The sequence below is a fragment of the Streptomyces sp. NPDC059828 genome (genome assembly GCF_042731955.1).
Taxonomy (GTDB): Bacteria; Actinomycetota; Actinomycetes; order Streptomycetales; family Streptomycetaceae; genus Streptomyces.
In genome coordinates this window covers 1-57671 of record NZ_JBHWIW010000005.1, presented here as the reverse complement: position 1 = coordinate 57671, position 57671 = coordinate 1, and the positions used below count along the sequence as shown (strand labels likewise).

The 57671-nt window shown below is 71.1% G+C and carries 47 protein-coding genes (1 of these 47 running past the window's edge); 25 read left to right on the top strand and 22 right to left on the bottom strand.

Annotated features, from left to right (window positions below):
• The 7 genes from pulA to ACFV6V_RS04565 all read right to left on the bottom strand — a co-directional run.
• Window positions 1-2581: the 5' end (the start) of a pullulanase-type alpha-1,6-glucosidase gene (pulA, locus tag ACFV6V_RS04595; protein WP_385559015.1), read on the bottom strand. The gene continues 2750 nt to the left of window position 1, outside the view; only the first 2581 of its 5331 coding nucleotides appear in the window; the start codon lies at window positions 2579-2581; its stop codon lies beyond the left edge, outside the window.
• Window positions 2582-2706: 125 nt separating this feature from the next.
• Window positions 2707-4392: a carbohydrate-binding module family 20 domain-containing protein gene (locus ACFV6V_RS04590; protein WP_385559012.1), complete on the bottom strand. Its 1686-nt coding sequence runs from the start codon at window positions 4390-4392 to the stop codon at window positions 2707-2709.
• 444 nt (window positions 4393-4836) lie between these two features.
• Entirely contained in the window at window positions 4837-5841 is a 1005-nt protein-coding gene (locus ACFV6V_RS04585; protein WP_385559009.1) for a LacI family DNA-binding transcriptional regulator, read from the bottom strand.
• Window positions 5842-5867: 26 nt separating this feature from the next.
• A complete protein-coding gene (locus ACFV6V_RS04580; RefSeq protein WP_385559006.1) occupies window positions 5868-7571 on the bottom strand; it encodes a glycoside hydrolase family 13 protein in 1704 nt (567 codons plus the stop codon).
• Window positions 7572-7631: 60 nt separating this feature from the next.
• Window positions 7632-8474, bottom strand: a complete 843-nt coding sequence (locus ACFV6V_RS04575) for a sugar ABC transporter permease (protein ID WP_385559347.1) — start codon at window positions 8472-8474, stop codon at window positions 7632-7634.
• A 41-nt stretch (window positions 8475-8515) separates the two neighbouring features.
• Window positions 8516-9529, bottom strand: coding sequence for a carbohydrate ABC transporter permease (locus ACFV6V_RS04570; RefSeq protein ID WP_385559003.1), 1014 nt, complete (start codon window positions 9527-9529; stop codon window positions 8516-8518).
• Window positions 9530-9545: 16 nt separating this feature from the next.
• Complete coding sequence (locus ACFV6V_RS04565; protein WP_385559000.1) at window positions 9546-10820, bottom strand: extracellular solute-binding protein; 1275 nt, start codon at window positions 10818-10820, stop codon at window positions 9546-9548.
• 353 nt (window positions 10821-11173) lie between these two features.
• Between ACFV6V_RS04565 and ACFV6V_RS04560 the strand changes: the two genes are divergently transcribed.
• From ACFV6V_RS04560 to ACFV6V_RS04550, 3 genes are all read left to right on the top strand, one after another.
• Window positions 11174-12817 (top strand): glycoside hydrolase family 13 protein, encoded by a 1644-nt coding sequence (locus ACFV6V_RS04560; RefSeq protein ID WP_385558997.1) that lies wholly within the window; start codon window positions 11174-11176, stop codon window positions 12815-12817.
• Between the two features lie 25 nt (window positions 12818-12842).
• Window positions 12843-13877: a LacI family DNA-binding transcriptional regulator gene (locus ACFV6V_RS04555; protein WP_385558994.1), complete on the top strand. Its 1035-nt coding sequence runs from the start codon at window positions 12843-12845 to the stop codon at window positions 13875-13877.
• A gap of 75 nt (window positions 13878-13952) precedes the next feature.
• Window positions 13953-14876, top strand: a complete 924-nt coding sequence (locus ACFV6V_RS04550; protein ID WP_385558992.1) for a phosphatase PAP2 family protein — start codon at window positions 13953-13955, stop codon at window positions 14874-14876.
• A 94-nt stretch (window positions 14877-14970) separates the two neighbouring features.
• On the opposite strand, the gene ACFV6V_RS04545 is transcribed toward ACFV6V_RS04550, so the two are convergent.
• Both ACFV6V_RS04545 and glnA read right to left on the bottom strand, forming a co-directional pair.
• Window positions 14971-17973 carry a bifunctional [glutamine synthetase] adenylyltransferase/[glutamine synthetase]-adenylyl-L-tyrosine phosphorylase gene (locus ACFV6V_RS04545; protein ID WP_385558989.1) on the bottom strand — a complete coding sequence of 1001 codons (3003 nt, stop codon included), beginning with the start codon at window positions 17971-17973 and terminating at the stop codon, window positions 14971-14973.
• Between the two features lie 237 nt (window positions 17974-18210).
• Entirely contained in the window at window positions 18211-19572 is a 1362-nt protein-coding gene (gene glnA, locus ACFV6V_RS04540) for a type I glutamate--ammonia ligase (protein ID WP_361289024.1), read from the bottom strand.
• 187 nt (window positions 19573-19759) lie between these two features.
• Between glnA and ACFV6V_RS04535 the strand changes: the two genes are divergently transcribed.
• The 4 genes from ACFV6V_RS04535 (at window position 19760) to ACFV6V_RS04520 (ending at window position 22072) form a co-directional block, all read left to right on the top strand.
• Entirely contained in the window at window positions 19760-20113 is a 354-nt protein-coding gene (locus tag ACFV6V_RS04535) for a hypothetical protein (RefSeq protein WP_385558987.1), read from the top strand.
• 69 nt (window positions 20114-20182) lie between these two features.
• A complete protein-coding gene (locus ACFV6V_RS04530) occupies window positions 20183-20827 on the top strand; it encodes a DUF3105 domain-containing protein (RefSeq protein ID WP_385558985.1) in 645 nt (214 codons plus the stop codon).
• Window positions 20824-21522: a DUF305 domain-containing protein gene (locus ACFV6V_RS04525; protein ID WP_385558983.1), complete on the top strand. Its 699-nt coding sequence runs from the start codon at window positions 20824-20826 to the stop codon at window positions 21520-21522. The genes ACFV6V_RS04530 and ACFV6V_RS04525 overlap by 4 nt, the downstream gene beginning before the upstream one ends.
• A gap of 130 nt (window positions 21523-21652) precedes the next feature.
• Window positions 21653-22072 carry a CBS domain-containing protein gene (locus ACFV6V_RS04520; RefSeq protein WP_385558980.1) on the top strand — a complete coding sequence of 140 codons (420 nt, stop codon included), beginning with the start codon at window positions 21653-21655 and terminating at the stop codon, window positions 22070-22072.
• On the opposite strand, the gene ACFV6V_RS04515 is transcribed toward ACFV6V_RS04520, so the two are convergent.
• A complete protein-coding gene (locus ACFV6V_RS04515; protein ID WP_385558977.1) occupies window positions 22057-22938 on the bottom strand; it encodes an alpha/beta fold hydrolase in 882 nt (293 codons plus the stop codon). The genes ACFV6V_RS04520 and ACFV6V_RS04515 overlap by 16 nt on opposite strands.
• A 274-nt stretch (window positions 22939-23212) precedes the next feature.
• Here ACFV6V_RS04515 and ACFV6V_RS04510 point away from each other — a divergent pair, with 274 nt between their 5' ends.
• Both ACFV6V_RS04510 and ACFV6V_RS04505 read left to right on the top strand, forming a co-directional pair.
• Complete coding sequence (locus ACFV6V_RS04510; protein ID WP_385558974.1) at window positions 23213-24958, top strand: multicopper oxidase family protein; 1746 nt, start codon at window positions 23213-23215, stop codon at window positions 24956-24958.
• 97 nt (window positions 24959-25055) lie between these two features.
• Window positions 25056-26816 (top strand): NAD+ synthase, encoded by a 1761-nt coding sequence (locus ACFV6V_RS04505; protein WP_385558971.1) that lies wholly within the window; start codon window positions 25056-25058, stop codon window positions 26814-26816.
• A gap of 71 nt (window positions 26817-26887) precedes the next feature.
• Here ACFV6V_RS04505 and ACFV6V_RS04500 read toward each other — a convergent pair whose 3' ends face one another.
• The 3 genes from ACFV6V_RS04500 to ACFV6V_RS04490 all read right to left on the bottom strand — a co-directional run bounded on the left by ACFV6V_RS04500 (window position 26888) and on the right by ACFV6V_RS04490 (window position 30406).
• Window positions 26888-27796 (bottom strand): endonuclease/exonuclease/phosphatase family protein, encoded by a 909-nt coding sequence (locus tag ACFV6V_RS04500; protein ID WP_385559344.1) that lies wholly within the window; start codon window positions 27794-27796, stop codon window positions 26888-26890.
• A gap of 307 nt (window positions 27797-28103) precedes the next feature.
• Window positions 28104-28781 (bottom strand): TetR/AcrR family transcriptional regulator, encoded by a 678-nt coding sequence (locus ACFV6V_RS04495; RefSeq protein ID WP_385558968.1) that lies wholly within the window; start codon window positions 28779-28781, stop codon window positions 28104-28106.
• Window positions 28778-30406: a DHA2 family efflux MFS transporter permease subunit gene (locus tag ACFV6V_RS04490; RefSeq protein WP_385558966.1), complete on the bottom strand. Its 1629-nt coding sequence runs from the start codon at window positions 30404-30406 to the stop codon at window positions 28778-28780. Before ACFV6V_RS04490 ends, ACFV6V_RS04495 begins: the two co-directional genes overlap by 4 nt.
• 180 nt (window positions 30407-30586) lie before the next feature.
• Here ACFV6V_RS04490 and panB point away from each other — a divergent pair, with 180 nt between their 5' ends.
• The 3 genes from panB (at window position 30587) to ACFV6V_RS04475 (ending at window position 33526) form a co-directional block, all read left to right on the top strand.
• Window positions 30587-31456: a 3-methyl-2-oxobutanoate hydroxymethyltransferase gene (gene panB, locus ACFV6V_RS04485; RefSeq protein ID WP_385558964.1), complete on the top strand. Its 870-nt coding sequence runs from the start codon at window positions 30587-30589 to the stop codon at window positions 31454-31456.
• 238 nt (window positions 31457-31694) lie between these two features.
• On the top strand, window positions 31695-32690 hold the full coding sequence (locus ACFV6V_RS04480; RefSeq protein ID WP_385558962.1) for an ATP-binding cassette domain-containing protein: 996 nt from the start codon (window positions 31695-31697) through the stop codon (window positions 32688-32690).
• Window positions 32687-33526 carry an ABC transporter permease gene (locus ACFV6V_RS04475; protein WP_385558959.1) on the top strand — a complete coding sequence of 280 codons (840 nt, stop codon included), beginning with the start codon at window positions 32687-32689 and terminating at the stop codon, window positions 33524-33526. The genes ACFV6V_RS04480 and ACFV6V_RS04475 overlap by 4 nt, the downstream gene beginning before the upstream one ends.
• Here the strand turns inward: ACFV6V_RS04475 and ACFV6V_RS04470 are convergent.
• The gene (locus tag ACFV6V_RS04470; RefSeq protein ID WP_385558956.1) at window positions 33474-37025 is read right to left on the bottom strand and encodes an ATP-binding protein; all 3552 of its coding nucleotides are present in this window, start codon (window positions 37023-37025) and stop codon (window positions 33474-33476) included. The two genes, ACFV6V_RS04475 and ACFV6V_RS04470, sit on opposite strands and share 53 nt — an antisense overlap.
• A 103-nt stretch (window positions 37026-37128) precedes the next feature.
• On the opposite strand from ACFV6V_RS04470, the gene ACFV6V_RS04465 reads away from it, so the two are divergent.
• Window positions 37129-37935, top strand: coding sequence for a site-2 protease family protein (locus ACFV6V_RS04465; protein WP_385558953.1), 807 nt, complete (start codon window positions 37129-37131; stop codon window positions 37933-37935).
• Between the two features lie 43 nt (window positions 37936-37978).
• Here the strand turns inward: ACFV6V_RS04465 and ACFV6V_RS04460 are convergent, their stop codons facing one another.
• Together ACFV6V_RS04460 and npdG are read right to left on the bottom strand one after the other, a co-directional pair.
• Window positions 37979-38158, bottom strand: coding sequence for a hypothetical protein (locus ACFV6V_RS04460; protein ID WP_361288977.1), 180 nt, complete (start codon window positions 38156-38158; stop codon window positions 37979-37981).
• Window positions 38159-38230: 72 nt separating this feature from the next.
• Window positions 38231-38941, bottom strand: coding sequence for an NADPH-dependent F420 reductase (npdG, locus tag ACFV6V_RS04455; protein WP_385558950.1), 711 nt, complete (start codon window positions 38939-38941; stop codon window positions 38231-38233).
• 72 nt (window positions 38942-39013) lie between these two features.
• On the opposite strand from npdG, the gene ACFV6V_RS04450 reads away from it, so the two are divergent.
• A complete protein-coding gene (locus ACFV6V_RS04450; RefSeq protein WP_385558947.1) occupies window positions 39014-39619 on the top strand; it encodes a hypothetical protein in 606 nt (201 codons plus the stop codon).
• A 276-nt stretch (window positions 39620-39895) separates the two neighbouring features.
• Here the strand turns inward: ACFV6V_RS04450 and ACFV6V_RS04445 are convergent, their stop codons facing one another.
• On the bottom strand, window positions 39896-40126 hold the full coding sequence (locus ACFV6V_RS04445) for a hypothetical protein (protein ID WP_385558944.1): 231 nt from the start codon (window positions 40124-40126) through the stop codon (window positions 39896-39898).
• A gap of 94 nt (window positions 40127-40220) precedes the next feature.
• On the opposite strand from ACFV6V_RS04445, the gene map reads away from it, so the two are divergent.
• Entirely contained in the window at window positions 40221-41078 is an 858-nt protein-coding gene (gene map / locus ACFV6V_RS04440; RefSeq protein WP_385558942.1) for a type I methionyl aminopeptidase, read from the top strand.
• Window positions 41079-41207: 129 nt separating this feature from the next.
• On the top strand, window positions 41208-41858 hold the full coding sequence (locus ACFV6V_RS04435; protein WP_385559341.1) for a heme oxygenase (biliverdin-producing): 651 nt from the start codon (window positions 41208-41210) through the stop codon (window positions 41856-41858).
• Here the strand turns inward: ACFV6V_RS04435 and ACFV6V_RS04430 are convergent.
• From ACFV6V_RS04430 to ACFV6V_RS04420, 3 genes are all read right to left on the bottom strand, one after another.
• Window positions 41806-42636, bottom strand: coding sequence for a PhzF family phenazine biosynthesis protein (locus ACFV6V_RS04430; RefSeq protein WP_385558939.1), 831 nt, complete (start codon window positions 42634-42636; stop codon window positions 41806-41808). The two genes, ACFV6V_RS04435 and ACFV6V_RS04430, sit on opposite strands and share 53 nt — an antisense overlap.
• Window positions 42637-42720: 84 nt before the next feature.
• Window positions 42721-44220: an HtaA domain-containing protein gene (locus tag ACFV6V_RS04425; RefSeq protein ID WP_385558936.1), complete on the bottom strand. Its 1500-nt coding sequence runs from the start codon at window positions 44218-44220 to the stop codon at window positions 42721-42723.
• A gap of 83 nt (window positions 44221-44303) precedes the next feature.
• The gene (locus ACFV6V_RS04420) at window positions 44304-45701 is read right to left on the bottom strand and encodes an HtaA domain-containing protein (RefSeq protein WP_385558933.1); all 1398 of its coding nucleotides are present in this window, start codon (window positions 45699-45701) and stop codon (window positions 44304-44306) included.
• A gap of 180 nt (window positions 45702-45881) precedes the next feature.
• Here ACFV6V_RS04420 and ACFV6V_RS04415 point away from each other — a divergent pair, with 180 nt between their 5' ends.
• The 7 genes from ACFV6V_RS04415 (at window position 45882) to ACFV6V_RS04385 (ending at window position 53453) form a co-directional block, all read left to right on the top strand.
• A complete protein-coding gene (locus ACFV6V_RS04415) occupies window positions 45882-46934 on the top strand; it encodes a hemin ABC transporter substrate-binding protein (protein ID WP_385558930.1) in 1053 nt (350 codons plus the stop codon).
• On the top strand, window positions 46931-48040 hold the full coding sequence (locus ACFV6V_RS04410) for a FecCD family ABC transporter permease (RefSeq protein ID WP_385558927.1): 1110 nt from the start codon (window positions 46931-46933) through the stop codon (window positions 48038-48040). The genes ACFV6V_RS04415 and ACFV6V_RS04410 overlap by 4 nt, the downstream gene beginning before the upstream one ends.
• Window positions 48037-48879 (top strand): heme ABC transporter ATP-binding protein, encoded by an 843-nt coding sequence (locus ACFV6V_RS04405; RefSeq protein ID WP_385558924.1) that lies wholly within the window; start codon window positions 48037-48039, stop codon window positions 48877-48879. The genes ACFV6V_RS04410 and ACFV6V_RS04405 overlap by 4 nt, the downstream gene beginning before the upstream one ends.
• A gap of 200 nt (window positions 48880-49079) precedes the next feature.
• On the top strand, window positions 49080-50228 hold the full coding sequence (efeO, locus tag ACFV6V_RS04400) for an iron uptake system protein EfeO (protein ID WP_385558922.1): 1149 nt from the start codon (window positions 49080-49082) through the stop codon (window positions 50226-50228).
• Between the two features lie 25 nt (window positions 50229-50253).
• Window positions 50254-51576 (top strand): iron uptake transporter deferrochelatase/peroxidase subunit, encoded by a 1323-nt coding sequence (gene efeB, locus ACFV6V_RS04395; RefSeq protein WP_385558920.1) that lies wholly within the window; start codon window positions 50254-50256, stop codon window positions 51574-51576.
• A 19-nt stretch (window positions 51577-51595) separates the two neighbouring features.
• Entirely contained in the window at window positions 51596-52582 is a 987-nt protein-coding gene (efeU, locus tag ACFV6V_RS04390) for an iron uptake transporter permease EfeU (RefSeq protein WP_385558919.1), read from the top strand.
• Complete coding sequence (locus ACFV6V_RS04385) at window positions 52533-53453, top strand: hypothetical protein (RefSeq protein WP_385558916.1); 921 nt, start codon at window positions 52533-52535, stop codon at window positions 53451-53453. Before efeU ends, ACFV6V_RS04385 begins: the two co-directional genes overlap by 50 nt.
• A gap of 361 nt (window positions 53454-53814) precedes the next feature.
• Here the strand turns inward: ACFV6V_RS04385 and ACFV6V_RS04380 are convergent, their stop codons facing one another.
• Window positions 53815-54639, bottom strand: a complete 825-nt coding sequence (locus tag ACFV6V_RS04380) for a bifunctional DNA primase/polymerase (RefSeq protein WP_385558913.1) — start codon at window positions 54637-54639, stop codon at window positions 53815-53817.
• A gap of 275 nt (window positions 54640-54914) precedes the next feature.
• On the opposite strand from ACFV6V_RS04380, the gene ddaH reads away from it, so the two are divergent.
• Entirely contained in the window at window positions 54915-55733 is an 819-nt protein-coding gene (gene ddaH, locus ACFV6V_RS04375) for a dimethylargininase (RefSeq protein ID WP_385558910.1), read from the top strand.
• Window positions 55734-55813: 80 nt separating this feature from the next.
• Window positions 55814-56827 (top strand): small ribosomal subunit Rsm22 family protein, encoded by a 1014-nt coding sequence (locus ACFV6V_RS04370; protein ID WP_385558907.1) that lies wholly within the window; start codon window positions 55814-55816, stop codon window positions 56825-56827.
• A gap of 4 nt (window positions 56828-56831) precedes the next feature.
• Here the strand turns inward: ACFV6V_RS04370 and ACFV6V_RS04365 are convergent.
• On the bottom strand, window positions 56832-57671 hold an 840-nt coding region (locus ACFV6V_RS04365; RefSeq protein ID WP_385558904.1), incomplete at its 5' end, for an MFS transporter.

The following is a 57671-nucleotide window of genomic DNA, read 5'->3' as shown; positions in this document are numbered from 1 at the left end:
TCACCCCGTACGCGTCCTGGCGGACCGGCATCAGCGGCTTGGACCAGTCGGTGGGTTCGGCGGCACCGGTCCAGGTGTGCAGGCCCCAGCCGTCGTAGTCTCCCCCACTCCCATCGGGCCGCTGGTAGTGCAGCACGGCCTTCTTGGTGTCCTGCGGCGGGTATGCGCCGTCGGGTGCCGTCTCGGACTGGCCGTCCTGACCCTGCGTGATCCAGACCTCGCCGGTGCGGGCGAGGCTGATGTCACGCTGAGGTCCTTCGGTGGCGCCGTCCTTCTCCACGGTGTACGGGATGCCGGCGGCGCCCTCGGGGACCTTGACCCAGGCGAAGGCACCGTAGGCGTCCCGGCCGGTGAACGCGGCGGTGGTCCCGGCGGCCTTCAGCTGCCAGCCGTCGTAGTCCCCCTCGGTCCGCTTGTAGTGGACGACGGCGTAGTCGCGCTGGACGGCCGTCGGCTTCGCGGGCGGCGGGATCCGGCCCGCCGTGGAGGAGGCGAGGGCGCTCGTGGTGCGGCCGAGGCTGTCGACGGCCACCGCCTTGTAGCGCAGGGGTGTGCCGGCGGGGGCGGTGAGGTGCTGGGTGACCTTGTACGGGGCGTGGTCGGCGGTGCCGAGGGTGCGCCACTTGCCGTTGCCGACCTGGGCGGCGAACACCACCCGGTTGAGCTGCCCGCCCTGGACATCGGCGGTGAGCTCGACGGTGCCGGTGGCTCCGGTGGCCGGGGCCCTGAGCGTCAGGGACGGCTTGGCGGCGGGTGCGGCGAGCGGCTTGGTCGCGCGCAGCACCAGCGAGGAAAGCGCGGGCACGGTGACGGTGATCTTCCCGTCCTCGGCGTGCACGGCACCGGAACCGCCGTACAGCACGCGGAAGTCGGTCGCGTCCACGGGCAGGGTCACCTTCTTCGCCGCCGTGGCGTTGTTGGTGGCGACGACGTACTCGACGCGCTGCCTCGCGTCCGTACGGGAGAAGGCGTACACGGACTTCTCGGCGCCTGAGGCATACCGCTCCTGCTGGATTCCGTCGCGCAGCGCCGGGTGCTGGCGCGTGAGCCTGGAGAGCGCGGCGATCGAGCGGTACACCGGGTGCGCGGGGTCGTAGGCGTCGTCAGAGTGGGTGCGGTCGGTGCCGAGCTGGTCGTCGTCCAGGTAGTCGGCGGTCTTCGAGGCGAAGAGGGTCTGGCGGGCGTCCTTGTCGCCGCCGGCGCCGGTGAAGCCCTGCTCGTCGCCGTAGTAGATCACCGGGTTGCCCCGGCTGAGGAACATCAGCTCATTGGCGAGCCGGGCACGCTTCAGCAGCTCGGCGTCGTCCGCGCCGGGGTTGTCCTGCTTGAGGAAGGTGCCGACGCGGCCCATGTCGTGGTTGCCGAGGAAGGTCACCTGCTCATAGGCGTTGGCCTTGTCGGTGGTGTACCGGTAGTCGTCGGCGAGCACCCGCGCGAGCCGTCCGGCATCGGCGCCCTGGGACGCGTAGGCGCGAGCCGCGTCCTGGAAGGGGAAGTCAAGGGTGGCGTCCAGCCGTCCCCGGGTGACGTACGGGGATGTGACGGCCGTGTCGGCGGAGTAGACCTCGCCGAACATGAAGAAGTCGTCCCGGCCCCGCTTCGCGGCGTAGGCGTCGAGTGCGGTGGCCCACTGGGTCCAGAAGTCCAGGTCCACATGTTTGACGGTGTCGATCCGGAAGCCGTCGATGCCGAAGTCGCGGACCCACTTCTCGTAGATCTTCTTCATGCCGTCCACGACCTCGGGACGCTCGGTCCACAGGTCGTCGAGACCGACGAAGTCGCCGTACTCGGCGCTCTCCCCCGCCCAGGTCGAGTCGCCCCGGTTGTGGTACATCGTGGGGTCGTTGAGCCAGGCGGGGACCTTGGGGATCCGGCCGGGCCCCTGGACCGGGGTGTACGGGAAGGAGTCCGCGTCCACCGTCGCGATCCGGTCGCGGTCGTCGAAGGGGCGGCCGTCCGCGTCCAGATAGGGGTAGGCGCCCTTGGGACGGTAGCCGTACTTCTTCTCGGCGTAGTCGACGGTGTCGGCGGTGTGGTTGGTGATGACGTCGAAGAAGACCTTCATGCCCTTGGCGTGGGCCTTGCCGATCAGCCTGGTGAGGTCGGCGTTGGTGCCGAAGTGCGGGTCGACCTGGGTGAAGTCGGTGATCCAGTAACCGTGGTAACCGGCAGAAGCGTCCTTCCCCGTGCCCTGCACGGGCCGGTTCTTGAAGATCGGCGCGAGCCAGATGGCGGTGGTGCCGAGGCCCTTGATGTAGTCGAGCCGCTGGGTCAGCCCCTTGAGGTCGCCGCCCTGGTAGAAGCCCTTGTCCTCTGGGTCGTAACCGGTCTCCAGGCGTGAACCGGTCAGTCCGCCCCGGTCATTGGCCGGGTCGCCATTGGCGAAACGATCCGGCAGCACGAAATAGAACTGCTCCCGGGTCAGATCGTGGCGGCTCGGCTCAGCGGCGAGCTTCGCGTCCGCCGGGGGTGCGGGTGGCTTGGCCGCCGCGGCGGGTACGGCGGGCGCGAGCGCCGCACACAGGGCGGCGGCGAGCGTGGCCGCGACTGCTCTGCGCCTGCCGCGCAGGGGGCGTATCACAGGGGCTCTCCGTAGGTTGTGAGGCTGACCGGGAACGGTCCGGGAGGAGAAGGGAAGAGTGGTGTGCCGCTCCGCGCGCAGCGGGGTCGAGAGCGCGCGGAGCGGCAGTTCGGGGTGGTGGCGCTTCAGTCGCGCCAGGTGTCGTTCAGCGTGACCGTGCCGCTCGCGGGCACGGTCGCCGTGCGGTTGGCGCCGCTCTCCCACACGACGGTGCCGGTGGCGTCCTTGCGGATGTACTTGTACGCGAAGGCCGTACCGGCGGGCAGACCGACGTCGAGCTTCCACACCGGGTAGCTCGCCGGGTCCAGCTTCAACGCGGCACCGGTGTTCCAGTTGCCGAGAGCCGCGTGGTCGCCGGTGACATGGATGTTCTGGCCGAGCACGGTCGTGGCGCTGACGCCGAACGAGGCTCCCGCGATGCTCGCCGAACCACAGTTCCGTGCGCCCACGTGCAGCGCGACGGCCGTGTCGGCGCCCAGGGTGCGGGTGAACTGCCCCGAGGAGTTGACCGTGACGCCCGTACCGGACTGGACGTCGCAGTAGGCGCCCGCGGGAAGCGAGGTCTGGAAGGTCCGGGTCAGCGGGGACGACTCGTGGTTGATGGCCACGAAGGCCTTGTCGCCGCGCCCGAAGGCGATCGCGTCCCCTCCGTTGTCCCACCAGTTCGTGACACCCTGACCGTGGGCCACGTTCCTGAAGGCGACCATCGAGGAGATCTCGCGCCAGGCGTGCTGGCACTTCCAGCCGTCGCTGTAGCAGGCGTTCACCCTGCCGCCGTTCGGCGGTCCGGCGTCCCGGTCGGACCACACGTAGCCGGAGTGGACATCCGGTGCCCCGTAGGGCCACGCCAGCATGAAGACGTTGGCGAGCGTGTAGCCGGCGCCGTCCTTGTAGCTGAGGGTGTCACCGCCGCGCTCGGTGTCGTGGTTGTCCACGAAGACGGCGGACCGGCCGCTCGCCATATAGCCCCAGCCTTCGCCGAAGTTCCTGAGGTGGGCGAGGTTCTCGCTGGTGAAGACCCGCTTGAGGTCGCGGGCATAGCGGAACTCCTGCACGTCGCCGTTGCCGAGGTACTCGCTGGGCGAGACCGCCTCACCGGCTCCGTAAATGGCCTCCTGCTTCCAGTACACGTCGGGGTTGCGGAGCTTGGCCTTGATGGCGGCGAGGTCGGCGGCCGGCATGTGCTTGGCGGCGTCGATCCGGAAGCCGTCGACGCCCAGCGACAGCAGGTCGTCCAGATAGCCCGCGATCCTGGTGCGGACGTACTCCTCACCGGTGTCGAGATCGGCGAGCTGGACCAGCTCGCAGTTCTGGACGTTGGCGCGGTCCTGGTAGTTGGTGATCTGCGCGGTGCAGTCGTCCATGTCCCGGGACGAGTACAGACCGGGGTAGCCGTACTTCGTGTACGACGAACCGCCCGTGCCGGTACCGCTGCCGGCGGCCAAGTGGTTGATGACGGTGTCGGCGACGACCTTCACGCCCGCCGCGTGGCAGGCGTCGACCATCGCGGAGAACGAGGCGCGGTCACCGAGCCGCCCCGCGATCCGGTAGCTGACGGGCTGGTAGGACGTCCACCACTGCCCGCCCTGTATGTGCTCCTGGGGCGGGGAGACCTGGACGTATCCGTAACCGGCGGGCCCGAGCGTGTCGCTGCACGCACGGGCGACTGAATCGAAGCGCCATTCGAAGAGGACGGCGGTGACATCCTTGCTGCCTGGCGGGGCCGCCTGTGCGGCTCCCGGTGGCGCGAGCACCACTGTCGCCGCACCCGCCACAAAAGCGAGGGCGGCGGCCAGGGACCTGCTGGCCATGTGGTTCCTCCTGCGGCTCAGGAAGGGAGTGGGGAGAGGTCGGTGCGGAGGGCCCGGGTGGAGATGGGGATTGAATGTTCTTGCTGCAAGATTGCAAGACCCTCTGTGCAGGTGACCGTAGGCCCAGCGGGTCCAACGGTCAACAGTTTCGACATCTGCAGGACTCATGGAAGACATGAGTCCGCAAGAAATTGCACGAGAGGCACGTAGCACCCGGGGGTCTGCGTCCGTTCGTCGTGCCCGCGATGCGCACGACGGCAAGGAGCGGCATGGCGCCGCTCCTTGCCGTCTTCATCAGCCGACCGGGTTCCCCGGCGTCCGGTCGCGGCCGGTGCAGTGCCGCTCCCGCCGGCGGTGCCCGCCATGCACCTCGGGCCCAGGTCGTCGTCGGGACCTTGTCGTCGTGACCGTCGTGACGTCGTGACCGTCGTGGCGGTCGGCGCCTCAGCGCGATGGACGCGCCGTCGACCCCCGTACCACCAGCTCCGGCTGGAACAGATACTCCGTGGTCGGCACGGGATTGCCGCGGATCTCCTCCAGCAGCGCGCCCACCGCCGTCGACGCCATCGCGTGGACGGGCTGGCGCACGGTGGTCAGCGGCGGGTCCGTGAAGGCGATCAGCGGGGAGTCGTCGTAGCCGACCACCGACACCTGGCCCGGTACGTCGAGGCCCCGCTCGCGGGCGGCGCGGATCGCACCGAGGGCCATCATGTCGCTGCCGCAGACGATGCCGGTGCAGCCGGCCTCGATCAGCTCGGCCGCCGCGGCGTGGCCGCCCTCGACACTGAACAGGGTGTGGCGGACGTACCGTTCGGCGCCCGGTCCCGCCGTCGCGAGGAAACCCTCCGTCTTGCGGCGGGACGGCACATAGCGGACCGGGCCGACCGCCAGGCCGATCCGGTCGTGGCCCAGTTCGGCCAGATGGCGCACGGCCATGGCGGCGGCCATGTGGTCGTCCGTCGAGACGAAGGGGGCCGAGATCTGCTCGTTGTAGCCGTTGATGAGGACGAACGGGACCTTGCGGGCGGCGAGTTCGGCATAGCGCGCGGGGTCGGCCGAGGTGTCGGCATGGAGCCCGGACAGAAAGACGATGCCGTCGGCACCGCTCTCCTCGAGCTGCTCCACCAGCTCGTCCTCCGTGGCCCCGCCGGGCTGTTTGGCGCACAGCAGCGGGGTGTACCCGTAGCCGCTCAGCGCCTGCTCGACGACCTGCGCGAACGCCGGGAACACCGGGTTGGTGAGCTCCGGCACCACCAGCCCCACCAGCCCGTCACTGCGCCTGCGCAGCCTTACGGGCCGCTCGTAGCCGAGTACGTCCAGCGCGGCGAGCACCCGCGTCCTGGTGGCCGCCGATACGCCCGGCTTGGCGTTGAGCACACGGCTGACCGTGGCCTCGCTGACCCCCGACTGCGCCGCGATGTCGGCGAGCCGAGGAGCGGCCACCCCCATGCCGCCGCTCCTCTGCCGGGGGACGGTCACACCGTCCACCACGCCGTGCTGTCGGCGGGCAGCACGGCCGTTCCGCCGCCGGCGCCCTCGCCGAACGCCACCGGACCGCTGGCCAGCAGCAGGGCTCCGGGGACTGGCAGTTCCACGTCCGCACCCGTGGTGTTGGTGGTGCAGAGGAAGCCCTCGCGGGCCAGGGCGAGCACGCCTTCGGGCGCGTCCAGCCAGGTCACCGCGTCACCCGCGCCAAGGCCGGGGTGCTCACGGCGCACCGCGAGCGCCGCCCTGTACAGCTCCAGCGTCGAACCGGGCACACCCGTCTGCGCCTCCACACTCAGCTCACCCCACGAATCCGGCTGCGGGAGCCAGCTGCCACCGCTGCCGAAACCGTACGACGAACCCGAGCGCGTCCACGGGATCGGCACCCGGCAACCGTCACGGAATCCGTCCTGGCCCTCGGCCCGGAAGAACGACGGGTCCTGGCGCACCTCGTCCGGCAGGTCGGTGACGTCCGGAAGTCCCAGTTCCTCGCCCTGGTAGATGTACGCCGAACCCGGCAGCGCCAGCATCAGCAGTGTCGCCGCACGCGCCCGCCGCAGACCGAGCTCACGGTCCCCCTGGTCGCGCAGCTGGGTGCCGAGACCGGGCGGGTTGGCGAAGCGTGTGGCGTGCCGGGTGACATCGTGGTTGGACAGCACCCAGGTGGTGGGGGCGCCGACGGGGCGCATCGCGGCCAGCGAGCCGTCGATGACCCCGCGCAGCTCCTGCGCGTCCCAGTTCGTGGTCAGGTACTGGAAGTTGAAGGCCTGGTGCATCTCGTCCGGGCGGACGTAGAGCGCGGTGCGCTCGACCGTCGGGGTCCAGGCCTCGGCGACGAGGACGCGCTGGCCCTCGTACTCGTCGAGGATCCGCCGCCAGGAGCGGTAGATCTCGTGCACGCCGTCCTGGTCGAAGAACGGCATGACGTCGTTGCCGAGCAGCTTGAGCTGTTCGCTGCCCCCGATGTCGGGCAGGCCCGGGGCCTTGACCAGGCCGTGGGCGACGTCGACGCGGAAGCCGTCGGCGCCCAGGTCGAGCCAGAAGCGCAGGATCGAGCGGAACTCGTCCTGGACTGCGGGGTGTTCCCAGTTGAAGTCGGGCTGCTCGGGCGCGAAGAGATGCAGGTACCACTCTCCCCCAGCCTCCGGCTGGGAGGTGCCCCCATCGCCGTCCGGCACCGCGACCCGGGTCCAGGCCGGCCCGCCGAAGATGGACTCCCAGTCGTTGGGCGGCAGCTCGCCGTTGGCGCCCCTGCCCGGGCGGAAGTGGAAGCGCTCACGCAGCCGGGATCCGGGGCCCTCGCGCAGCGCCTGACGGAACCAGTCGTGCTGGTCCGAGCAATGGTTGGGCACAAGGTCCACGATGACCCGCAGACCGAGTTCGTGAGCGGCGCGGATCAGCGCGTCGGCGTCGTGCAGGTTGCCGAACACCGGGTCGATGGCCCGGTAGTCGGCGACGTCGTAACCGGCGTCGGCCTGCGGGGATGCGTAGAAGGGGCTGAGCCAGACCGCGTCGATGCCGAGCTCCTTGAGGTACGGGAGCCGGTCGCGTATGCCCGCGAGATCGCCCATGCCGTCGCCGTTGCCGTCGGCGAAGCTGCGCGGATAGACCTGGTAGATCACCGCGTCCCGCCACCAGCCGATGTGCGTGCCACTGGTCGGGTGGTGGGCGGGGGCGGCGAGGTGCTGGGTCATTTCATCCCTGGATGTGATCGGATGCGGAAGGTGTGGGGGGACCTGAGGCGAGCGGCGGGCTCAGCCCTTGACGGCGCCGGCCGATACACCGGTCACCAGATGCCGCTGGGCGAAGAGGAACACGACCGCGGCGGGGATCGCGATGAGCACGGACGCCGCGGTCATCGGGCCCCACTGGGCGCCGTACTGGTTGACGAACTTCTGGAGCCCGCCGGCCAGGGTGAGGTTCTCGTCGCCGACCATGAACGCGGAGGCGTAGGCCACCTCGCCCCAGGCGGTGATGAAGGAGTAGAACGCCGTCACGGCGATTCCGGGCTTGGCCAGCGGCAGGATCAGCCGCCAGAACGTGCCGAACGGGGTGAGCCCGTCGACCTGGCCCGACTCGTCGATCTCGCGCGGGATGGTGTCGAAGAAGCCCTTCATCATCCAGGCGCAGAACGGCACGGCGATGGTGAGGTAGGTGATCACCAGGCCGGCCGGCTCGTTGAGCAGCCCCAGCGCCGCCATGATGTTGTAGATCGGCACGATCAGCACCGCGACCGGGAACATCTGGGTGATCAGCAGGGTCCACATCAGACCGCGCTTGCCGGGGAAGCGGAAGCGGCTGACGGCGTAGCCGGTGGTGGCGGCCACGAACACGCCGAGCACCGTGGTGAGACCGGCGACCAGCAGCGAGTTGCCGAACCAGGTGAGGAACTCGGTGTCGTCGATCAGCTTGGCGTAGTTCTCGAACGTCGTCTCTTTGACGAAGTCGGTGGTGGTCGCGTACTCCGCGGGCTTGAGGGAGGTCAGGAACACCCACAGCACCGGGAAGACGGCGATCACGGACGCCACCACGAGCGTCAGATGCAGTCCGAGTGAGGCGACCGGCGAGCGGCGCCGGCCACGCACCGGGGACTTCACCGCTCCGACCGGGGCTTTCGCCGGGACATTGGTCGTCGTGGTCACCAGGTTTCTCCCTGCTTGCGGAGGACTCGCCGGTAGACCGCGGCGAAGAGCATCAGGAGGACGAGGATCAGCACGCCCCAGGTGGAGGACTGTGCGAAGTCGCGCGGACTGATCTCGAACGAGAACTTGTAGGCCTGGGTCACCAGGATCTGGGTGGCCTCACCGGGACCGCCCCGGGTCAGCAGGAAGATCACCGGGAACATGTTGAAGGTCCAGATGGTGCTCAGCAGGATCACGGTGGTGGACACCGAGCGCAGACCGGGCATGGTGATGTGGCGGAAGCGCTGCCAGGCGTTGGCGCCGTCCATCTCGGCGGCCTCGTAGAGCTCGCCGGGGATGGACTGGAGCCCGCCGAGCAGGGCGACCATCATGAACGGGACACCAAGCCAGACGTTGACGGCGATCACGGCCACCTTGGCCATCGTCGGGTCGTTCAGCCACGGCACCGCGTCGATGCCGCCGCCCGCGAGGATCTTGTTGAGCAGGCCGTTGTCCTCGTTGTAGAGGAAGCGCCAGGCGAAGACGGAGACGAAGCCGGGCACGGCCCAGGGCAGGATCAGCATCATCCGGTAGAACGACCGGCCGGCGATCCGGCGGTTGAGGACGTTGGCGAGGGCGAGGCCCAGGCCGAAGGTGACGGCCACGCAGGAGACCGTCCACACCAGCGTCCACCCGAGGGTGTCGAGGAACTGGTCGCCGGTGAGCGCGTCGGCGTAGTTGTCGAGGCCGACGAATTCGTATGTCGCCGGGAGGTGGTTGACCCCGATCGACCGCTCGACGTTCCGCTCGTTGGCGTTGGTCAGCGACAGATAGATCCCGCGGACGAGCGGATAGCCGATGATCACCCCGATCACGATCACCACGGGGGCGACCATGGTCCAGGCGTACCAGTGCGTGGAGAGGGCGCGGCGGAGCTTGCCGGGCGCCGCTGCGGAGTCGCGGCGACGGCCGCGGGCCCTGTTGGGCTCCGCGGCCTTCGCCACCGACTGGCCGCTGGTGTGGACAGCCATCAGTCGGTCTCTTCCCTTACTTCCAGTCCTTGAGGAGCTTGCGGTAGGCGTCGCCCGCCGTCGAGGCTCCCTTGTCGGGGGTGGTCTGGCCGGTGAGGACCTTGGTGTACTCGGTCACGAGCGGGGCGAAGAGGCTGCCGCCCTCGGGGATCCAGGGGCGCTCGACGGCCTTGTCGACGGCCGGCTTGAAGAAGCCGACGATCTCGTTGGCCGCGACCTTCGGGTTGGAGTAGACGGAGGTGCGGGTCGGGAGCAGGTTGAGCTCCTCGGCGACCTGGGTCTGGGCCTTGACGGAGGTCATGTACTCGACGAAGGCGTAGGAGGCCTCGAGGTTCTTGGATCCCGCGTAGACGGCGAGGTTGTGGCCGCCCTGCGGGGCACCCTGGCCTGCGGAGCCGGCAGGCACGGGGGCGACGCCCAGGTTCGCCTTGTCCTTGAACTCCTTGCCGGCGTAGGTGTCGGCGACGGCCCAGGGGCCGTTGATCATCATGGCGACCTTGCCGTCCTTGAAGGCCGACTGCATGTTGTTCCACCCGTCGGTGGCGTCGGTCTTGGCCACACCGGAGTCGACCAGGTCCTTGACGACCTTCAGGGCCTTGACGCCGGCCGGGTTGTCCACCGTGATCTGCTTCTTCTCGGCGTCGACCAGGTCGCCGCCCTCGCCGTAGAGGAAGGAGAGGAACCAGTAGGCGTCATCACCGCGCAGGTACAGGGCGGTCTTGCCGGTCTTGGACTTGATGGTCTTGGCGGCGGTCTTCAGCTCGGCGATGGTGGCGGGGACCTCGACACCGGCGTCCTTGAAGATCTTCTTGTTGTAGAAGACGCCCATGGTGTCGATGACCTGCGGGACGGCGTAAGTCTTGTCGTTGTACTTCGTCGAGGCGGCGGCCTGCTCCAGGAAGTCCTTGTCGTCCTTCAGCGCGGCGGTGCCGTCGAGCGGGGCGAGGTAGCCGAGGTCGGCGAACTCGGGGGTCCAGGCGACCTCGGAGCGGATGACGTCGGGGGCGCCGGAGCCGGACTGCGCGGCGTTCTTGAACTTGTTCTGCGCCTCGCCGAAGGGCACATTCACATACTTGATCTTGACGTCGGGGTGCTGCTTGGTGAAACCCTCGGCCAGCTTCTTGAAGACCTTGTCCTCGCTGCCGACGGTCGACGTGTCCCACCAGGTGACCGTACCCGACAGCTTGCCGCCCGAGCTGTTCTTCGCGCCCTCACTGTCGTCGCCGCCGCACGCGGTCGCCGAGAGCGCCAGGCTCGCGACCAGAGCGGTGGCCGCTATGCCACGTCGCATGTGAACTCCTTCGATGGGGCCGCACCATCACGGCGCCGATTCGTGGAGGAACGTAACAAGGTTGAAAGAAGACCGAAAGAGCTTGCGAGAGATTTCCGCAAGAGGCGGGGATCGTTACATCCGCGTGTCCTCAAGGTTGCCGTCCGGGAGCTTGCCAGCCCGGTGATTCACACCCTCCGGCCTCGTCCGATCGCAGTCTGTACTGACTGACACCCGTTCCGTTGGCCTCAGCAACTGCTTCCGCAAGAGATTGCAGCGCTGTTACCTTCGAGGGAGGTCGACGTTGAACCGTTCCTCCCGATTTACGTGTCCGCAGGCATCGGCAGCACCCGAAAGACCCGAAGGGACCGTCCATGACCCAGGAGCTCAGCACCACCGCCCCGGAGCACCTCCCCCGGCAGCGGGGTGACTGGTGGCGTGACGCCGTGATCTACCAGGTGTACGTACGCTCCTTCGCCGACAGCGACGGCGACGGCATCGGTGACCTGCGGGGCATCCGGGAGCGGCTTCCCCATCTCGCCGGGCTCGGCGTGGACGCGGTCTGGATCACCCCGTTCTACGCGTCCCCGCAAGCGGACGGCGGGTACGACGTGGCCGACTACCGGGCCGTCGACCCCCTCTTCGGCAAGCTGTCCGACGCGGACGACCTGGTGCGCGAGGCGCACCGGCTCGGTCTGCGGGTGATCGTCGACATCGTGCCCAACCACACCTCCGACCAGCACCCCTGGTTCCTCGCGGCGCTCGCGGGCGGTCCCGAGCGGGCGTACTACCACTTCCGCCCCGGGAAGGGCGCCAACGGCGAGCTGCCGCCCAACGACTGGGAGTCCGTGTTCGGCGGGCCGGCCTGGACCCGGGCCGCGGTGCCGGACGGCGATGGGGGCACCTCCCAGCCGGAGGCTGGGGGAGAGTGGTACCTGCACCTCTTCGCGCCCGAGCAGCCCGACCTCAACTGGGAACACCCCGCGGTGTCCGAGGAGTTCGCCTCGGTGCTCCGCTTCTGGCTGGACCTGGGTGTCGACGGGTTCCGTATCGATGTGGCCCACGGGATGGTCAAGGCGGACGGCATGCCCGACATCGGGCTGCGCGAGCAGGCCAAGATGATCGGCGCGCAGGTGCTGCCGTTCTTCGACCAGGACGGGGTACACGAGATCCACCGCTCCTGGCGCCGGCTCCTGGACGGGTACGAGGGCGAGCGCATCGGTGTCGCCGAGGCCTGGGCCCCGACTGCGGAGCGGCTCGCCCTGTACGTCCGCCCGGACGAGATGCACCAGGCCTTCAACTTCCAGTTCCTGCGCTGTCCCTGGGACCCGGACCGGATGCGCGAGGTCATCGACGCCTCGCTCGCGGCGACGGCCTCGGTCGGCGCCCCGACCACCTGGGTGCTGTCCAACCATGACGTGGTGCGCCACCCGACCCGCTACGGCGACGGCCCCGCCGGCCTGCGGCGGGCACGCGCGGCGGCGCTGCTGATGCTGGCGCTGCCGGGTTCGGCGTACATCTATCAGGGCGAGGAACTGGGGCTGCCCGAAGTCACCGACCTGCCGGACGAGGTGCGCCAGGACCCGTCGTTCTTCCGGGCCGAGGGCCAGGACGGATTCCGTGACGGTTGCCGGGTGCCGATCCCGTGGACGCGCTCGGGCTCGTCGCACGGCTTCGGCAGCGCTGGCAGCTGGCTCCCGCAGCCGGATTCGTGGGGTGAGCTGAGTGTGGAAGCGCAGACCGGAGTGCCAGGCTCGACGCTGGAGCTGTACAGGGCGGCGCTCGCGGTGCGCCGTGAGCACCCCGGCCTTGGCGCGGGTGACGCGGTGACCTGGCTGGACGCGCCCGAAGGCGTGCTCGCCCTGGCCCGCGACGGCTTCCTCTGCACCACCAACACCACCGGCACGGAGGTGGAGCTGCCCGTGCCGGGGACGGTGCTGCTGTCGTCGGGGGCACCCGGTTTCGGCGACGGGACGGTCCGCCTTCCCGCCGACTCCAGCACCTGGTGGGCAATCTGACATGCGACCGGTACAGTCCAATCCCATGACCGCACGGCTTGCCGATATCGCAGCCCAGGCGGGGGTCAGCGAGGCCACGGTCAGCCGCGTGCTCAACGGCAAGCCGGGCGTGGCCGCGGCCACCCGCGAATCGGTGCTCGCCGCACTCGATGTGCTCGGCTACGAGCGCCCTGTACGGCTGCGCAGGCGAAGCGCCGGACTGGTCGGGCTGATCACCCCGGAGCTGGAGAACCCGATATTCCCGGCCCTGGCCCAGGTCATCGGCCAGGCGCTGACCCGGCAGGGCTACACCCCCGTGCTGGCCACCCAGACCCCGGGCGGCTCCACGGAGGACGAACTCACCGAAATGCTGGTGGACCGGGGCGTCTCGGGCATCATTTTCGTCTCCGGGCTGCACGCCGACACCAGTGCCGACATGTCCCGCTATGAGAAGTTGCGCGCCCAAGGGGTGCCGTTCGTCCTCGTGGACGGGTTCGCCCCTGGGGTGCACGCGCCGTTCATCTCCCCCGACGACCGGGCGGCGATGCGGCTCGCGGTGACCCATCTCGTCGCGCTCGGGCACACCCGGATCGGGCTGGCACTCGGGCCCAAGCGGTTCGTCCCGGTGCTGCGGAAGATAGAGGGGTTCGTCAAGGCGGTCCGCGAGCAACTGGGACTGACCGACGAGGAGATCGAGTCCGAGCTGATCCAGCACTCCCTCTACACCCTGGAGGGCGGGCAGGCCGCGGCGTCCGCGCTGATGGACCGGGGCTGCACGGCGGTGGTGTGCGCCAGCGACATGATGGCACTGGGGGCGATCCGGGCAGCGCGGCAGCGCGGGCTCGAAGTGCCGCGTGACATCTCGGTGGTCGGCTTCGACGACTCCCCGTTGATCGCCTTCACCGATCCACCCCTGACCACGATCCGCAAGCCGGTCCCGGCCATGGGCCAGGCGGCCGTGCGCACCCTGCTGGAGGAGGTCGGCGGGACCCCGGCCCCGCACAGCGAGTTCGTCTTCATGCCGGAGCTGGTGGTAAGGGGATCGACCGCTTCCGGACCCGGAAGCGCGGCTGGTCCTTAAGGCGTACGGGGCCCGTTCGATCCCCGACCGGGGGATGATCGAAGCCCGCCCGGCCATCTGGCAAACTCTGCCCCTATGGGTGAAGCGACCGTAGAAACTCTTGAAGGGCTGGCGGCCACCTCGTCACCCATGGTGACCGCGGAATCTCCGGCTCCGGATAGCGATCATGAACCTGACCGAGGCCCGGGTCGCGGGCGCGGACGCTGGCGCCGTGTGCGGGCTCCGCGGCGGCCCCGGATCTGGTTCGAGATCCTGCTCATCGCGGTCAGCTACTGGACCTACTCCCTGGTCCGCAACGCGGTGCCCGAGCAGAAGGCGCAGGCCCTGCAGAACGCCGACTGGATCTGGGAAACCGAGAAGACCCTTGGCATAGCGGTCGAGCAGACGATCAACCACGCCGTGAACTCGGTGACTTGGCTGATCGTGACCATGAACTACTACTACGCCACCCTGCATTTCCTGGTCACCATCGGAGTCCTCGTCTGGCTCTACCGCTGGCACCCCGGCCGCTATGCCTCCGCCCGGCTCGTGCTCTTCGCCACCACCGGCGTCGCGCTCGTCGGGTACTACCTCTACCCTCTCGCCCCGCCCCGGTTGATGAACGGCCAGGACTTCGTCGACACGGTGCTGGTGCACCACACCTGGGGCTCGATGGCCTCCGGAAATCTGAAGCACATGTCGAACCAGTACGCGGCCATGCCGTCGATGCACATCGGCTGGTCGCTGTGGTGCGGACTGATCATCTTCGCGCTGGCGTCGGCGCCATGGGCAAGGATCCTGGGCCTGCTGTACCCGACCCTCACCCTCGTCGTGATCGTCGCCACCGCCAACCACTTCTGGCTGGACGCGGTCGGCGGCATGCTCTGTCTGGCCTTCGGCTACGGAGTGAGCCACGGCTGGCACGGAGCCCTGCCGCACCGGCTACCGAAGCAGGTCGCGCGACACGAACGCCTGGAGCCGGTCATCCCCAAGCCCGAGCTGAGCCCGGCACAGCGCTGAGCCGACGGCGGGGCAGCACCCGAAGGGACGGGGGAACCACGCGAGCGGGCGGCGCCCGGGGCCGGTCCGGGGCCACACGCCGCCCGTACGGGGATCAGGCGCCGTAGAACAGCTCCTCCACCACCGCCCTGGCCCGTCGCGTGGCCCTGCGGTAGTCGTCGAGCATCTCGCCCACGTGCCCCGGGCCGTAGCCCAGATACCGTCCCACCGCGGCCAGTTCGCGTCCGTCGGACGGGAAGGTGTCGCCGGGCCTGCCGCGTACCAGCATGACGCCGTTGCGTACCCGGGTGGCGAGCACCCAGGCTTCGTCGAGGATCTGGGCGTACTCCGTGGACAGCAGGCCGGCGGCGTGCGCTGCGGCGAGGGCCTCGCGGGTGCGGGGGGTGCGCAGGCCGGGTTCGGACCAGGCGTGGCGCATCTGGAGGAGCTGCACGGTCCACTCGACGTCGCTGAGGCCGCCGCGGCCCAGTTTGGTGTGCAGGGCGGGGTCGGCGCCGCGCGGCAGGCGTTCGTTCTCCATCCGGGCCTTGAGCCTGCGGATCTCACGGACGGCGTCGTCACCGAGGCCCTCCATCGGATAGCGCAGCGGGTCGATCAGCTCGATGAACCGCGCGCCCAGCTCCGCGTCGCCCGCCATCGGCACCGCCCTCAGCAGGGCCTGGCTCTCCCACACCAGGGACCAGCGCCGGTAATACGCGGCGTACGAGGCGAGGGTGCGCACCAGGGGCCCGTTCTTGCCTTCCGGGCGCAGATCGGCGTCGATCAGCAGCGGCGGGTCCGACGTGGGGACCTGGAGCAGCCGGCGCATCTCGGCGACGACGGCGTTGGCGGCCCTGGCCGCCTCCGGCTCCTCCACGCCCTCGCGCGGCTCGTGCACGAATAGCACGTCCGCGTCGGAGCCGTAGCCCAGTTCTTGCCCGCCGAAGCGGCCCATGCCGATCACCGCGAAGCGGGTGGGCAGGGTGTCGCCCCACTGCGCGCGTACGACGGCGCGCAAGGCGCCCGCGATCGTCGCCGCGTTGAGGTCGGTGACCGCGCTGCCCACCCGGTCGACCAGTGCGCCCGGGTCCTGCTCGGCCGGATTGTCCTCCGTCCCGTACGAGCCGATCAGGTCGGCGGCGGTGGTACGGAACAGCTCGCGTCGCCGCACCCCGCGGGCCGCCGCGACCGCCGCCTCGGCGCCGTCCGCCCGGCCCACCGCGGCCAGCACCTCCTGCTCCAGATGGTCGCGGTCACGTGACCTCAGCCCTTCGGGGTCCCCGAGCAGCGCCACCGCCTCCGGGGCCCGCAGCAGCAGATCGGGCGCCAGCCGGCCCGCCGACAGCACCCTGGCGAGGTTCTCAGCCGCAGCACCCTCATCCCGCAGCAGCCGCAGGTACCAGGGGGTCTTACCGAGCGCGTCGGACACCTGGCGGAAGCCCAGCAGCCCCGCGTCCGGATCGGCCGAGTCCGCGAACCAGCCCAGCAGCACCGGCAGCAGGGTCCGCTGGATCGCCGCCTTACGGGTCATGCCCGAGGTCAGCGCCTCCAGATGACGCAGCGCGGCGGCCGGGTCGGCGTAGCCGAGCGCCTCGAGGCGCTGCCGGGCAGCGGCGGTGCTGAGCCGGGTCTCGCCGGGCGCGAGCTGGGCCACCGCGTCGAGCAGCGGGCGGTAGAAGAGCTTCTCGTGCAGCCGCCGCACCACCGACGCATGGCGCCGCCACTCCTTGTTGAGCTCGACGACCGGATCGGCGCGCAGCCCCAGCGAACGCCCCAGCCTGCGCTGGTCGCCCTCGTCCTCCGGCACGAGATGCGTACGGCGCAGCCGGTACAGCTGGATACGGTGCTCCATGGCCCGCAGGAAGCGGTACGCCTCGCCGAGCTGGGCGGCGTCGGCGCGCCCCACGTACCCGCCCGACGCGAGGGCGTCCAGCGCGCCGAGGGTGCTGCCACCACGCAGCGAGGCATCACTGCGGCCGTGCACGAGCTGGAGCAGCTGGACGGCGAACTCGACGTCCCGCAGGCCCCCGGGCCCCAGCTTCAGCTCCCGGTCTATCTGGGCGGCGGGGATGTTGTCGACGACCCGGCGGCGCATGCTCTGCACGTCGGACACGAAGTTCTCGCGCTCGGCGGCCTGCCAGACGAGCGGCGACACGGCCTCCATGTAGTCGGCGCCCAGCTCGAGGTCACCTGCCACCGGCCGTGCCTTGAGCAGGGCCTGGAACTCCCAGGTCTTCGCCCAGCGCTGGTAGTACGCGAGATGGCTGGAGAGCGTGCGCACCAGCGGGCCGTTGCGGCCCTCCGGGCGCAGATTGGCGTCCACGGGCCAGATGGCGCCCTCGACGGTGGTCTCCGAGCAGATCCGCATGAGGTGCGAGGCAAGCCGCGTCGCGGCCTTGATCGCCGCCGCCTCGTCGGCACCTTCGGCCGGTTCCCCGACGAAGATCACGTCGACGTCGGAGACGTAGTTCAGCTCATGGCCGCCGCACTTGCCCATCGCGATCACCGCGAGCCGGCACATCGCAGCGTCCTCGGGCGCGGCGGCGCGGGCGATCGCCAGCGCCGCGCGCAGGGTCGCGGTGGCCAGATCGGCGAGCTCGGCGGCGGTCTGGGCGACATCCGTGGTCCCGCACACGTCGCGGGCCGCTATCGACAGCAGACAGCGCCGGTACGCGACCCGCAGCGACACCGGGTCGGTGGCCTCGGCGAGCCCGTGCTCGAACTCCGCCACACCGGGGTGCAGATCCGCCGCCTCATACGTTTCCAGCGCGTGCCAGTCCTGAGGGTGCCGGGCCAGGTGGTCCCCGAGCGCCTCCGAAGCGCCCAGCACCCCGAGGAGGCGGTCCCGCAGGGGTTTCGCGGAGATCAGGGTGTCCAGCAGCACCTGCCGCTCGTCAGGCTCGCCGTCCGCCGTCTTCTGCGCCTCCACCAGCCGCACCAGCCCGAGCAGCGCGAGATCGGGGTCGGCGGTGACACCTAGGGCGTCGAGCAGCACGGAGTCGGCGCGCACCGGCGCCATCTCCGGCAGCTCCAGGAACCTCTCGGCGGCCGCGGGGTGGGTGAATCCGTGCCGCAGCAAGCGGGTGAACGTGCTGCTCCTGCGCCCCGGCACCGTCATCCCGCCGCCTCCGTCCGATCAAGCCCGCCCCCGAGCGTAGCCCCCTGCGCAGGCAGGTTCCCGGTGTGCCGCACCTCGTGGAGCCTCGCGGGTCGGACCGCGCGGGTCCGCGGTGTGCCACACCCCGCACGGCGGGCCGGGGTGTCCGCTCTCAGGATCCCCCTGACCGGTGACCTTGTCGGGGGGACCCGGACCGGCCGGGACTTCCGGTCCGGCCAAGGCACACCGCGGAAGCGGCTACAGGACCGGCAGGTTCTTGCGGAGCTCGAACGCGGTGACCTCGGAGCGGTACTCCTCCCACTCCTGCTTCTTGTTCCGCAGGAAGAAGTCGAAGACGTGCTCGCCCAGCGTCTCCGCCACCAGCTCGCTGCGCTCCATCAGTGCGATCGCCTCGCCCAGGTTCTGCGGCAGCGGCTCGATCCCCATCGCCCGGCGCTCCGCGTCCGACAGCGCCCAGACGTCGTCGTCGGCGCCCGCGGGGAGCTCGTAGCCCTCCTCGATGCCCTTGAGGCCGGCCGCGAGCAGGAGCGCGTAGGCGAGGTAGGGGTTGGCGCCGGAGTCGAGGGAGCGGACCTCGATGCGGGAGGAACCGGTCTTGCCGGGCTTGTACATGGGGACGCGGATCAGGGCGGAGCGGTTGTTGTGGCCCCAGCAGATGTACGAGGGGGCCTCACCGCCCGAGCCCGCGGTGCGGGCCGAGCCGCCCCAGATGCGCTTGTAGGAGTTGACCCACTGGTTGGTGACCGCGGAGATCTCCGCGGCGTGCCGCAGCAGACCGGCGATGAAGGAACGGCCCACCTTGGAGAGCTGGTACTCCGCGCCGGACTCGTAGAACGCGTTGCGGTCGCCTTCGAAGAGCGACAGGTGGGTGTGCATCCCGGAGCCGGGGTGCTCGGAGAAGGGCTTCGGCATGAAGGTGGCCTGGACGCCCTGCTCCAGCGCCACCTGCTTCATCACCAGGCGGAACGTCATGATGTTGTCCGCGGTGGACAGCGCGTCCGCGTAGCGCAGGTCGATCTCCTGCTGACCGGGCGCGCCCTCGTGGTGGCTGAACTCCACGGAGATCCCCATGGATTCGAGCATGGTGATGGCCTGGCGGCGGAAGTCCATCCCGACGTTCTGCGGGGTGTGGTCGAAGTAACCGGAGTTGTCGGCGGGGGTGGGGCGGGTGCCGTCCAGCGGCCGGTCCTTCAGCAGGAAGAACTCGATCTCGGGATGGGTGTAGAAGGTGAACCCCAGGTCGGAGGTCTTGGCCAGGATCCGCTTGAGGACGTAGCGCGGGTCGGCGAAGGACGGTGAGCCGTCGGGCATGAGGATGTCGCAGAACATCCGGGCGGTGCCGGGGGCCTCCGCGCGCCAGGGCAGGATCTGGAAAGTACCGGGATCCGGCTTGGCGATCATGTCGGACTCGTACACCCGGGCGAAGCCCTCGATCGCGGACCCGTCGAAGCCGATGCCCTCGTCGAATGCCTGTTCAAGCTCTGCCGGGGCCACCGCCACCGACTTCAGGAAGCCGAGCACATCGGTGAACCACAGCCGTACGAACCGGATGTCGCGTTCCTCGAGCGTACGGAGCACGAATTCCTGCTGCTTGTCCATGACCACATCCTTGCAGTTCAGACGGCTTGTGCACCACCGCCAGGGCTGGGGCGAGGGGCTTCAGTATCGCGACCCGGGGTTTCGCCCAGATTACGCACCCCGTATCACCCTGGGCACGTCATCGTCGTTACCATCTGCCCCCATGGGGGGCCCGCGGCACCATCGCATCGCACACATCGTGCGTCCCATGGCACTGGGGAGCGCCATGGCGACGCTCCTCGCCGCGCTCTTCGTCTGTATCGGGATGCTCGCGGACGCCCGAACGGACCACACGCCGCCACCGGGGATCACGGTCGCCGTGCACACCACGGCCGGTACCGGCACGGACGCGAAGGCCGACTGTCCTTACGACCGCGGCGACTGCGGCATGTTCGGCCATCTCTCCCCCGCCGTCCTCACGGCTCCCCCGCTCGACGGTCCCGCCGACGAGGTCGGGGACCGTCCCGTGCCCGCCACGGTCCCCGGCACCGGCCGGCTGGCGCACACCGGGGTGCTCCCCCGTGCCCCCGATCTCCATGTCCTTCAGGTGCAGCGGACCTGAGTCCTCTCCGGGCGCGCCGCATCTCCGCGCCACCACCCTCTTCCCACCCCACTTTGAGAAGGACACGTCATGGCCGCCAGCAACAGCACCAACGACCGCCGCGCCCGCATAGAGCAGATGCGCCGTGCCGAGCAGTCGCGCGAGCGCCGCAGCCGCATCATCACGATCAGTGTCAGCGGCCTCGTGGTCGCCGGACTCGTCGGCTTCGGCATCTATGTGCTGAACAAGGAGTCCGACAAGAAGGAGCAGGCGGAGGCCGCCGCCAGCGCGCCGATCACGGACGAGAAGTCCTGGGACGCCAAGAAGCTGGGCCGCGACCACGTCGCCACGACGGTGAAGTACCCGATGAAGCCGCCGGTCGGCGGTAACCACGACCGGGCCTGGATGAACTGCGACCGCAACGTCTACGACAAGCCGGTCCCCGAGGTCAACGCGGTGCACTCGCTCGAGCACGGGGCGGTGTGGGTCACCTACAACGACAAGGCCCCGGCCGCCGATGTGCAGAAGCTGAAGGAGAAGGTCGGCAAGACCTCGTACTCCCTGATGAGTCCGGTGCAGGACCAGTCCGGGGCCATCATGCTGAGCGCCTGGGGCAAGCAGGTCACGGTCGACGGCGCGGACGACCCCCGGGTGGACGCCTTCTTCAGCAAGTACGTCCAGGGCCCCCAGACCCCTGAGCCGGGTGCCGCCTGCACGGGCGGACTGAGCTCGTGACCGTCCGGCTGACGCGTACCCACTGGGTGGCGATCACGGCCGTGGTCCTGGCTCTGCTGTTCGCGGGAGCCGCCACGGTCGCGTCGGCCGGCGGGGACAGGCGCACGACGGCCGCCGGCGCCCCGGGCGGGGACTCGGCGGACGCGGGCTTCGCCCGTGACATGGCGGTCCATCACCAGCAGGCGGTGGAGATGTCCTTCATCGTCCGCGACCGCACTGAGGACGCGGACGTGCGCAGGCTCGCGTACGACATCGCCAACACCCAGGCCAACCAGCGCGGAATGCTGCTCGGCTGGCTGGACCTGTGGGGGCTGCCGAAGGTCGGGTCCGGGATCGGGCCGATGGCCTGGATGAAGTCGGTGAAGCCGTCGGAGCACGCCGGTCACGACGGTCACACAGGTGAGGGCGACCAGGCCGGGCACGAGACCGGCGACGGCTCGCTGATGCCCGGCATGGCCACCCAGGCCGAGCTGGACCGGCTCGCCACGGCCAAGGGCCGGCAGGCGGAGATCCTCTACCTCCAGCTGATGACCGACCACCACAAGGGCGGGGTCGCCATGGCGCAGGGCTGTGCCGGGCTGTGCACGGTGGCACCGGAGAAGTCCCTCGCGCAGGGAATGGTCGACGCCCAGCAGTCGGAGCTGAATCTGATGGCCGACATGCTGAAGGAGCGGGGCGCGGCGCCCCGGTCCTGACCGGCGACCTGCCGCGGCGGCGAGGGGTCCCATGGTCCACGGGGCGCCTCGCCGCCGTCGGCGGTAAGGTCGAGAACGGGTTCGGGTCGCCGTATGAAGCCGCACTCAGCAGGCAGGAGGTACGCACCCCATGACCACCGCCAAGGACATCATGCATCCCGGGGCGCAGTGGATCCCCGCACACGAGACGCTCGACCGGGCCGCGCAGTTGATGCGTGAACTGAATGTGGGCGCACTCCCCATCGCCGACAACGACGAACGGCTCTGCGGCATCCTCACGGACCGCGACATCGTCATCGGCTGTGTCGCGATGGGCCACGACCCCGCACGGGTGACCGCCGGTGACATGGCCAAGGGCACGCCCCGTTGGATCGAGGCGGACGCGGATGTGAACGAGGTGCTGCACGAGATGCAGGACCACCGGATCCGCCGGCTGCCGGTCATCGAGAACAAACGACTGGTCGGAATGATCAGCGAGGCCGACCTGGCCCAGCATCTGCCGGAGGGCCAGCTCGCCGCCTGGGTCGAGCAGATCTACGCGCGGGCCTGAGACGCCCGACGGGGCAGGCCCATCCTCAGCACCGCCCGCGCCACCGCGTCCGGCCGGTCCAGCATCACCAGATGACCCGCGGGTTCGACGGCCTCGAAATGTGCGTCGCCGAGCCCGCGGGCCAGTGCGCGCTGCCGCTCCAGCCAGCGCACGGTGAACCGCCCACCGGGACCGCCGCGCCCGTCACAGGCGGCGAGCACCGTCACGGGAACCCCCTGCGGCAGCGGGAAACGCTCACGCAGGGCGAGGAGTTCGGCCGCGACCGCACGGTAGTGGGTGTTCTCGTTCAGGATGCCCTGCAGCACCCGCGAGGTCCCGTAGCAGCGGCGTACGAGCGCGGCGGGAGCCGGGTCGCCGCCCGCGGCACGGGACAGCCGCACGGCGAGACGCCGGGTGACCGGGCCCAGCGCGGCAGGCGCGCCCAGCAGGGAGAGCGCGGTCCCGGCGCCGCGCGCGAGTGCGGTACGGACGGCCGGCGCCGCGGGCACCCGGGCATCCTCCTCGATGCTGGAGTCCACCAGCACCACACCGGCCGTCCGTTCGGGATGGAGGCGGGCGAAGGCCTCGGCGTGGAAGCCGGCGATCGAGTGCCCGACGACGGTGGCGGGGCCGTCGAGCCCGAGTGCGTGGAGTACGGCGGCGATGCGGTGGGCCTCACCGGCGGCGGTGGGTGGCACGAGCGCGGGTCCGCTGAGCCCGTGGCCGGGGCGGTCGAAGCGGACGACGGTGCGGTACGGGGCGAGCAGCGGGACCACGGGGTCCCAGTCGAACCAGCTCATGGCGAGTCCGGCGCTCAGCACACAGACCGGTCCGCTGCCGTCGACGACGACGTGGTGGGGCACGCCCCCTATCCGTACGAAGCTCACCGGGCCACCCTGTCACGAGGGATGACGCCGCGGGGAACGATCCGGTCATTGACGGCATAGCAGCCCACGTTAGGTCGTGTCGGACCGGTCCTTACTCGGGTCTTTTGTCCGATCCGGCTAATGTGCGTCGTGTGATGAACCAACGGACGGCCGGGTACGGGCCACCGCCGCTGCCGATATGAGCGCGTCCGGCCGTCCCGTCCAGTCCTGACGCGGTGGCAGACGCACCCCCTTTCACGCCTTCACCCCCAGCGAGGTGCACACAGTCATGCCCATGGAGCACACCGGTCAGACCTCCCCCACTCGTCGCGCCATGCTCGGCGCCGGACTCGGCGTCGCGGGATCCGGCCTGCTCGCCGCATGCTCGGACTCCGGCTCCGGCGACTCCGGACGACCGGACCGCGGCGGCCACAGCGCGGACCAGGGAGCGGGCCCCAGGGGTACCGCGGCACCCGACCGCGAGCGGGGTGACACCCGTGAGGGCGACCACGTCGGCAAGCACAGCCGCCAGCTCACCTTCACGGCCAGGCCGAGCACGGTGGATCTGGGCGGCGGGCGCACCTTCAAGACCTGGACGTACGACGACGAGCTGCCGGGACGGGTGGTCCGCATCACCGCGGGCGACACCCTCTCACTCACCCTCAAGAACCATCTGCCGGAATCGACCACTGTGCACTGGCACGGCCTCGCCATCCGCAACGACATGGACGGCGTGCCCAATGTGACCCAGCCGCCGATCGAACCCGGCGAGTCGTTCTCGTACCGCTACGAGGTCCCGCACCCCGGCACGTACTGGTTCCATCCGCACCAGGGGGTCCAGGTCGACCGCGGCACGTACGCGCCGCTGATCGTGGACGACCCGAGGGAGCCGCTCGCGTACGACCGAGAGTGGATCATCATGCTGGACGACTGGATCGACGGCGTCGGCGGCTCGACCCCGGACGACGTCTTCTTCCAGCTCAGCAAGGGCAAGAAGATGGTGCACGACCCTGGATACGGGCACCACGGCGGCGGCGCACGTGACGGCAACCGGTCGGGATCGGGCTCCGGGCCCGGGGCGGCCAAGCCGTCCGGTCCCGTGGGCGCGGGAGCGGGCGGGGCGCGCCCCGACGACGACCCGAAGAACGACGACCCTTCGGGGCGGCGCCGCCCCAAGGGCCCGCGGCGGGTGATGACGGGGGCGCACAGCAGCCTCCTCGGTCACGCGGGCGACATCGCCTATCCCTACTACCTGATCAACGGACGCACTCCGGACTTCCCCACGCAGTTCAAGGCCAAGCCCGGGGACCGGATCCGGCTGCGGATCATCAACGCGGGCGGCGAGACCGCCTTCCGGGTGGCGCTCGGCGGCCATCGCTTCACCGTCACCCACACCGACGGCTTCCCCGTCCGCCCCTACAAGACCGACGCCCTGCTCATGGGCATGGGCGAGCGCTATGACGTGCTGATCACCGCGAAGGACGGGGTCTTCCCGCTCACGGCGCTCGCCGAGGGCAAGCACGGCTCGGCGATGGCCGTGCTGCGCACCGGCGGCGGGGCGCCGCCCGGGCCTCGCACCCGGCCCAGCGAGCTGTTCAGGAACGTGCTCGAGTCGTCGGCGAAACTGCGTCCGGACGAGTCCGTCGCCCTGCCGCGGCGCGGCAAGCCGGACCGGCTCATCAAGCTCAAGCTGACCGGCGGTATGGAGAAGTACGACTGGGCCTTCGACAACAGGCCCTACGATGCCGACACGATCCACCGGATCGAGTACGGCGAGCGGGTCCGCCTCGTGGTCATCAACGTCACCGACATGTGGCACCCGGTGCATCTGCACGGGCACACCTTCGCGCTGGCGGATGTCCTCTCGCACGGTGCCCGCAAGGACACGGCCGCGGTTCTGCCGCACCACAAGCTGGTGCTGGACTTCGACGCGGACAATCCGGGGGCGTGGATGCTCCACTGCCACAACATCTACCACGCGGAGTCCGGGATGATGACGACGGTCGCCTACCGCGACCGCCGCAGCCGGCGCGGCAGATGACGTCGCCCGTCGCCCGGGCCGTCCGGGGCGCCCGTAGTGGGGCGCCCCACACTCCCCGGCCGGGACATTGCGTCAGTCAGACGATTACACTGTCCCCGTGCCTCAACTACGTCTCGCTCTGAATCAGATCGACTCGACCGTCGGCGACCTCGCCGGCAATGCCGAATCGATCGTGCACTGGACCCGGCACGCCGCCGAGCAGGGGGCGCACCTCGTCGCCTTCCCCGAGATGGTGCTCACCGGTTACCCCGTCGAGGACCTCGCCCTGCGATCCTCCTTCGTCGAGGCGTCGCGGTCCGCCCTGCACGCACTCGCCGCGCGGCTCGCCGACGAGGGCTTCGGGGAGCTGCCGGTGATCGTCGGCTACCTGGACCGATCCGAGAAGGCCCAGCCCCGGTTCGGTCAGCCTGCGGGCTCTCCGCAGAACGCCGGGGCGGTGCTGCACGGTGGCCGGGTGGTGCTGACGTACGCCAAGCACCATCTGCCCAACTACGGCGTCTTCGACGAGTTCCGGTACTTCGTGCCGGGCGACACGATGCCGGTGATCCGGGTCCACGGGATCGACGTGGCCCTCGCCATCTGCGAGGACCTCTGGCAGGACGGCGGCCGGGTGCCCGCCGCCCGTTCCGCCCGGGCCGGGCTCCTCCTGTCCATCAACGCCTCGCCTTACGAGCTGGACAAGGACGACACCCGCCTCGAACTGGTGCGCAAGCGCGCCCAGGAGGCCGGCTGCACCACCGCGTATCTGGCGATGATCGGCGGTCAGGACGAGCTGGTCTTCGACGGCGACTCGATCGTGGTCGACAAGGACGGCGAGGTCATCGCCCGTGCCCCGCAGTTCGCCGAGGGCAGTGTGCTGCTGGACCTGGACCTCCCGGCCGCGTCCGCCGACGCCCCGTCCGGCACGGTGGACGACGGGCTGGCCATCGACCGGGTCGTGATCTCCGACGAGCCGCTGGAGCCGTGGGAGGCGGAGCTGACGGGCGGATACGCCGACCGGCTCGACGACACGGAGGAGATCTACTCCGCACTGGTGGTGGGCCTGCGCGCCTATGTCGCCAAGAACGGTTTCCGCTCGGTGCTGGTGGGCCTTTCCGGCGGCATCGACTCCGCTCTCGTCGCCGCCATCGCCTGCGACGCGGTCGGCGCGCGGAACGTGTACGGCATCGCCATGCCGTCCAGGTACTCGTCGGACCACTCCAGGGGCGACGCCGCCGAGCTGGCCCGCCGTACGGGGCTCAACTTCCGCACCGTACCGATCGAGCCGATGTTCGACGCCTACATGGGCTCGCTCGGGCTCACCGGTCTCGCCGAGGAGAACCTCCAGTCGCGGCTGCGCGGCACGATGCTGATGGCCGTGTCCAACCAGGAGGGCCACATCGTCCTCGCTCCGGGCAACAAGTCCGAGCTGGCGGTCGGCTACTCGACCCTGTACGGGGACTCGGTGGGCGCCTACGGTCCGATCAAGGACGTCTACAAGACGACGGTCTTCCGGCTCGCGAAGTGGCGGAACGAAGCGGCCGAACAGCGCGGCCAGACCCCGCCGATCCCGGAGAACTCCATCGTCAAGCCGCCGAGCGCCGAGCTGCGCCCCGGGCAGGTCGACACCGACTCCCTCCCGGACTACGACGTGCTGGACCGGATCCTGGAGCTGTACGTCGACCGGGACCGCGGCAAGGACGCGATCGTGGCGGCCGGCTACGACGAGGAGCTGGTCACCAGGACCCTGCGGATGGTCGACACGGCGGAGTACAAGCGCCGCCAGTACCCGCCGGGCACCAAGATCTCGGCGAAGGGCTTCGGCAAGGACCGGCGCCTGCCCATCACCAACCGGTGGCGGGAGACCAGCTCGCACTGATGCAACGGACAGGGGCTTCCCGCGAAGGCGGGAAGCCCCTGTCCGTCCAGGCCCTGTCCGGCGTACGGAGGTCAGAACGCGACGCGCGCGGCGATCGGGAGGTGATCGCTGGCGGTGCGCGGCAGGGTCCAGGACGACACCGGCTCGACGCCCTTCACCATGATCTGGTCGATCCGCGCCATCGGGAACGAGGCCGGCCAGCTGAAGCCGAAGCCGTCGCCCGCCGCGCCCTGCGTGGAGCGCATCTGGGCGGTGACCGCGTTCAGCGAGCGGTCGTTCATCGTGCCGTTGAGGTCACCGAGCAGCACCACCCTGGGCACCTCGTCGCGGGCGATCGCCGCTCCGAGCGCGTCGGCGCTCTCGTCCCGCTGGCTGGCGGTGAATCCGGAGTTCATCTTGACCCGTACGGACGGCAGATGGGCCACGTACACCGCGACGTCGCCGGACGGGGTCGCCACCGTGGACCGCATCGCGCGCTCCCAGCCGAGCCGGATGTCCACGGCACCGGTCCCGCGCATGGGGTACTTGCTCCACAGCCCGACGGTGCCCACCACCGAGTGGTGCGGGTACGCGGACGCCAGCGCCTTCTCGTAGGCCGGGACGGCGTCGGCCGTCAGCTCCTCCAGGGCGACGACCTCGGCCCCGGACTCGGCCACCTGGCGGGCGGTGCCCTCGGGGTCGGAGTTGTCGGCGTTCACGTTGTGGGTGGCGACTGTGAGCCCGCCACCACCGGCGCCCTCGCTCTTGTCGGTGACCAGCCCGCCGAAGAGATTCAGCCAGACCACCACGGGCACCAGCAGGGCGATGAGCGCCGTGGCGGACCGCCGCAGCAGGGCGAGCACGAGCAGCACCGGCACGAGCAGCCCGAACCAGGGCAGGAAGGTCTCGGTCAGGCTGCCCAGGTTGCCGACCCGGTTCGGGATCTGGGCGTGGAAGATCATCAGCAGTCCGACCAGCACGGAGAACGCGGCGAGCACCATGCCCCGGCGCCAGATCCCGGGATCGTGGCGCCATCTGCCGAACGCGGCCCGGACGCGGGATCCGGAGCGTCCACCCTGCTCCGCGTCGTGCCCCGACTCCGTGATGTATGCCTGCCGCATGCGTGTCCTCACTGCCTTACTGCGCCTTGCTGCCGTGCCTTGCAAGCCGTGCCGTCCGCGCTCGCTCTCGACCCTAGGGGATGGCGGAGGGCTTGCTGTCGTACGGTCACGAGGACGACCGGGCGGCGCGGCGGGTTCCGGTTATGCGCGCCGGGGCTGCGGCTGTGACAGAACGCGCATATTGCGCTCAGCTCACCGGTGACAGCCGGGACGAACGGGATGGCCGGGGCGGTCGGGACGGCTCGGACGCCTGGGACGCCTGGGACGGGCGCAGGCCGTCCAGCACCGCGCCGACGATGCGCTCCGCCAAGTCCCCCGGCAGCGGGGCGTCGGGCCGCATCACGGCCCTGACCAGCATGGGGCCGACGATGAGGTCGTTGATGAGGTCGATATCGACGTCATCGCGGATCTCTCCGCCCGCGATCCCCCGCCGCAGGATCTCCAGGACCGTGACCCGGCGGGGGTCGATCACGGTCGCGACGTAAGCCGCCCACAGCTTGGGATGGCTCTTCATCTGCGCCAGGACGTTGTGCAGCAGCGCCGACGAGCGGTGGGCGAGGCCCCGTACCCGTACCGACTCCAGCATCGTCACGAGGTCGTCCCGGGCGGAGGTGCCCGGCAGGTCGGGCTCCGACGGCTCGATGTCCCGGAGGACCTCGACGAACAGCTCCTCCTTGTCGCTCCAGCGGCGGTAGATGGTGGCCTTGCCGACCCCGGCCGTGCGGGCGAGGCGCTCGATGGAGATCTCGCCGAGCGGAACGCCGTCCTCGAGCAGCCCCACCACGGCCTCCCGGATCGCCCGCTGGGCGGCCTCGCTCCGGGGGCGCCCCCGGGCCGCGGTACGGCCTCCGCTCCCGGCGCTCACCCCCTGACCGCCCCGGCCGCGGGCCTTCCGTCCGGTTCCCCCGGGGACAGTGCGTCGCCGGGCCCGGGCTTCACCCGTCCGGGCAGGTGCATCGCCACGACCGCTGCGCCCACGACGGTCGCCATGGCCGCCGCGAGAGCCGTCAGGTGCATGGCGAAGAGGAAGGCCTCGTTCGCCGGACCGACCAGCAGCTTCCCGGCGGGACCGAGCTTCGCCGCGGCCCCCATGGTGGCCTCGATCGACTCCCCCGCCGCCGCCCTGACACCGTCCGGCAGACCCGCCGTCCTGGCGAGGGTGGACTCGATGCCGCCCCGGTACGCCGCCGAGAGCAGCGAGCCGAGCATCGCGACCCCCAGCGCCCCGCCCACCTGCCGGAAGGTGTTGCTGATCGCCGAACCGACCCCGGCCTTCTCCCGGGGCAGCGCCTGCATCACCGCGACCGTCACCGGGGGCATCACATGGGCCATCCCCGCGCCCTGGACGAAGAAGGCGGCCTCGATCAGCCACAGCGGTGTGGAGCCGTCGAAGAAGGCGAACGCGGCCAGCCCGGTGGTGATCATCAGCATGCCCGCCGTGCAGGTCGCCTTGGCGCCGAACCGGCCGATGGCCAGCCGTGCGCGCGGTGCGAACGCCGACTGCGCCACGGCGAGCGGCAGCAGCAGCAGTCCGGCAGCCAGCGGGCTGTAGCCGCGCACGCTCTGCAGATAGAACACGGACAGGAAGGCCACGCCCATCATCGCGAAGAAGCCCAGCGCGGTCGCGGCGATCGCGGAGGAGAACACGGGGTTCCTGAAGTACGAGAAGTCGAGCGCCGGATGGTCGCTGCGCACCTCGTAGATCACGAACACCGTCAGGACACCCAACCCGCCGAGCAGCGGCACCAGCACCGCCTGGTCGGTCAGGGAGGCGAGCTCGCCGCCCCGGATGATCCCGTACACCAGCAGCACGAGACCGACGATCGACAGCAGCACCCCGACCGGGTCGAGCCTGCCGGGGGCGGGGTCCCGGGAGTCGGGGATCAGCACCACCATCGCGATGAAGCCGATGAGCACCACGGGCACGTTGACCAGGAAGATCGAGCCCCACCAGAAGTGTTCGAGCAGCAGCCCGCCGGTGAGCGGTCCGAGCGCGATCGACACGCCGACCCCGCCCGCCCAGATGCCGATGGCCTTGGCCTGCTCGTCCCGCTCGAACACGTTCATCAGGATGGCGAGCGTGGCGGGGATCACGAACGCCGCACCGACCCCCATCACCGCGCGGTACGCGATGAGCTCGGAGGACGACGCGGAGAACGCGGCGAGCGCGGAGCCGGCCCCGAAGACGGCCATACCGAACAGCAGCGCCTTGCGGCGGCCCGTACGGTCGCCGATGAGCCCCGCCGTGAACAGCAGGGCGGCGAAGACCAGGGTGTAGGAGTTGATGGCCCACTCCAGCTCGCCCTGGGTGGCACCGAGGCCGACGGGCGCAGGAGTGGCGATGGTCTTGACCGCGACGTTCAGCACCGAGTGGTCGAGCACCACGATGAGCACGCTGAACATGAGGACGGCGAGGATGGCCCAGCGGCGCCGGTGCACGGCTTCCGGGACACGGGGCGGGGCGGGTGGCGCCCCCGGGGGTGTGGACATGATCCAGGGATTCCCGTTTTCGATACGAGACCGTCTCGTATCGGAGAAAACGACCGGGATGGCGGAACATCGCCGGAGTGTGAACGGCACCACTTCCCGCGACGGGCACCGGGATGCCACCATGGATGCGGTCCGGGGACGCCGTAAGGGCGCCTCGAGATGACGAAGGAGCCGATCACCATGACGCTTCAGGCTGCGCCGAAGCAGTCCGCCGACAGCAGCGACAGCAAAGCGCTGTACGGCGGAAAGAGCACTCGCCGCGTCACCGTCCACGACATCGCCGCCGCCAAGCAGCGCGGGGAGAAGTGGCCCATGCTCACCGCCTACGACGCGATGACCGCGTCCGTGTTCGACGAGGCCGGTATCCCGGTGATGCTCGTCGGCGACTCGATGGGCAACACCCACCTCGGCTACGACACCACCGTGCCCGTCACGATGGACGAGATGACCCTGCTGTCCGCCGCCGTCGTACGGGGCACCAAGCGCGCCCTGATCGTCGGCGACCTGCCCTTCGGCTCCTACCAGGAGGGCCCGGTCCAGGCCCTGCGCAACGCCACCCGGCTGGTCAAGGAGGCCGGCGTGGGGGCCGTGAAGCTGGAGGGCGGGGAGCGCTCGCTGCCCCAGACCGAGCTGCTGGTGCAGGCGGGCATCCCGGTCATGTCCCACCTCGGTCTCACCCCGCAGTCCGTCAACACCATGGGCTACCGGGTCCAGGGCCGCAGCGACGAGGCCGCACACCGACTGCTGCGCGACGCCAAGGCGGCCCAGGACGCGGGCGCGTTCGCCCTCGTGCTCGAACTCGTACCGGCCGAGCTGGCCGCCGAGGTCACCCGTTCGCTGCACATCCCGACCATCGGGATCGGCGCGGGACCCGAGACGGACGCGCAGGTGCTCGTGTGGACCGACATGGTCGGGCTGACGGGCGGGAAGGTGCCGCGCTTCACCAAGCAGTACGCGGACATGCGCCAGGTACTCGGCGACGCGGCGAAGGCCTTCGCCGGCGATGTGGTCGGCGGGGCGTTCCCCGCCGAGGAGCACTCCTTCCACTGAGCACGGCTGAACGCCCCCGGGCGCTGAGACCCGCCGTATCGCTCTCCGAGCCACTCCGGCACCAACGACAGCCCGCCGATCTTCCCCCGTCGGCGGGCTGTCGGCCGTCCCGGACATGGAGGCGGAAGGGGTTCGGACGGCAGACCGCCGCCTCACCGTTCACGTTGTCCACAGTCTGTCGGTGGCCTGTCGGCCGCCTGTCGGTGGCTTGTCGGTGGCGGCTGACACGCTTCGGCACATGACGCGAAACGACAGGAACGCCGTCGAGGTACGTGGCCTCGTAAAGCACTACGGCGAGACGAAAGCCCTGGACGGAGTGGATCTCGACGTCCGGCAAGGCACGGTGCTCGGGGTCCTCGGTCCCAACGGGGCGGGCAAGACCACCCTGGTGCGCTGCCTCTCCACCCTCATCGTCCCGGATGCCGGGCACGCCACCGTCGCCGGGCTCGACGTGGTCCGGCAGCCGCGCCGGGTGCGCCGCACGATCGGGCTGACCGGCCAGTACGCATCGGTGGACGAGAAGCTCCCCGGCTGGGAGAACCTCTACATGATCGGGCGGCTGCTCGATCTGCCCCGCAAGGAGGCGAAGCAGCGTGCGGACGAGCTGCTGGAGCGGTTCTCGCTGACGGACGCCGCCAAGCGGCCCGCCGCCACCTACTCGGGAGGTATGCGCCGCCGGCTGGATCTGGCCGCCTCGATGATCGGGCGGCCCGCCGTGCTCTATCTGGACGAGCCGACCACCGGACTCGACCCCCGCACCCGCAACGAGGTCTGGGACGAGGTCCAGCGGATGGTCGCCGAGGGCGCCACGGTCCTGCTCACCACGCAGTACATGGAGGAGGCCGAGCAGCTGGCGGACTCGCTGACGGTCATCGACCGCGGCCGGGTCATCGCCGAGGGCGCCGTCCCCGAGCTGAAGGCGAAGGTCGGCGGCCGGACGCTGCGCATCGGGCCGGCCGACCCGGCCGAGCTTCCGCTGATGGCGGCGGCGATCCGCGAGGCGGGACTGGACGGCGTCGCGGGGGCGCAGCCCGTTCCGGACGAGGGCGTGCTGTATGTCCCGATCCTCAGCGACGAACAACTGACCGCCGTGGTCGGCCTGCTGGGGGCCCGTGGCTTCGCCATCGCCGACATCGGCACCGATCTGCCCAGCCTGGACGAGGTGTTCCTGGCCCTGACCGGCCAGAGGACGGCGTCCGTCGACGAGATGATTCCCCAGGAGGTCGCGGCGTGAGCGCCACCACTGTCACCCCTGCCACTGTTGCCGGCCCCCAGGCGCTCGCCGACGACGACCGGATCGGACTGCGCGGCAACCTCCGGCACATCGGTGCGCTCGTCCGTCGCAATCTGCTGTGGATCCGGCAGGACCCGGAGTCGATGTTCGACGCCGTGCTGATGCCGATCGTCTTCACCCTGCTGTTCGTGTTCGTCTTCGGCGGCTCCGTCGGGGCGTCCCTGGGCGGCGACCGGGCCACGTACGTGGACTATGTCGTGCCCGGGCTGATGGCGATGATCGGTATGAACATCGCCATGGGGGTCGGCACCGGTTTCAACCAGGACTTCCAGAGCGGGGTCATGGACCGGTTCCGGTCCCTGCCCATCGCCCGGTCATCGGTGCTCGTGGCCAAGATCGTCGTCGAGGTCCTGCGCATGACCGTCGCGACGGTCATCCAGCTGGCGGTCGGTTTCCTGCTGGGCATGTCCGTGTCGCAGGTGTGGGGTCTGGTCGCCGCGTTCGGCCTGTCCCTGATCTTCAGTTCGTCGGTCATGTGGATCTTCCTCACCATGGGCGTGACCATGAAGAGCGCCCAGGCGATCCAGGGAATGGGGTTCCTGGTGCTGATGCCGTTGCAGTTCGGTTCGTCGATCTTCTCGCCGCCCAGCACCATGCCGGGGTGGCTGCGGACCTTCACCGACTACAACCCGATGTCCTCGCTCGCGGACGCGGCACGCGGACTGATGCACGGCGGACCCGTCGCCCACGATGTGTGGGTGACCCTGATCTGGTCGGTGCTGATCACCGCGGTGATGGCCCCGATCGCGATCCGGAAGTTCCGCACGAAGTCCTGACGTGCTGTTCCTCCAGGTGCAGTTCGACGACGTGCTGTTCGACGAGCGCGACGGCCTGCTCCGGTGTGAGGTCCTCGCCCTCGGCGAAGCGGGCCGCCCAGCGTTCCCCGCCCAGTGCGGCGCGGGCGGCCCGCTCGGCGCGCTCGCGGCCCTGGCGTTCCAGGGCCGTCGGGACGTGCCCGGCGGGCAGCAGCCGCCGGTACGCGCCCAGCAGCCGGGCCGCGTCGGCGGCGGCGGTGTCGCCAAGGGCGTCGTCCTTGCCGCCCCGCCCGCCTGTGCCGTCGGCCAGACTGGCGAGTGCCTCGGCGGCGGTCGGCAGCTGGTTCACGACCAGATTCGGTGCGACCATCCGGGCGAGGGGCGCCATCGCCGACTCCAGCGCAGCGTGGACATGGTGGAGCGCTTCCGCGTAACGGCCGTCGAGACAGTCGATCCAGGCCAGCCCACCGAGCCGGAAGCCGTCGAAGAACGCCAGGGTCTCGGACTGGAACTCGACCGCGAGCAGATCCAGTTGCTCGCGGGCTTCGGCCGTGCGGCCGTCCAGCCCGAGCAGCATGGCGAGGAAGAGGCGCGCGGTGGGCAGGGCCTCGGCGGTGCCTTCGGCGTGCTGCGCGAGCACCTCGCGGAAGATGGCCTCCGCCTCGTCGCGGCGGCCGAGCTCGGTGAGCATCGCCGCCTGCCGGGCATGCAGATACGGCACCTGGCCCTCGGCGCCGAGGCGCTGGGCCCGGTCGACCGCGGCCGCGAAGTCATCGGCGGCGAGGCCGAACTCTCCGCGCATCTGACGGGCCTCCCCGCGCGCCGACAATGCGCCCGCGGCGCCCCAGAGATCTCCGAGGCGTTCGAAGATCCCCAGGCTGCGATCCGCGTCGGCGCTTGCGTCGCCCGGCCATTCGCTGCGGTTGACCAGCACGTTGGCCCGCATCTGGAGCGCGGTGCCCAGATCCCACTCGTAGCCGTACTCCTCGCAGCCGCGCACGGTCTCGTCGATGGTGCGGCGCAGCTGGTCCTCGTCGCCGGTGAGCAGGACCGCGTAGAGCCAGAGCGAGCCGGGGAAGCGGCAGGTCTGCGGACAGCCGGGGTCGTACGCCGACGCGACCCCGCGCAGCCAGCCCAGCCGCTCGGGTGTCGTCCAGTCCTCCGCCCAGTGCTCCATGCTGCAGATCCCGATCAGCCGCACTCCGCGCCTGGCCTCCTGGCGGTGCCCGGCGCCGAACGGCGGCGGGGCGTCGATGACCCGCTCGTGCAGCGGCTCGGCGGGGACGACGGGCGGGGCGAACGGGTCGGGACCGAGCGCCGCCACCGAGCGCGACCAGTGCCGGGCGGTGGCGCGCAGATCGCGCATCTGCCAGTACCAGGCAAGGGACAGCACCAGGCACAGCGCCTCGTCCTCGTCGCCCGCCACGGTGGCCCGGTGCAGCGCCGTGTGCAGGTTCTCCTGCTCCCGTTCCAGCCGTGCGACGGCCTCGATCTGCCCCGGGCCGCGCAGCAACGGGTCGGTACGGCGGGCCAGTTCCCGGTAGTACACGAGATGCGCACGCTCGACCACGGCCCGGTCGCCCGCGTCGTCGAGCCGCTCGGCGGCGTACTCGCCCACGGTTTCGAGGAGTTGGTAGCGCATCGCGCCGTCCGGTGCGGGGGCGGCGACGACGAGGGACTTGTCGACCAGGGCGCCGAGGACGGGGAGGACGTCGGGGACATCGACGGCGGCCGGCAGGGCCGGCGTCGCGGCGGACGGGGCGGAGGCCGGAGCCGAAGGGCCGGGGCGGGTGCCGGGCGGGGCGGAGGTCTCCCGGGGGAGAGCACCCGGTGGGCCGACCCTCGCGCAGACCGCCTCCGCGGCTTCGAGGTCGCAGCCGCGGGCGAACACCGCGAGGCGGCGCAGGACGGTGCGCTCTGCCTCGTCGAGCAGTTCCCAGGACCAGTCGACCACCGCACGCAGGGTCTGCTGGCGCGGCAGTACGGTGCGGCTGCCGCTGGACAGCAACCGGAAGCGGTCGTCGAGGCGGTCGGCGATCTGCCGGGGCGTCAGCAGCCGCAGCCTGGCCGCGGCGAGTTCGATGGCGAGGGGCAGACCGTCGAGACGCCGGCAGATCTCGGCCGCCGCCGCGGCCGTGTCGTCGTCGGCGTCGATCCGGAAGCGGGGGTTCGCCGCCGCACCGCGCTCGGCGAGCAGTCGCAGGGCCATGGGAGGGGGCAGCGGTCCGACCGGCCGTACCGCCTCGCCCGGCACGCCGAGGGGTTCCCTGCTGGTCGCCAGCACCGTCAGCCCCGGGCACCGTTCCAGGAGCCGCTCGCACAGCGTGGCCACAGCGGTCACGAGGTGCTCGCAGTTGTCGAGCACGAGCAGCATCCGGCGCCGGCCGCAGCGCTCGGTGAGGCGCACCAGCGGATCGTCCCCGTGCCACAGCTCCTCGGAACCGACCCCCCGCAGCACGGTCTCCCGTGCGCCGAGAGCGGTGAGCACGGCCTCCGGCACGTTCTCCGGGTCGCTGACCGGAGCGAGCTCCGCGAGCCAGACACCGTCCGGGTACGCCCCGGCCCCCTGCTCGGCGGCCTCCTGGGAGAGCCGGGTCTTGCCCGCGCCACCGGCCCCGACGAGGGTGACCAGTCGCGCCCGGCCGAGGTCGCCTCGGATGGCCTCGATATCGCTCTCACGCCCGACGAAGCTGGTCAGCCGGGCCCGCAGGTTCCCGGGCGGGGGCAGATGGCCCGGCGCGGGCGCACCAGCACCCGGTCCCGAAGCGGCGAGCGCGGAACCGGGCCCGGGACCCCCCGCCTCGGGCGTGAGCAGTTCGGCGTACAGGGCGCGCAGTTCGGGGCCCGGATCCGTGCCCAGCTGGTCCGACAGCTCGCGGCGTGCGGACTCGTATGCCGCGAGCGCCTCGGCCGGCCGGCCGGCCGCCCGCAGGGCGCGGATGCGCAGGGCCTGGAGCGATTCGTCGAGGGGGTGCTCGTCGCCGAGGGCGATCAGCGCGGGCAGCACTTCCCTTGCGCGGCCGAGGGCCAGGTACGCGGTGAACCGGGTGCGGCGGCATTCGAGACGGCGGGTTTCCCAGCGGGCCGCCTCCGCCGTGCGGTCGGGCAGATCGGCGAGCACCGGCCCCCGCCACAACGCCAACGCCTCGTCCAGCAGTGCGACCGCTCCGGCCGGATCGCCTCCGGCGAGTACCTGGCCGCCCTGCTCCGCGAGCCGCGCGAAGCGGTGCAGATCCACGTCGGCGGCATCGGCACGCAGCCGGTAGCCGCCGTCCGCCGACACCACTTCCGCATGCCCGAGCGCGCGGCGGGCCCGGCCGACGAGTGCCTGCACGGCTCCCACGGCGTCGGCCGGCGGATCGCCGTCCCACACTTCGCCGACGAGCACCTCGACCGGCACGGTACGCCCCGCGCGCAGGGCCAGCGCGGCGACGAGGGCACGCAGCCGCGCCCCACCGAGCGCGGTGGGGGTCCCGTCGTCGTGGACTGCCTGGGTGGTGCCGAGTACGCGGTAGTGCACCGGCCCATTGTCGTCGATCACCGAATGGCCCACGATGCCACCAGGCCGTCGGCAGCGGCTACGCTCGTCCCCCACCCCACCCGACTCACCAGGAGCCGTGCACATGGCCACCGCCGCGACCCGCAGCAGCGATCGCCGGATCTCGCCCGTCTTCCTCGGTATCGCCGCGATCATGGCGGTCACCGGGTGGGCCGTCTGGACGGACTTCGCACCCAACCCGGGGATCGCGGTGTTCCTCTTCGTGACCTCGGGGTGGATCGTCTCGCTGTGCCTGCACGAGTACGCGCACGCCCGCACCGCACTGCACGGCGGCGACCTCACCATCGGGGCCAAGGGCTATCTGACGCTCAACCCGCTCAAGTACACGCACGCGCTGCTCAGCATCGTGCTCCCCGTGATCTTCGTGATCATGGGCGGTATCGGTCTGCCGGGTGGCGCGGTGTTCATCGAGCGGCACCGTATCCAGGGCCGCTGGAAGCACAGCCTGATCTCGGCCGCGGGCCCGCTGACGAACGTCCTGTTCGCCATCGTGTGCACGGCACCGTTCTGGCTGGGGGCCCTCGACGGCGTGCCGGTGGTGTTCCGTTTCGCGCTGGCGTTCCTGGCGCTGCTCCAGGTGACCGCCGCGATCCTGAACTTCCTGCCGGTGCCGGGGCTCGACGGTTACGGGGTGGTCGAGCCGTGGCTGCCGTACAGCATCAGGCGCCACGTGGAGCCGTACGCCCCCTTCGGCCTGCTGGCGGTCTTCGGCGTCCTCTTCATCCCCGGGGTGAACCAGGCCTTCTTCGACGGGATCTACGCGCTGCTGAGCGGGCTCGGGGTGTCGGACCTGGAGTCGTACTGCGGGCAGAACCTCTACCGCTTCTGGACCGATCCGCACCCGCTGTGCGAGGTGGCGCTCAGCCGGTAGCCCTGTTGGGGCGGGAGCCGGAAAGCCTGGCGGCCGGGAGTCCTCAGCCGGTCTGTGCGCGGTCGGCCTTCGCGCGGCGGAAGTAGTAGATCGCCATGTTCGACGACAGGCCCCCGAGCAGCACCCAGACGATCCCCAGCCAGCTTCCCTGCGCGAACGACACCACCGCCGCGGAGATCGCGAGTACGCAGATGACGAGGGCGTAGAGGGCGAGGCGGGGCATGGGGGTCGGCTCCTGTCCGGTGGTGGGTGTCCGGTCCAGTGTCCCCCATGCCCGTGCGGGGCCGGACCTGGGTCAGACGTCGGTCACCCGCAGGCCCGCGTGGGCCTTGTAGCGGCGGTTCACCGAGATCAGGTTGGCCACCAGGGACTCCACCTGGTGCGCGTTCCGCAGCCGCCCGGCGAAGACGCCCCGCATCCCGGGGATACGGGCCGCGAGGGCCTGTACGAGGTCGGTGTCGGCACGCGACTCGCCCAGCACCATCACATCGGTGTCGATCTCCTCGATCGACGCGTCCTGGAGCAGCACCGCGGAAAGGTGGTGGAAGGCCGCCGTGACCCGGGACTCAGGCAGCAGGGCGGCGGCCTGCTCGGCGGCGCTGCCCTCTTCCGGCTTCAGCGCGTAGGCGCCCTTCTTGTCGAAGCCGAGCGGGTTCACGCAGTCGACGACCAGCTTTCCGGCCAGCACCTCGCGCAGCGACTCCAGGGTCTTGGCGTGGCCGTCCCACGGCACCGCCACGATGACCACGTCGCTGCGCCGCGCGCACTCGGCGTTCTCCGCGCCCTCGACACCGAGGCCGAGCTCGGCGGCGGCGGTCTCGGCGCGCTCGGCCGCGCGGGAGCCGATGATCACCTTCTGCCCGGCGCGGGCCAGCCGGTACGCAAGGCCGCGGCCCTGGTCACCGGTGCCGCCGAGGACGCCGACGACCAGACCGGAGACGTCGGGGAGCTCCCAGGGGTCCTTCGGGGCAGGCTTGGGCGCGGCGGCGTTGTCTTGAGAAGTCATGTGCAGACCTTACGTGTACGGGTTTGCCGTACACCCCACACCGAGGGGGACCTTGCGGCAGGATGCCGGGCCATGGATGCCGTACGTGTCGCACTGCTGCGAGAGGTACTGGCCGGGACCGCCTGGCCCGCCGAGGCCCGGCGGTTCGCGGGTGTGCTGCGCTCGTCCGTCGTACCGCACGGCGGTGGGCTGCTGCTGGTGGGGACGGCGGAGTACGAGCCCTGGCACCTGGCCGCCCATCTCGTCGACGAGGCCGCCTGGTCGGGGCAGCCCGCGCTGGCCCCCACGCTGGTGCGGCACCGGGTACGTCGCGGCGACCCGGCGCATCTCGCCGTCGGGCTGGCCCGGGTGGAGACGGCGGGGAGGGGCGAGACGGTGCTGCTGGTGGCGCCGCAGCGGCCGGACACGGGGCTGCTCGAACGGGTGCACGACGCGCGCCACTCGGGGGCGACGGTGCTGGCGCTGGACGCCGGCGACCCCGAGGTGCAGGGTCTCGCGCATGAGGCCCTCACCGTCCCCCGGTCCGCCGAGGTGGACCTCGACACGGTCCAGCACCTGGTCAGCGCGGCGACCGGCGAGAACGGGGTGCCACCCGGCCACCCCCGCCGCGGGGGCCTGCGGGACAGGCTGTCCCGCCTGGCCGACCACTTGACGGCGCCGCCCCCGCGGAGGTGGTGACCCGGTTCAGCGGTGCGCCGCCCCCGTGGCGACACCCGGAGGGTCAGCCCTCGATCGCCGGACTTCGCCCCGGGCCCCCGGCCGGGCTGGGTGTTCAGGCTGCCCCGTGCCCGCGAGCCGGGCGTTGAGGCCGCACCGGGGCCGTGGTCGAGCCCCGTGCCCGGCCTTCCGCCGCGGTCTCGCGCATCTGTCCGGCCTGTCCCGCGTTCGAGGACGGACGCTCCGGCCCACCGCGCGGGGTGCGGCACTCCGCGAGACCCCGCACCCCGCGCGCGACTACTCCTGCGCGTCCTCACCCCGGGGCGCATCGTGCCAGCGGGGATCGTTCTCCCATTGGAGGTTCTTCTCACGCGCCGTCTCCATCGCGTGCTCCGCCTCCTGTCGCGTCGCGTAAGGGCCGAAGCGGTCCTTGGCCGGGCACTCCGGGCCCTCCTCGACCTTCTTGTGCTCCAGGCAGTAGAACCACTCGCCCGGCTTGCCCACCGTGCGCTTCTTGAACAGGGCCATCCTCGGCTCCTTCCTCTGTCGCCATGCTGCCTGCCCCGCAGGGCTCCCGCTACGACGCCGGGCGCGCGCGGACCCCCCGGATAGACTCGCTGGCATGTCTGGCCAGTCGCTGCTCGTACCAGGGAACCTCTCTCCCACCCGCTCCGTCCCCGGAAACATCCGGCGCCCCGAGTACGTCGGGAAGCCCATGCCGACGCCGTACACCGGCGCGGAGATCCAGGACGCCGAAACGATCGACCGCATGCGCATCGCGGGCCGCATCGCCGCACAGGCGATGGAGGAAGCCGCGAAGCTCATCGCGCCCGGTGTGACCACGGACGAACTGGACAGGGTGGCACACGAGTTCATGTGCGACCACGGGGCCTACCCGTCCACCCTGGGTTACCGCGGATTCCCGAAATCCCTGTGCTCCTCGGTCAACGAGGTGATCTGCCACGGGATCCCGGACTCGACGGTGCTGCGGGACGGCGACATCGTGAACCTGGACGTCACCGCGTACCTCAACGGGGTACACGGCGACAACAACGCCACCTACCTCTGCGGCGACGTCGACGAGGAGTCGAAGCTGCTCGTCGAGCGCACCAGGGAGGCGTTGAACCGGGCCATCAAGGCAGTCCGGCCGGGCCGCCAGGTCAATGTGATCGGACGGGTCATCGAGTCGTACGCGAAGCGATTCGGCTACGGCGTCGTGCGCGACTTCACCGGGCACGGGATCAATTCCTCGTTCCACTCCGGTCTGATCATCCCGCACTACGACAGCCCGCACGCGACCACGGTGATGCAGCCGGGGATGACCTTCACCATCGAGCCCATGCTGACGCTCGGCACGCACGAGTACGACATGTGGGACGACGGCTGGACCGTGGTGACGAAGGACCGCAAGCGGACCGCGCAGTTCGAGCACACGCTGGTGGTGACGGAGACGGGCACGGAGATTCTGACGTTGCCCTGAGCCGGAAGCGGGGTAGGTATTTACCGACAGGCCGTCGGGAACCAGTTGACTTAGGTATGCCTAAGTAGGAGCATCCTAACCGGTTCCCGTCCCCATCGGTCCACGCCCCGGAGGTCCGCATTGGACACGCTGGACACGCCCTTCTCGACGCTCATCCGAGTCGCCTCGCACGAGCAGCACACCGAGGCGGAGACCTCGACCTTCATGAGCGACCTGCTCGGCGGGCGGCTGGAGGTGGAGGCCTTCGCGCGGTACACGGAGCAGCTCTGGTTCGTGTACGCGGCCCTCGAAGGCGCGGCCGAATCGCTCAAGGCGGACCCGGTGGCCGGCCCTTTCATACAGCCTGAGCTGTTCCGCACGGCCGAGCTGGAGCGGGACCTGGCACATCTGCGCGGGCCCGGCTGGCGGGCCGGGGTGCGAGCGCTGCCCGCGACGGCGGCGTACGCGACCCGGGTCGAGGAGTGCGCCCGTGACTGGCCCGCGGGTTATGTGGCCCACCACTACACCCGCTATCTCGGCGACCTGTCGGGCGGTCAGATCATCCGTGACAAGGCCGAGCGGACCTGGGGCTTCGAGCGCAAGGGCGATGGCGTCCGGTTCTACGTCTTCGAGCAGATCACCAACCCCGCGGCGTTCAAGCGGGGTTACCGGGAGCTGCTGGACGGGGTGGACGCGGATGATCTGGAGAAGCAGCGGATCATCGACGAGTGCAAGCGTGCCTTCGACTTCAACGGAGCGGTGTTCCGGGAGCTGGAGGGGGAGTTTCCGCTGAGCGCATGACGGCGTGCGGAAGTCGGAGGCGCTGCGTGCGCCGCAGGGGCTCGATCCGGGTGGCGGTGGCGACGGCGCGTAGCGCGTCGGTGCTCCGCGAATGGGACAGGGCACTGACCGACGCACCGGGCTCGCTGGTGCGCGGCGCCATCCGCACCCGGCCGCCGATCTCCACGATGCCGTCGGGGCCCGGGGCGGTCAGGATCTGGGAGCCCCGGCCCTGGGTGATGTTCAGGGCCCGGCCGAGCCGCGCGGTCAGCAGCAGCGCCGCCGCGCCTGTCGCCTCGTCCTCGACGATCCCGTCACCGCGTCTGGGGAAGGCCCTGGCCCGTACCCGCCCGGCCGCCTCGTCCTCCCACGCCCAGGCGTACAGCCAGCCCTCACCGGGCGGCGGCGCGGGCAGGGCGTCGATCTCGGCCGCTGAGTCGTACCGCTCCAGCAGTCGCGGCGGCGCCCACTCGGCGCGTGCGCTGATCCAGGTGAACTCGCCGTCGTCGCGCGCCCACACCTCTCCCGCCGGCGGGTGCACGGTCTCCAGGTCCAGCAGCCAGGCGACGCCGACCAGCGGATGGCCCGCGAACGGCAGCCGCAGGCCGGGGGTGTAGATGTCGACGACCCCGCGCTCGGGGTCGTCGATGAACACGGTCTCGCTGAAGCCCAGCTCGGCCGCGAGCGTCTGCCGGGACTCCTGGTCGGGCCAGCGGCGAGGGTCGCGTACGACACCGAGTCGGTTACCGAACCGGCCGTCACCGGCGCAGAAGACCTGGAGCACGTCGAGTTCGTTCACTCCGGCATTCAAGCACCCGGGGGTGTGCGAGCGCCGCCCACAACCGGGAAACGGCCGGAGCGGCGATCGTCACATTCGGGAGCCTCAGTCGCTGACTCCAGCGCGGCGGCGCACTGCCAGGACCACGCCCGCGCCCGCGGCTGCAAGGGCGCCCGAGGCGGCGAGGAGGGTGCTGCTGGGGACCTCGGAGCCCGTGGCGGCGAGGTGGCCGGTGGTGGTGAGCCCCCCGCCGACGGTGCCGCCGGCCGTGTCCGTGCCCGTGCCCGTGCCGGAGGTGTCCGTGGTCGGTGTGCCACCGGAAGCGGCGGGCAGGGTGGCGTCCTTGTCGAGGGTGAGGGCGACCGTCACCGGGTCGATAGCGGTGCCCGGCCTGTAGAACACCTCGCCGCCCGGGCCCGCGAACTGCGCGGCGCCCGCCTTGGTGAGGGCGGCCGGGAGGTTCTTGAGGGTGACGACGCCGCTCTTCGCACGGAAGTCGGCCTTGCCGAGGTCGAGCCTGGCGAACGCCACGTCGTTCGCGGTGCCCTTGGCGGTGGTGACATCGGCGATGAGCGTGCCGGACTTGCCGGTCGCCTTCACCTTGACATCGCTGATGGTCCAGTCGATGCCGTGCCCGGCGCAGGCGAAGCGCACCGTGCCCACGAAGGAGGCGTCGACGCTGCGCGCCGTGGTGTCGAGCCGGGCCTTGCCGTAGCGGAAGTCGTAGAGAGCGCCGTTCTTCGCGGCGCCGCCGTTCGCGGTGATGGTGCCGCCGCAGATGTCGTCGACGTAGCCGCGCCACGACTTCTTGACGCCCCAGCTCAGCTTGCCACCCTGGACCTTGGCCGGAGACGGCTTCGTGGTGGGCTTCGCCGTCGGCTTGGAGGTCGCTGTCGCCGTGGCGGTCGGGGTCGGAATCGCGGTCGGGGTCGGCTTCGGCGGGGTTCCGCCGCCGCTCGCGGCCTTCACGGTGAGCGTCGCCGGGTCGAGTTGGGTGCCCTCCTGGTAGAAGCCGGAGAAGGCCGCTGCACCGCCTGCCGTGAGCTTGGCCGGAATGTCCTTGAACACCATGGCGCCGCCCGTGCCCTGTCCCGGGCGCACCCCGGACATGTCGAGCGCGGCGATCACCAGGTCGTTCTTGGTGTCGAAGCTGCCGTCCTGCTTCTTGGTGACCACATCGGCGGTGATCTCGCCGGTGGGGGTGGCCGAGCCCGTGGTGCTGAGCTTCAGGTCGGACATCGTGATGTCGAGTACGCCGCCGTGCGCCGTGAAGTGGACGCTGCCCCTGAAGGCGTTGGCGGTGGCGTGGGTGCCCGTGTCATAGGTGCCCTTGCCGTCCACGAAGGAGAAGACCCCGTTGTCCGGTGCCTGCTTGGCGCCCTCGCCCGTGGTGATCGTGCCGTGGGCGACGGGCGAGGCGAGGTACTTGCGGAAGGACTCCTTGAAGCCCCAGTCCAGGGTGCCGTCCTTCAGTTCCAGCGTCGGTGCACCGGGGGCCTTCTCCGCGGCGGAGGCGGGAAGGGCGATGGCGGTGGCGCCGAGGGCGGCGGCCACGGCGATGGCGGAGATGAGGGCTATGGGGCGTCGGGGGGCGCTGGCGGGCATGGTCGGTGGTCTCCTCGAAGCGGTGCTCGATGGCGGGGTGATGGAGTGGCGCGCGGTGATCGGGTGGAGCGGTGCGGTGCTGGTCAGTGGGTGGCACCGGCCCGGGTGCGGCGGCGTACGGCGTACCCGGCGATCGCAGCGGCGATGAGCACGCCCGCGCCGATCGCGGTCGCGCTCACCGAGCGGCCACCGCCGGACGGAGGCTCGGCGGCAGCGGCGGCATGCGCGGCGGGCTTCGTGCTCGGGGCGGGCGATGCGGCGCCGCTGCCCAGGTCCGGCAGTGCGGGAAGCTGCGCCTTCGCGTCCACGGCCACGGCGAGCGAGACCGGGTCCATCGCGGTGCCCGCCCGGTACAGCGATCCGAAGGCCCTGGCGCCGTCCGGCGTGAGGGTGGCCGGGGCTTCACTGAGACGGGCGAGCCCCGACTCCGGGGCGAAGTCCCTGGCGGGGAAGGTGATGAGGGGTACGGCCCGGTCGGTCCTGCCGTCACGCGTCACATCGGCGCTGAGGCTCCCACGACCCCCGCTCACGGTGACCGCGAGCCGTCCGAGTGTCAGGTCGAGACCGGTTCCGGTGAAGCGGACGGTGCCGGTGAAGTCCGCGTCCAGCGTCCGCTTGCCGGGGTCGTACGTTCCCTTGCCCCGCGGGAAGCGGAAGAGCGCACCGCCGTCCTGGGCGCCGCCGCCGAGGGTCCAGGAGCCCTTGGCGATGGGGCCGGTGACGTACTCGCGGAAGGTGCGGCGCACTCCCCAGTCGACGGCCGCGTCCCGGAAGTCACCCGCGGTCGGCTTCGGCGGTTCCGGCTGCGGGGACGGCTGCCGCGAGGGCTTCCGGGGCGGGGCGGCGGAGCGTACGTCGACCGACAGGCTCACCGGGTCGAGCGCGGTGCCGGCCCGGTAGTAGCCCGCGAAGGCTGTGGCGCCGCGCGAGGTGAGGGTGGCGGGGATGGCGGTGAGGTCGATGGGGCTGCCGCCGCCCCGCATGTCGACGCCGGAGAGGTCCAGCGAGGCGAGCGGCACCTGGGACGAGGTGGTGACCTTGCCTGAGTCCTTGGCCTTGCTGGCCATGTCGGCGTAGAGGGTGCCGCTGCCGCCGCCGATACGGACGGTGGGGCGGCTGACGACCAGGTCCAGGGCATGGCTGCCGTCGGCCGCCTTGTGGCCGAGGAAGTGGACACCGCCCGAGAAGCGTGCGGTGAACGCTCCGGTGTCCGGGTCGTAGCCGCCGGTAGCCGAGTGGAAGCGGAACCGGCTTCCGCCGATGGCGGCCGCTCCCCCGGTCAGGTTCCAGCTGCCACGGGCGACGGGGCCCGTGACATAGCTCTGGAAGGAGGACTTGATGCCCCAGTCGAGCCGGCCGCCCTGGACCGTACGGCTCTCCGCGTGCGCCACCGTCACCGGAAGCAGGGCCCCGACAAGGGCCGCGAACAGCGTGGCGGCGAGAGCCCGGCGAACGGGCCGGCCCGGTCTGCACGGCAGCATGAAGCACCCCTCCAAGGACTGGCGAGCAAGGTAAGGCTAACCTAAGCTACCGCGGACCGCTCTGGAAGCCCATAGCTCTCCCCGGGCCACGGAAACGGCCTGAATCAACTTCAACTCCACTTCTATTCAGGGAAGTTGCAGTTGAAGAGCAGTAGAGGACCGACAGGACGGAGCTCATCGGTGCGCAGATCCCGCCTGGCGAGTGCGCTGGTTTCCGCGCTCGCCCTCGCCCTGGCCGCGACGGGCTGCGGCGGGGGGAACCCCGGCAGCACGCACGACACCGACCACACCAAGGGCGTACCTGCCGCAGCATCGGCCCCCGACCGGGTCGAGCCACTGAGCACCGCGCCCCACCCCCGGCTGCCCGTCACGGTGGGATCGGCGGACGGCACTCGGGTCACCGTCACCTCCACCGACCGGATCGTGCCGCTGACCGGCTCGCTCAGCGAGATCGTGTTCACGCTGGGGCTCGGCAAGCACGTGGTGGCCCGGGACATCACGGCCACCTTCGAACAGGCCGCCGGTCTGCCGTTGGTGACCCGCGCCCATGACGTCTCGGCGGAGAGCGTGCTGTCACTGAGGCCGACGGTCGTGCTCGCCGACACCTCCTCCGGACCGGCCGATGCCATCGCCCAGATCAGGGACGCCGGGGTCCCGCTGGTCGTGGTGGAACCGGCCAAGGACCTGGACGATGTGGGCAGGCGGATCGACACCGTCGCCGCCGCCCTCGGCGTGCGGTCGTCGGGCGCGGAGCTGAAGCAGCGCACCGAGCAGCGGATCGCCGCCGTACGCAAGGACATCCCGGCACCGGCGGACGGCGGCGCGGCCCGAAAGCCCCGGGTCGCCTTCCTCTATCTGCGCGGCACCGCCGCCGTCTATCTGCTGGGCGGGGCCGATTCCGGGGCGAGTTCCCTGCTGGAGGCGGCGGGAGCGGTGGACGCGGGCAAGGAGTCCGGGCTCACCAAGGACTTCACCCCGCTCACCAGCGAGGCACTCGCCGAAGCCGCACCCGACGCGCTGCTCGTCATGAGCAAGGGCCTCGCGTCGGTGGGCGGAGTCGACGGGCTCGTGGGGATCCCCGGGGTCGCCGAGACTCCGGCAGGCGTGGACCGCAGGGTCGTCTCGATCGAGGACGGTGTGCTGCTCAACTACGGGCCGCGCACGGACGAGGTACTGCGCTCGCTGGTCGGGCAGCTCTACGGGAACGGCGGGAACGGCGGGGCCGGGAAGTGACCGTGTCCCCGCCCCGTACGGATGCCGTCGAGGCCCCCGCCGCCGGCGCCTCACCGCCACCCGGCGACGCGCGGCGACGGCGCCCCACCTCGTACCTCCTCACCGCCGGCCTCATCGGCGCCCTGCTGGCGCTGTGTCTGCTGTCCGCCGGACTCGGGGCCTACCACCTGCCCTTGGGCGATGTGCTCGCCTCCGTGCTGCACCGGGCCGGGCTCGGCGGCCATGCCCTGGACCGCACGGCGGAGAGCGTGCTGTGGAACATCCGGCTGCCGCGCGTGGTGCTGGCGCTGCTGGTGGGCTCGTCCCTGGGCTGCGCCGGGGCGCTGATGCAGGGGGTGTTCGGCAATCCACTGGCCGAGCCCGGGGTCATCGGGATCTCGGCGGGGGCGGCGGTGGGCGCGGTCGGCGCGATCGCGCTCGGGCTGGGCTTCCTCGGCAACTGGACGGTGACGGTGTGCGCGTTCGCGGCCGGGCTCGCCACGGTGTCGCTGGTGTACGTGATGTCACGCTCGGGCGGCCGTACGGAAGTCGTGACCCTGATCCTCACCGGCATCGCGGTGAACGCCTTCGCGGGCGCGATGATCGGGCTGTTCGTGTTCTTCGCCGACAACGCCCAGATCACCCAGATCACCTTCTGGCAGCTTGGTTCGATCGCTCAGGCGACCTGGCCGAAAGTGCTCGCCGTGCTGCCGTGCGCGGCCATCGGACTGCTGGTCGCACCGGTGTACGCACGGCAGTTGGACCTGCTGGCGCTCGGCGAGCGGCCGGCCCGTCATCTGGGTGTGCGGGTGGAGCGTCTGCGGGCCGTCATGATCCTGGTCGTGGCGCTGCTCACGGCTGCGGCGGTCGCGGTGGCGGGTGTCATCTCCTTCGTGGGCCTGCTCGTGCCGCATCTGCTGCGCATGGCGAACGGTCCCGGGCACCGCTTCCTGGTGCCGGGCAGTGCACTGGGCGGCGCGGTGGTGCTGGTGGCGGGGGATCTCGCGGCACGTACGGCGGCGGCTCCGGCGGAACTTCCGCTGGGGGTGCTGACGGCGCTCTTCGGCAGCCCGTTCTTCTTCGCACTGCTGCGGCGCACCCGGCGCAGGCAGGGAGGCTGGGCATGAAGCGCCTCACCCGGCTGCTGCCCTCCCGCGGGCGCGAGCTGCCCGCGCCGCCATCCCCCGGTGACACCGTGCTCGAGATCCGGGCCCTGCGCGTGCGTCTCGGCGGCTCGCTCGACGCGCTGCGCGGAGTCGATCTGACCGCGCGGGCGGGCGAGGTGCTGGCGCTGGTCGGACCGAACGGCGCCGGGAAGTCCACGCTGCTCGCCGCGTGCGCCGCCGACCTCGCCCCGGCGTCGGGCGAGGTACGGATCTGCGGGCGGCCCGCGACGGACTGGCCCGCGCCCGCGCTCGCGCTGCGCCGGGCCGTTCTCCCGCAGTCGGCCGCGCTGTCGTTCCCCTTCACCGCCGCGGAGGTGGTGCGGATGGGCCGCGCGCCCTGGTCGGGCACCCCGTTCGAGGAGGACGACGACGCCGCGGTCGCCGAAGCCATGGAGCGCACGGAGACCTCCGGTTTCGCTGGCCGGCCGTTCTCCGCGCTGTCCGGGGGTGAGCGCGCCCGGGTGGCCCTGGCGCGCGTACTCGCCCAGCGGGCACCGCTGCTGCTGCTCGACGAGCCGACAGCCGCGCTGGATCTGCGCCATCAGGAACTGGTGCTGAGGCTCTGCCGGGAGCGGGCCGCGGCGGGCGACACCGTCGTGGTCGTGCTGCACGATCTGGGCCTGGCCGCCGCGTACGCGGACCGGGTGGCAGTGCTCGACGGCGGGCGGGTCGCGGCCGAAGGGCCCCCGGAGCGGGTGCTGTCGGAGGAGCTCATCGGCGCGGTCTACCGGCAGCCGGTGGACGTGTTGCGGCATCCGGCGACCGGGGCGCCGCTCGTTGTACCCAAAAGGGGCACTTGACCTTCGCTTGACCTGTGCCGGGGGCAGACATGACAGATCCGTGATCGGACCGTGCCCGGGCTTCTCGTATGACGGACGGATGAGAGACGAATCACTGGACGGATGGGATTCGGTCAGGTAAGCCTCGGTTAAGTTAGGTCCGCCTCACCGCCGTAGGACTCCCGTCCTGCGGCCGTTGTCCGTTCACTCGTGGAGCCTGTATGCGACCCGTCCGTCTCTCCGCCCTCACCGCCGTGGCTGCCGTGACCGCTCTCACCGCCGTCACCGGCTGCGCCGAGAAGGGCGACGCGAAGGGCGGCCACGGCGCCGTCAGCGTCACCGCGAAGGACGACGCCTGCGAGGTGTCCACCAAGGAGTTCCCGGCCGGGCACGTCCAGCTCGACATCGAGAACAAGGGCTCCAAGGTCACCGAGGTCTACATCCTCTTCCCCGACGACCGCATCGTCACCGAGCGCGAGAACATCGGTCCCGGCACCAAGGCCACCATCACCGCCGAGATCAAGGCCGGCGAGTACGCGATCGCCTGCAAGCCCGGCATGAAGGGCGAGGGCATCCGCCAGCAGGTCAAGGTCACCGGCGGCACCGCAGCCAAGCGCTCCCCGGAGATGGACAAGGCGGTCGCCGCGTACCGCACCTACGTCCAGCAGCAGGCCGACGAGACCCTGCCCAAGGTGAAGGTGTTCACCGACGCCGTGCGCGCGGGCGACATCGAGGCGGCCAAGAAGGCCTACGCCGACTCCCGTATCGGCTGGGAGCGCACCGAGCCGGTCGCCGAGTCCTTCGGCGACATCGACCCGAAGGTCGACCTGCGTGAGGACGGCGTCGCCGACCTGGAGCCGGGCCAGAAGTGGGGCGGCTGGCACCGCCTGGAGAAGGCGCTGTGGCAGGACAAGAAGCTCGGCGCCGAGGAGAAGGCCTTCGCCGACACCCTCGACAAGGATCTCGCGGTCTGGGTGAAGAAGGTCGGCACCGCCGAGATCACCCCCACCTCGATGGCGAACGGCGCCAAGGAGCTGCTCGACGAGGTCGCGACCGGCAAGGTCACCGGTGAGGAGGAGCGTTACTCCCACACCGACCTGGTCGACTTCAAGGCGAACGTCGAGGGCGCGCAGAAGTCCTACGAGCTGCTGAAGCCGGTGGCGTCGAAGAACGACGCGAAGCTGGTCGCCGAGCTGGACAAGCAGTTCACGGCGATGAACGCGCTGCTGGACAAGTACCGCGCGGACAAGAACACCTACGTCTTCACTTCGTACGACAAGGTCACGCCGGCTCAGCGCAAGGAGCTGTCCGACGCCGTCAACGCACTGGCAGAGCCGCTTTCGAAGCTCGCCGCCGCCGTGGTCAAGTAACGGACGCGAGGGGGACGACGCAACCATGTCCGAAACGACGAAGCCCATGGAATCCACGGAACCGACGGACTCCACGGACCAGACGAACACGACGGATCCGGCAGACGCCACGGGCGAGGACCGGAACACCACACCCTCCCGGCGCACCCTGCTGGGCTGGGGCGGAGCCGGGCTCGCGCTCGGCGCCGCCGCCGCGGGCGGTGCCGCCGCCCTGGCGCGCGGCGGGGACGAGGCCGTGCCCGCCGCGCTCAGCGGCGCCGCCGTGCCCTTCCACGGCACGCACCAGGCGGGTATCGCCACCGCCGTGCAGGACCGGCTGCACTTCGCCGCGTTCGACGTGAAGACCAGGGACCGCGCCGAGCTGATCCAGCTGCTGAAGGACTGGACCCGGGCCGCCGAGCGGATGGCGGCAGGGCTGCCGGTGGGCGAGGGCGCCTACGGCGGTCTCGCCGAGGCCCCGCCGGACGACACCGGTGAGGCGCTCGGTCTGAAGCCGACCCGGCTGACCCTCACCGTCGGCTTCGGCCCCTCGCTGTTCGACGACCGCTTCGGTCTGAAGGGCAGCAGGCCCGCGGCGCTGATCGACCTGCCGAAGTTCGCCGGTGACAACCTCGATCCGGCCCGCAGCGGCGGCGACCTGTGCGTCCAGGCGTGCGCCGACGACCCGCAGGTCGCCGTGCACGCCATCCGCAACCTCGCCAGGATCGGCTTCGGCAAGGTCACGGTGCGCTGGTCGCAGCTCGGGTTCGGCAAGACCTCGTCCACCACCCCGGAGGAGCAGACCCCGCGCAACATGATGGGCTTCAAGGACGGCACCCGGAACATCCCGGGCACCGACCAGGAGGCTCTCGAGAAGCATGTGTGGGTGTCGCAGAAGGACGGCCCGGCCTGGCTGGCCGGGGGCTCGTACCTGGTGGCACGCCGGATCCGGATGAACATCGAGACCTGGGACCGTACTCCGCTCCAGGAGCAGGAGGACATCTTCGGCCGCGACAAGGGCGAGGGTGCTCCGGTCGGCAAGGCGAAGGAGCGCGACGAACCGTTCCTCCCCGCCATGTTGCCGACCTCGCACGTCCGCCTGGCCCATCCGGACTCCAACGGCGGGGCGAAGCTGCTGCGCCGCGGCTACTCCTTCACGGACGGCACGGACGGGCTGGGCCGCCTCGACGCGGGCCTGTTCTTCCTCGCCTACCAGCGGGACGTGGCCAAGGGATTCGTACCGGTGCAGCGCAGTCTCGCGACGGACGACCTCAACGAGTACATCCAGCACGTGGGTTCGGCGCTGTTCGCCGTCCCGCCGGGCGTCCGCGACAAGGACGACTGGTGGGGCCGGGCGCTGTTCTCGTAGGCAAGCGAAGGGACCTGCCGTGTTCGGCAACTATCTGATCGGTCTGCGCGAGGGCCTCGAGGCCAGCCTGGTGGTCTGCATCCTCGTCGCCTACCTGGTGAAGACGGGCCGCCGTGACGCGCTGAAGCCGATCTGGATCGGTATCGGCGTGGCGTGCGCGCTGTCGCTGGCCTTCGGCGCGGCACTCGAATTCGGCTCGCAGGAGCTGACGTTCGAGGCACAGGAACTGCTCGGCGGGTCCCTTTCGATCCTGGCCGTCGGCCTGGTCACCTGGATGGTGTTCTGGATGCGGCGCACCGCGCGGCATCTGAAGGCGGAGCTCGGCGCCAAGCTCGACGCGGCCCTGGAGATGGGTACGGGCGCCCTGGTGGTGACGGCGTTCCTCGCCGTGGGCCGGGAGGGCCTGGAGACCGCGCTGTTCGTGTGGGCCTCGGTGCGTGCCGCGGCCGACCAGGGCGGCTCCTCGGCCCCGCTGACCGGGGTGCTGCTCGGCATCGCGACCGCGGTCGTGCTGGGCTGGCTGTTCTACCGGGGCGCCCTGAAAATCAACCTGGCGAAGTTCTTCACCTGGACGGGTGGAATGCTGGTCGTCGTGGCCGCGGGCGTGCTCGCGTACGGCGTCCACGACTTGCAGGAGGCCCGTTTCCTCGGCGGTCTGCCGGACAAGGCCTTCGACATCAGCGAGGCCATCCCGCCGGACAGCTGGTACGGCACCCTGCTGAAGGGTGTCTTCAACTTCCAGCCCGACCCGACCGTCCTCCAGGTCACGGTGTGGGCCCTGTATCTGATCCCGGCACTTGCGCTGTTCCTCTCCCCGGTAGGGTTCGGACGGTCAGTGGGGGTCGAGAAGCAGAAGGCAAGCGATGAGCAGGCCCAAGAGCAGGCGGAGCCGGGCGGTGACGGGGCTCGCGGCGACGACGGTGACGACGGTGTTGTCGCTGACGGCGAGCGGGTGCGTGACGGTTCACGGCGAGCTGGAAGTCGTACCAGCGGCGACGACGACTGAAGCCGCACAGGCACTCGACGACTTCACCGACGCGTACAACGCCGCGGACCGGGCCTACGATCCGGCGCTCGACGCGGCTCAGGTGACCGGCGCACTCGGTGCGATCAACCAGGCCGGGCTGAAGGCACGCAGTGTGACCAGCCCGCGCGGCAACTCCCAGCACCGGTCGCTGGAACTCACGGACGCGAAGTTCCATGTGCCCAAGAAGGCCGGCTGGCCGCGCTGGTTCCTGGCGGACACGGACAGCAACCGTGACGTGGACAGCGGCGACCGGGACTCCCGCTGGCTGGTGGTGTTCGTGAAGACCGGCAGCGACGCGCAGTGGGAGGCCTCGTATCTGGCCATCCTCAGCCGAAACGAGGTGCCACGCTTCCGCACCGACCAGGACGGCTACGCCCTGCCGGTCGGGACCGAATCGGATGAGACGGCGGTCGCCCCGGATCAGCTGAGCAAGGAATACGCCTCATATCTGCGCAGTGGCAAGCCGGAGCGCTTCGTGGCGGGCGAGGCCACGAGCGAATGGCGCGAGCGGCGCGAGCAGAAGAAGACGCGGCGGTCCGGTGTGGTCACCGAGTTCGTCGACCAGCCGCTGAACAGCGGCCAGTTCGCACCGCTGGGTCTGGTCACGGACGACGGCGGGGCACTGGTGTTCTTCTCGATGCGCTACTACGAGCGGCAGACAGCGCCGGCGGGCTACCGGCCGAAGGCCAGCCCGGACGAGAAGGCCCTGATGACCGGGGAGATCAAGAACACGCTCACCAAGGAGTGGATGTCCAGCCAGGCGGCGAAGGTGGCTCCGCGCGGTGGCTCGGAGCCCTCGGTCGCGATAGTGGGCCGGCTTCAGGGCGTGACCTCGGCGAAGGGCTCGTAAGCACGCGCTCACGGCCATCGGCGCACCGGCTCGTTTCAGCAGGTGCATGCGGGCATGTGCGCAGGGGCGCCGGCTTGCAGGCACCGGCTCGTGCCCCCCGCCGGCGCGGGGCACGAGCGCGGCCCCGCAACCGCCCCCCCGGCCCGCCCGCCCCCCCAAGGCGGCCCGGGCGGGGGCGCGCCCCGGCCGCGGCGGCGCGGGGTGTGGGGCGGGGGGGCGCGGGTTGGCCGGCCCGGGCGGGCCCCCCGCCCGGGCGGGGCCCCCGCCCGCGGCCGCGATACGGCCCCGCGGGCCGGCCGGCACGGCATCGGCGGCCTGGGCGGCGGCTCGACGCGGCCGAGGCGGCGCGGGCCCGGGGGCGTCAGCGGCGCGCGGGCCAGGCCACCGAGTGCTGGTCGTGCTCGTCCGTCTCGTCCGCGTACCGGGCGCAGGCATCGGCGAGCGCCTCGAGCAGCGTCAGCGGATCCGGCAGGGGGTGTTCCGGGCCCCGTACCCAGTCGACGGTGAGGCCGTCGGGCAGTCGCGCGGGCGGTACGAGGACATAGCTGCCGCGACTGTGCCAGCGCAGGCCCGGATGCTCGTCCATGGTCTCCGGATGGCAGTCCAGCGCGCAGGGCCACCACTCGTCCTCGTCCTCCGGGGTGCCGCGGGTGGCGGTGAAGAACAGCATCCGCCCCTCCCCGGACTCGGCGACCGGACCGACCTCGACGCCTTCCCCCAGCAGCCGCTCGAGCGCGGCTCGTCCGGCTGCGGCCGGTACGTCGAGGACGTCATGGACCATGCCGGTGGCGGTGATGAAATTGGCCTCCGGCTGTTCTTCCGCCCAGCGCTCGACGGTCGCCCCGTCGTGCGTGGCCTGGGTCTGCCAGGCGAAGGAGACGGGATGGCGGGCGGGGGTGGGGCAGCCGATGCGCTCGCAGGAGCAGCGGAAGCCGGCCGGATGCGCGGCGGGCGCGAGCGGCAGTCCGGCGCCCGCGGTGGCGAGCAGCAGCTCGCGCCGGTCCGCGCCCGCGTCGGCAGCGCTGTCCTCGCGGGCACGCCTGCGCAGCCATTGCGGAAGCCGGTTCTCCCAGGACGTCCTGCCGCGCGCGCCGCGACTGCGGTCGGTACTGCCAGTGCGGTCGCTATTGCCGGTGCCGTCGTTGCCGCCGATGTCATCGATGCCGTCGCCCATCGATCCCCTCACCTCAGCTCTCCCCCTGTGGTCCCCGCCATGGTCCCACCATCGGGTGCGCTAGGTGGCCGCACCCCCCGATCGGGTGGCGGGATCCCCGGTCAGGGGCCGGATTCGCGGGGCTGGCGACGGGTGGGCGCGGCAGGTCGTTTCGCCGGGCCGCGCGCCTGCAATACATGTGATGAACCACCCGTTCGGATCACGCGCGAAGCCGCCGAACGGCGCACTATAGCTGCACGCACAACCGTGCGTCGCTGCTCTGCTCTGACGTTCCTGAGGAGCCTGCATTGCCTCGTGACGCTAGATCCCGCCGCTACCTGATGTGCCCACCCACGCACTTCGAGGTGACGTACTCCATCAACCCCTGGATGGACCCCGGGAAGCCCGTTGACCTGCCGCTGGCCATGGCCCAGTGGGAAGACCTGCGCGACCGCTACCTCGCGCTCGGCCACACCGTGGAACTGCTGGACCCCCGCCCCGACCTCCCCGACATGGTGTACGCGGCGAACGGCGCGTGCGTGGTGGACGGACGGGTGCTCGGCGCGCGCTTCGCGCACCGGGAGCGGGAGGCGGAGGCGGAGGCGCATCTGGAGTGGTTCCGCGCGCACGGGTTCACCGAGATCCATGAGCCGTTGCACATCAACGAGGGCGAGGGCGACTTCGCGGTCACCTCGACGTATGTGCTCGCCGGGCAGGGCTTCCGGTCCAGCCCGCTGTCGCACGGCGAGGCGCAGGAGTTCTTCGGCAGGCCGGTGATCGGTCTTGAGCTGGTGGACCCGCGCTACTACCACCTCGACACGGCACTGTCCGTGCTGGACGACGACAGGGACGAGATCATGTACTACCCCGGCGCCTTCTCGCCGGGCAGCCGGGCGGTCCTCGCCCGGCTCTTCCCCGACGCCCTGCTCACCAGCGAGGAGGATGCGGCGAGGCTGGGACTCAACGCGGTGAGCGACGGCCGCCATGTGGTGCTTCCGCAGGCGGCGACGGGTCTGTTCGAGCCGCTGCGGGAGCGGGGCTTCGAACCCGTCGGCGTGGATCTCGGCGAGCTGCTGAAGGGCGGCGGCAGCGTGAAGTGCTGTACGCAGGAGCTACGGGCGGCCTGACCGGAGCGGACGAGTCCCGGGGGCCGGTGCCTGGCACCCGGGACGACCTCGAGCCACCCGTGAACCCTTAGAATTCGCCGGTGAACGCCACTCCTCCCACCCACTCCCCCAGCACGCCCCGAGCCGGTCTCGGCACCGCTCTCGCCGGCCTCCTCGAGGGTCTGCCGCAGGGCAGGGTCGCCCAGGCCGTGGAGCGGCTGATCGCCAGCTACCGGGGGGACACCCCGACGGACGCACCGGTGCTGCGGGACCGGGTGGATGTGGCCGCGTACGCCGCGTACCGCATGCCCGCGACCTTCGAGGCGGTACGGTCCGCGCTTCTGGCCTTCCGCGCGGCCCTGCCCGACTGGGCACCCGCCACCCACACCGACATCGGCGGCGGTACGGGCGCGGCGAGCTGGGCCGTGGCCGACGCCTGGCCGGAGGGCACCCAGCGCACCACGGTGCTGGACTGGGCGGAGCCGGCACTGGCCCTGGGCCGGGAGCTGGCCGCGGCCGCGGAGTCCCCCGCGCTGCGCGGTGCGCGCTGGCAGAGGGCGAGGATCGGCTCGGCCATGGGCCTGGAGCCCGTGGACCTGGTCACGGTGTCGTATGTGCTGAAGGAACTCACGGAGGCCGACCGGGCCGCGGTGGTCGAGCAGTCCGCAGCCGCCGGCCGGACGGTGCTGATCGTCGAGCCGGGGACCCCCGACGGCTACGAGCGTGTCATGGAGGCCCGCGACCGGCTGATCGCCGCGGGCCTGCGGGTCGCGGCCCCCTGCCCGCACAGCGACGCCTGCCCGATCGTCCCCGGCAGCGACTGGTGCCACTTCGCGGCCCGGGTCAGCCGTTCGTCGCTGCACCGCCAGGTGAAGGGCGGGTCGCTGGCGTACGAGGACGAGAAGTTCAGCTACGTCGCCGCCACCCGCCTCCCGGCGGCCCCGGCGGCCGGCCGGGTGGTCCGTAAGCCCCAGATCCGCAAGGGCCAAGTGCTGCTCGACCTGTGTTCCGACGACGGGACCCTGCAGCGCACCACGGTCACCAAGCGCCATGGCGCGCTCTACCGCGAGGCCCGCGACACGGGCTGGGGCGCCCAGTGGCCGCCTGCCGAGTGAGCGGTTACGAGGCGCTCGCCTCGGCGGACTGCGTGGCCTGATCCGCCGGAGCGGTGGCCTGCCTGGGGATGCCGCCTTCACCGCGCCAGGGTCGGCAGAGGCCCAGGAAGCACCCCATCGCGCCGAGCGCGCAGACCAGCTGGACCACGGCCATGGGCACGGCGGTGGTCTCGCCCGCGATCCCGACCAGCGGGGACGCGATCGCTCCGACGAGGAACGCGGACGTGCCGAGCAGCGCGGATGCGGAGCCGGCGGCGTGCGGGGTGCGCATCAGCGCCAGCGCGTTGGTGTTGGGCAGCACCAGACCCGTCGCGGACATCAGCACGAACAACCCGGCCGCGACCGGGACCAGCCCGACCTCGCCGAAGACCCCGGAGGTCATCAGCAGCAGCGCGAGCGCGGCAAGACCGATCACGGCCAGTCCGGTGCCGAGCGCCTTGTCCAGGCTGACCCGGCCCACCAGCAGCTTCCCGTTGATCTGCCCCACCGCCACCAGACCGAGCGAGTTGAGCCCGAACAGCAGGCTGAACGTCTGCGGCGAGGCCCCGTAGATCTCCTGCACCACGAACGGGGACGCGGATATGTAAGCGAACAGGGTCGCGAAGGCCAGCCCGCCCGCCAGCACGTAACCGGTGAACACCCGGTCCGACAGCAACCCCCGCATGGTGCCCAGCGCCTGGCCCACGCCCCCGCCATGCCGCCGCTCCGGCGGCAGCGTCTCCCGCAGGAACCTCGCCGCCACCAGCGTCAGCAGCAGCCCCACCCCGGCGAGCACATAGAACACCCCGCGCCAGTCCGTCACCCGCAGGACCTGCCCGCCGATCAACGGCGCGATGATCGGCGC

Coding starts and splice junctions, on each gene's coding strand:
- ACFV6V_RS04590 (WP_385559012.1), bottom strand. CDS start 4,392: ATGGCCAGCAGGTCCCTGGCCGCCGCCCTCGCTTTTGTGGCGGGTGCG.
- ACFV6V_RS04585 (WP_385559009.1), bottom strand. CDS start 5,841: ATGGGGGTGGCCGCTCCTCGGCTCGCCGACATCGCGGCGCAGTCGGGG.
- ACFV6V_RS04580 (WP_385559006.1), bottom strand. CDS start 7,571: ATGACCCAGCACCTCGCCGCCCCCGCCCACCACCCGACCAGTGGCACG.
- ACFV6V_RS04570 (WP_385559003.1), bottom strand. CDS start 9,529: ATGGCTGTCCACACCAGCGGCCAGTCGGTGGCGAAGGCCGCGGAGCCC.
- ACFV6V_RS04565 (WP_385559000.1), bottom strand. CDS start 10,820: ATGCGACGTGGCATAGCGGCCACCGCTCTGGTCGCGAGCCTGGCGCTC.
- ACFV6V_RS04560 (WP_385558997.1), top strand. CDS start 11,174: ATGACCCAGGAGCTCAGCACCACCGCCCCGGAGCACCTCCCCCGGCAG.
- ACFV6V_RS04555 (WP_385558994.1), top strand. CDS start 12,843: ATGACCGCACGGCTTGCCGATATCGCAGCCCAGGCGGGGGTCAGCGAG.
- ACFV6V_RS04550 (WP_385558992.1), top strand. CDS start 13,953: ATGGGTGAAGCGACCGTAGAAACTCTTGAAGGGCTGGCGGCCACCTCG.
- ACFV6V_RS04545 (WP_385558989.1), bottom strand. CDS start 17,973: ATGACGGTGCCGGGGCGCAGGAGCAGCACGTTCACCCGCTTGCTGCGG.
- glnA (WP_361289024.1), bottom strand. CDS start 19,572: ATGGACAAGCAGCAGGAATTCGTGCTCCGTACGCTCGAGGAACGCGAC.
- ACFV6V_RS04535 (WP_385558987.1), top strand. CDS start 19,760: ATGGCACTGGGGAGCGCCATGGCGACGCTCCTCGCCGCGCTCTTCGTC.
- ACFV6V_RS04530 (WP_385558985.1), top strand. CDS start 20,183: ATGGCCGCCAGCAACAGCACCAACGACCGCCGCGCCCGCATAGAGCAG.
- ACFV6V_RS04520 (WP_385558980.1), top strand. CDS start 21,653: ATGACCACCGCCAAGGACATCATGCATCCCGGGGCGCAGTGGATCCCC.
- ACFV6V_RS04510 (WP_385558974.1), top strand. CDS start 23,213: ATGGAGCACACCGGTCAGACCTCCCCCACTCGTCGCGCCATGCTCGGC.
- ACFV6V_RS04500 (WP_385559344.1), bottom strand. CDS start 27,796: ATGGTGCTCGCCGCGTTCTCCGTGCTGGTCGGACTGCTGATGATCTTC.
- ACFV6V_RS04490 (WP_385558966.1), bottom strand. CDS start 30,406: ATGTCCACACCCCCGGGGGCGCCACCCGCCCCGCCCCGTGTCCCGGAA.
- panB (WP_385558964.1), top strand. CDS start 30,587: ATGACGCTTCAGGCTGCGCCGAAGCAGTCCGCCGACAGCAGCGACAGC.
- ACFV6V_RS04480 (WP_385558962.1), top strand. CDS start 31,695: ATGACGCGAAACGACAGGAACGCCGTCGAGGTACGTGGCCTCGTAAAG.
- ACFV6V_RS04465 (WP_385558953.1), top strand. CDS start 37,129: ATGGCCACCGCCGCGACCCGCAGCAGCGATCGCCGGATCTCGCCCGTC.
- ACFV6V_RS04460 (WP_361288977.1), bottom strand. CDS start 38,158: ATGCCCCGCCTCGCCCTCTACGCCCTCGTCATCTGCGTACTCGCGATC.
- npdG (WP_385558950.1), bottom strand. CDS start 38,941: ATGACTTCTCAAGACAACGCCGCCGCGCCCAAGCCTGCCCCGAAGGAC.
- ACFV6V_RS04450 (WP_385558947.1), top strand. CDS start 39,014: ATGGATGCCGTACGTGTCGCACTGCTGCGAGAGGTACTGGCCGGGACC.
- ACFV6V_RS04445 (WP_385558944.1), bottom strand. CDS start 40,126: ATGGCCCTGTTCAAGAAGCGCACGGTGGGCAAGCCGGGCGAGTGGTTC.
- map (WP_385558942.1), top strand. CDS start 40,221: ATGTCTGGCCAGTCGCTGCTCGTACCAGGGAACCTCTCTCCCACCCGC.
- ACFV6V_RS04425 (WP_385558936.1), bottom strand. CDS start 44,220: ATGCCCGCCAGCGCCCCCCGACGCCCCATAGCCCTCATCTCCGCCATC.
- ACFV6V_RS04420 (WP_385558933.1), bottom strand. CDS start 45,701: ATGCTGCCGTGCAGACCGGGCCGGCCCGTTCGCCGGGCTCTCGCCGCC.
- ACFV6V_RS04405 (WP_385558924.1), top strand. CDS start 48,037: ATGAAGCGCCTCACCCGGCTGCTGCCCTCCCGCGGGCGCGAGCTGCCC.
- efeO (WP_385558922.1), top strand. CDS start 49,080: ATGCGACCCGTCCGTCTCTCCGCCCTCACCGCCGTGGCTGCCGTGACC.
- efeB (WP_385558920.1), top strand. CDS start 50,254: ATGTCCGAAACGACGAAGCCCATGGAATCCACGGAACCGACGGACTCC.